This window comes from Brevundimonas sp., from assembly GCF_035935935.1.
GTDB lineage: Bacteria > Pseudomonadota > Alphaproteobacteria > Caulobacterales > Caulobacteraceae > Brevundimonas.
Map to the genome: position 1 here is coordinate 278,028 of NZ_DASYWO010000005.1, position 55,281 is coordinate 333,308.

General features: G+C 70.1%; 56 protein-coding genes (2 of these 56 running past the window's edge). 36 read left to right on the top strand and 20 right to left on the bottom strand.

Going from position 1 to position 55,281, the window contains the following annotated elements; translation table 11 throughout:
• The 4 genes from VGR32_RS06140 to VGR32_RS06155 all read right to left on the bottom strand — a co-directional run.
• A protein-coding gene (locus VGR32_RS06140; RefSeq protein ID WP_327449135.1) for an amylo-alpha-1,6-glucosidase crosses the window boundary here: on the bottom strand, positions 1–869 show its beginning. The gene continues 1,291 nt to the left of window position 1, outside the view; only the first 869 of its 2,160 coding nucleotides appear in the window; it begins with the start codon at positions 867–869; the stop codon falls past the left edge of the window.
• A gap of 96 nt (positions 870–965) precedes the next feature.
• Complete coding sequence (locus VGR32_RS06145) at positions 966–2,084, bottom strand: glycosyltransferase family 4 protein (RefSeq protein WP_327449137.1); 1,119 nt, start codon at positions 2,082–2,084, stop codon at positions 966–968.
• A gap of 135 nt (positions 2,085–2,219) precedes the next feature.
• Positions 2,220–3,299 carry a site-specific DNA-methyltransferase gene (locus VGR32_RS06150; RefSeq protein ID WP_327449139.1) on the bottom strand — a complete coding sequence of 360 codons (1,080 nt, stop codon included), beginning with the start codon at positions 3,297–3,299 and terminating at the stop codon, positions 2,220–2,222.
• A 62-nt stretch (positions 3,300–3,361) separates the two neighbouring features.
• A complete protein-coding gene (locus VGR32_RS06155) occupies positions 3,362–4,285 on the bottom strand; it encodes a hypothetical protein (RefSeq protein ID WP_327449141.1) in 924 nt (307 codons plus the stop codon).
• Between the two features lie 159 nt (positions 4,286–4,444).
• Here VGR32_RS06155 and VGR32_RS06160 point away from each other — a divergent pair, with 159 nt between their 5' ends.
• From VGR32_RS06160 to lpxC, 9 genes are all read left to right on the top strand, one after another.
• Positions 4,445–5,650: an alpha/beta hydrolase gene (locus VGR32_RS06160; protein WP_327449143.1), complete on the top strand. Its 1,206-nt coding sequence runs from the start codon at positions 4,445–4,447 to the stop codon at positions 5,648–5,650.
• A 47-nt stretch (positions 5,651–5,697) separates the two neighbouring features.
• Positions 5,698–7,143, top strand: coding sequence for a UDP-N-acetylmuramate--L-alanine ligase (murC, locus tag VGR32_RS06165; protein WP_327449145.1), 1,446 nt, complete (start codon positions 5,698–5,700; stop codon positions 7,141–7,143).
• Positions 7,140–8,042 (top strand): UDP-N-acetylmuramate dehydrogenase, encoded by a 903-nt coding sequence (gene murB / locus VGR32_RS06170; RefSeq protein WP_327449147.1) that lies wholly within the window; start codon positions 7,140–7,142, stop codon positions 8,040–8,042. Before murC ends, murB begins: the two co-directional genes overlap by 4 nt.
• Positions 8,043–8,126: 84 nt before the next feature.
• Positions 8,127–9,065 (top strand): D-alanine--D-alanine ligase, encoded by a 939-nt coding sequence (locus VGR32_RS06175; RefSeq protein WP_327449148.1) that lies wholly within the window; start codon positions 8,127–8,129, stop codon positions 9,063–9,065.
• Positions 9,053–9,979, top strand: coding sequence for a cell division protein FtsQ/DivIB (locus VGR32_RS06180; RefSeq protein ID WP_327449150.1), 927 nt, complete (start codon positions 9,053–9,055; stop codon positions 9,977–9,979). Before VGR32_RS06175 ends, VGR32_RS06180 begins: the two co-directional genes overlap by 13 nt.
• Complete coding sequence (gene ftsA / locus VGR32_RS06185; RefSeq protein WP_327449152.1) at positions 9,966–11,282, top strand: cell division protein FtsA; 1,317 nt, start codon at positions 9,966–9,968, stop codon at positions 11,280–11,282. The genes VGR32_RS06180 and ftsA overlap by 14 nt, the downstream gene beginning before the upstream one ends.
• A 225-nt stretch (positions 11,283–11,507) precedes the next feature.
• Positions 11,508–14,909, top strand: a complete 3,402-nt coding sequence (locus tag VGR32_RS06190) for a TonB-dependent receptor domain-containing protein (protein WP_327449154.1) — start codon at positions 11,508–11,510, stop codon at positions 14,907–14,909.
• Positions 14,910–15,144: 235 nt separating this feature from the next.
• Positions 15,145–16,740, top strand: coding sequence for a cell division protein FtsZ (gene ftsZ, locus VGR32_RS06195; protein WP_327449156.1), 1,596 nt, complete (start codon positions 15,145–15,147; stop codon positions 16,738–16,740).
• A gap of 185 nt (positions 16,741–16,925) precedes the next feature.
• Complete coding sequence (lpxC, locus tag VGR32_RS06200; RefSeq protein WP_327449157.1) at positions 16,926–17,825, top strand: UDP-3-O-acyl-N-acetylglucosamine deacetylase; 900 nt, start codon at positions 16,926–16,928, stop codon at positions 17,823–17,825.
• Between the two features lie 15 nt (positions 17,826–17,840).
• On the opposite strand, the gene VGR32_RS06205 is transcribed toward lpxC, so the two are convergent.
• From VGR32_RS06205 to lgt, 3 genes are read right to left on the bottom strand one after another with little or no spacing between them, the layout of a single operon-like run.
• A complete protein-coding gene (locus VGR32_RS06205; RefSeq protein ID WP_327449158.1) occupies positions 17,841–18,611 on the bottom strand; it encodes a polyphenol oxidase family protein in 771 nt (256 codons plus the stop codon).
• Positions 18,608–19,687 (bottom strand): class I SAM-dependent methyltransferase, encoded by a 1,080-nt coding sequence (locus tag VGR32_RS06210; protein WP_327449159.1) that lies wholly within the window; start codon positions 19,685–19,687, stop codon positions 18,608–18,610. Before VGR32_RS06210 ends, VGR32_RS06205 begins: the two co-directional genes overlap by 4 nt.
• Complete coding sequence (gene lgt / locus VGR32_RS06215; protein ID WP_327449160.1) at positions 19,684–20,556, bottom strand: prolipoprotein diacylglyceryl transferase; 873 nt, start codon at positions 20,554–20,556, stop codon at positions 19,684–19,686. Before lgt ends, VGR32_RS06210 begins: the two co-directional genes overlap by 4 nt.
• Positions 20,557–20,737: 181 nt before the next feature.
• On the opposite strand from lgt, the gene VGR32_RS06220 reads away from it, so the two are divergent.
• The 3 genes from VGR32_RS06220 to VGR32_RS06230 all read left to right on the top strand — a co-directional run bounded on the left by VGR32_RS06220 (position 20,738) and on the right by VGR32_RS06230 (position 22,406).
• Positions 20,738–21,022, top strand: coding sequence for an accessory factor UbiK family protein (locus VGR32_RS06220; RefSeq protein ID WP_327449162.1), 285 nt, complete (start codon positions 20,738–20,740; stop codon positions 21,020–21,022).
• Positions 21,023–21,102: 80 nt separating this feature from the next.
• A complete protein-coding gene (locus VGR32_RS06225) occupies positions 21,103–21,606 on the top strand; it encodes a YbjN domain-containing protein (RefSeq protein WP_327449164.1) in 504 nt (167 codons plus the stop codon).
• Entirely contained in the window at positions 21,606–22,406 is an 801-nt protein-coding gene (locus VGR32_RS06230; protein ID WP_327449166.1) for a pyrroline-5-carboxylate reductase family protein, read from the top strand. Before VGR32_RS06225 ends, VGR32_RS06230 begins: the two co-directional genes overlap by 1 nt.
• Here VGR32_RS06230 and VGR32_RS06235 read toward each other — a convergent pair.
• The 3 genes from VGR32_RS06235 to VGR32_RS06245 are packed head-to-tail and all read right to left on the bottom strand — an operon-like array spanning position 22,386 to position 25,008.
• On the bottom strand, positions 22,386–22,871 hold the full coding sequence (locus VGR32_RS06235) for a hypothetical protein (protein WP_327449168.1): 486 nt from the start codon (positions 22,869–22,871) through the stop codon (positions 22,386–22,388). The genes VGR32_RS06230 and VGR32_RS06235 overlap by 21 nt on opposite strands.
• A 60-nt stretch (positions 22,872–22,931) precedes the next feature.
• On the bottom strand, positions 22,932–24,275 hold the full coding sequence (locus VGR32_RS06240) for an ATP-binding protein (RefSeq protein ID WP_327449170.1): 1,344 nt from the start codon (positions 24,273–24,275) through the stop codon (positions 22,932–22,934).
• Position 24,276: 1 nt separating this feature from the next.
• Positions 24,277–25,008: a response regulator transcription factor gene (locus VGR32_RS06245; protein ID WP_327449172.1), complete on the bottom strand. Its 732-nt coding sequence runs from the start codon at positions 25,006–25,008 to the stop codon at positions 24,277–24,279.
• A gap of 76 nt (positions 25,009–25,084) precedes the next feature.
• Here VGR32_RS06245 and VGR32_RS06250 point away from each other — a divergent pair, with 76 nt between their 5' ends.
• The gene (locus VGR32_RS06250; protein WP_327449174.1) at positions 25,085–25,963 is read left to right on the top strand and encodes a branched-chain amino acid aminotransferase; all 879 of its coding nucleotides are present in this window, start codon (positions 25,085–25,087) and stop codon (positions 25,961–25,963) included.
• A 30-nt stretch (positions 25,964–25,993) separates the two neighbouring features.
• On the opposite strand, the gene VGR32_RS06255 is transcribed toward VGR32_RS06250, so the two are convergent.
• Positions 25,994–26,848, bottom strand: a complete 855-nt coding sequence (locus tag VGR32_RS06255) for a DUF4349 domain-containing protein (protein WP_327449176.1) — start codon at positions 26,846–26,848, stop codon at positions 25,994–25,996.
• 114 nt (positions 26,849–26,962) lie between these two features.
• Positions 26,963–29,227, bottom strand: coding sequence for a pre-peptidase C-terminal domain-containing protein (locus VGR32_RS06260; RefSeq protein ID WP_327449178.1), 2,265 nt, complete (start codon positions 29,225–29,227; stop codon positions 26,963–26,965).
• Between the two features lie 136 nt (positions 29,228–29,363).
• Between VGR32_RS06260 and VGR32_RS06265 the strand changes: the two genes are divergently transcribed.
• The gene (locus VGR32_RS06265) at positions 29,364–30,638 is read left to right on the top strand and encodes a NupC/NupG family nucleoside CNT transporter (RefSeq protein ID WP_327449180.1); all 1,275 of its coding nucleotides are present in this window, start codon (positions 29,364–29,366) and stop codon (positions 30,636–30,638) included.
• Between the two features lie 28 nt (positions 30,639–30,666).
• Entirely contained in the window at positions 30,667–31,284 is a 618-nt protein-coding gene (locus tag VGR32_RS06270) for a glutathione S-transferase family protein (protein WP_327449182.1), read from the top strand.
• Here the strand turns inward: VGR32_RS06270 and VGR32_RS06275 are convergent.
• The gene (locus VGR32_RS06275) at positions 31,281–31,715 is read right to left on the bottom strand and encodes a PaaI family thioesterase (protein WP_327449184.1); all 435 of its coding nucleotides are present in this window, start codon (positions 31,713–31,715) and stop codon (positions 31,281–31,283) included. The genes VGR32_RS06270 and VGR32_RS06275 overlap by 4 nt on opposite strands.
• A gap of 40 nt (positions 31,716–31,755) precedes the next feature.
• Between VGR32_RS06275 and VGR32_RS06280 the strand changes: the two genes are divergently transcribed.
• From VGR32_RS06280 to flhA, 10 genes are all read left to right on the top strand, one after another.
• Positions 31,756–32,010, top strand: coding sequence for a DUF3253 domain-containing protein (locus VGR32_RS06280; RefSeq protein ID WP_327449189.1), 255 nt, complete (start codon positions 31,756–31,758; stop codon positions 32,008–32,010).
• Entirely contained in the window at positions 32,007–33,011 is a 1,005-nt protein-coding gene (locus tag VGR32_RS06285; RefSeq protein WP_327449191.1) for an alpha/beta fold hydrolase, read from the top strand. The genes VGR32_RS06280 and VGR32_RS06285 overlap by 4 nt, the downstream gene beginning before the upstream one ends.
• Before the next feature lie 86 nt (positions 33,012–33,097).
• The gene (locus VGR32_RS06290; RefSeq protein WP_327449193.1) at positions 33,098–34,177 is read left to right on the top strand and encodes a Glu/Leu/Phe/Val dehydrogenase; all 1,080 of its coding nucleotides are present in this window, start codon (positions 33,098–33,100) and stop codon (positions 34,175–34,177) included.
• Positions 34,178–34,284: 107 nt separating this feature from the next.
• The gene (gene fliF / locus VGR32_RS06295; protein ID WP_327449195.1) at positions 34,285–35,940 is read left to right on the top strand and encodes a flagellar basal-body MS-ring/collar protein FliF; all 1,656 of its coding nucleotides are present in this window, start codon (positions 34,285–34,287) and stop codon (positions 35,938–35,940) included.
• A complete protein-coding gene (gene fliG / locus VGR32_RS06300; protein WP_327449197.1) occupies positions 35,940–36,974 on the top strand; it encodes a flagellar motor switch protein FliG in 1,035 nt (344 codons plus the stop codon). The genes fliF and fliG overlap by 1 nt, the downstream gene beginning before the upstream one ends.
• Before the next feature lies 1 nt (position 36,975).
• Positions 36,976–37,617, top strand: a complete 642-nt coding sequence (locus VGR32_RS06305; RefSeq protein WP_327449199.1) for a flagellar assembly protein FlbE — start codon at positions 36,976–36,978, stop codon at positions 37,615–37,617.
• 2 nt (positions 37,618–37,619) lie between these two features.
• Positions 37,620–37,949, top strand: coding sequence for a flagellar motor switch protein FliN (fliN, locus tag VGR32_RS06310; protein WP_327449201.1), 330 nt, complete (start codon positions 37,620–37,622; stop codon positions 37,947–37,949).
• Positions 37,950–37,987: 38 nt separating this feature from the next.
• Entirely contained in the window at positions 37,988–39,367 is a 1,380-nt protein-coding gene (locus VGR32_RS06315) for a sigma-54 dependent transcriptional regulator (RefSeq protein WP_327449203.1), read from the top strand.
• A gap of 14 nt (positions 39,368–39,381) precedes the next feature.
• Positions 39,382–40,275, top strand: coding sequence for a class A beta-lactamase (gene bla / locus VGR32_RS06320; RefSeq protein ID WP_327449205.1), 894 nt, complete (start codon positions 39,382–39,384; stop codon positions 40,273–40,275).
• 14 nt (positions 40,276–40,289) lie between these two features.
• A complete protein-coding gene (flhA, locus tag VGR32_RS06325) occupies positions 40,290–42,377 on the top strand; it encodes a flagellar biosynthesis protein FlhA (protein WP_327449428.1) in 2,088 nt (695 codons plus the stop codon).
• A 9-nt stretch (positions 42,378–42,386) separates the two neighbouring features.
• On the opposite strand, the gene VGR32_RS06330 is transcribed toward flhA, so the two are convergent.
• The 3 genes from VGR32_RS06330 to VGR32_RS06340 form a co-directional block, all read right to left on the bottom strand.
• Positions 42,387–42,785, bottom strand: coding sequence for a hypothetical protein (locus VGR32_RS06330; protein WP_327449207.1), 399 nt, complete (start codon positions 42,783–42,785; stop codon positions 42,387–42,389).
• A gap of 67 nt (positions 42,786–42,852) precedes the next feature.
• Complete coding sequence (locus tag VGR32_RS06335; RefSeq protein WP_327449209.1) at positions 42,853–43,254, bottom strand: hypothetical protein; 402 nt, start codon at positions 43,252–43,254, stop codon at positions 42,853–42,855.
• Positions 43,255–43,319: 65 nt separating this feature from the next.
• Positions 43,320–44,027, bottom strand: coding sequence for a hypothetical protein (locus VGR32_RS06340; RefSeq protein ID WP_327449211.1), 708 nt, complete (start codon positions 44,025–44,027; stop codon positions 43,320–43,322).
• Between the two features lie 120 nt (positions 44,028–44,147).
• Between VGR32_RS06340 and VGR32_RS06345 the strand changes: the two genes are divergently transcribed.
• From VGR32_RS06345 to VGR32_RS06365, 5 genes are all read left to right on the top strand, one after another.
• Entirely contained in the window at positions 44,148–45,680 is a 1,533-nt protein-coding gene (locus tag VGR32_RS06345) for a sensor histidine kinase (protein ID WP_327449213.1), read from the top strand.
• Positions 45,677–46,102: a response regulator gene (locus VGR32_RS06350; protein WP_327449215.1), complete on the top strand. Its 426-nt coding sequence runs from the start codon at positions 45,677–45,679 to the stop codon at positions 46,100–46,102. The genes VGR32_RS06345 and VGR32_RS06350 overlap by 4 nt, the downstream gene beginning before the upstream one ends.
• Complete coding sequence (locus VGR32_RS06355; RefSeq protein WP_327449217.1) at positions 46,099–47,145, top strand: sensor histidine kinase; 1,047 nt, start codon at positions 46,099–46,101, stop codon at positions 47,143–47,145. The genes VGR32_RS06350 and VGR32_RS06355 overlap by 4 nt, the downstream gene beginning before the upstream one ends.
• Complete coding sequence (locus VGR32_RS06360) at positions 47,142–47,615, top strand: NUDIX domain-containing protein (RefSeq protein WP_327449219.1); 474 nt, start codon at positions 47,142–47,144, stop codon at positions 47,613–47,615. The genes VGR32_RS06355 and VGR32_RS06360 overlap by 4 nt, the downstream gene beginning before the upstream one ends.
• 71 nt (positions 47,616–47,686) lie before the next feature.
• Positions 47,687–47,875: a CsbD family protein gene (locus VGR32_RS06365; protein WP_327449221.1), complete on the top strand. Its 189-nt coding sequence runs from the start codon at positions 47,687–47,689 to the stop codon at positions 47,873–47,875.
• A 2-nt stretch (positions 47,876–47,877) separates the two neighbouring features.
• Here VGR32_RS06365 and VGR32_RS06370 read toward each other — a convergent pair whose 3' ends face one another.
• The 4 genes from VGR32_RS06370 to VGR32_RS06385 all read right to left on the bottom strand — a co-directional run bounded on the left by VGR32_RS06370 (position 47,878) and on the right by VGR32_RS06385 (position 50,989).
• Positions 47,878–48,441 (bottom strand): hypothetical protein, encoded by a 564-nt coding sequence (locus tag VGR32_RS06370; protein WP_327449223.1) that lies wholly within the window; start codon positions 48,439–48,441, stop codon positions 47,878–47,880.
• A 66-nt stretch (positions 48,442–48,507) separates the two neighbouring features.
• Positions 48,508–49,686 carry a vWA domain-containing protein gene (locus VGR32_RS06375; protein WP_327449225.1) on the bottom strand — a complete coding sequence of 393 codons (1,179 nt, stop codon included), beginning with the start codon at positions 49,684–49,686 and terminating at the stop codon, positions 48,508–48,510.
• Positions 49,687–49,698: 12 nt separating this feature from the next.
• Positions 49,699–50,424: a DUF72 domain-containing protein gene (locus tag VGR32_RS06380; protein WP_327449227.1), complete on the bottom strand. Its 726-nt coding sequence runs from the start codon at positions 50,422–50,424 to the stop codon at positions 49,699–49,701.
• 34 nt (positions 50,425–50,458) lie between these two features.
• Positions 50,459–50,989: a GNAT family N-acetyltransferase gene (locus VGR32_RS06385; RefSeq protein WP_327449229.1), complete on the bottom strand. Its 531-nt coding sequence runs from the start codon at positions 50,987–50,989 to the stop codon at positions 50,459–50,461.
• An 80-nt stretch (positions 50,990–51,069) separates the two neighbouring features.
• Between VGR32_RS06385 and VGR32_RS06390 the strand changes: the two genes are divergently transcribed.
• The 6 genes from VGR32_RS06390 to dxs form a co-directional block, all read left to right on the top strand.
• Positions 51,070–51,990 (top strand): histone deacetylase family protein, encoded by a 921-nt coding sequence (locus VGR32_RS06390; protein ID WP_327449231.1) that lies wholly within the window; start codon positions 51,070–51,072, stop codon positions 51,988–51,990.
• Positions 51,991–52,039: 49 nt separating this feature from the next.
• The gene (locus tag VGR32_RS06395; protein ID WP_327449233.1) at positions 52,040–52,690 is read left to right on the top strand and encodes a histidine phosphatase family protein; all 651 of its coding nucleotides are present in this window, start codon (positions 52,040–52,042) and stop codon (positions 52,688–52,690) included.
• A gap of 40 nt (positions 52,691–52,730) precedes the next feature.
• Complete coding sequence (locus VGR32_RS06400) at positions 52,731–52,982, top strand: exodeoxyribonuclease VII small subunit (RefSeq protein WP_327449235.1); 252 nt, start codon at positions 52,731–52,733, stop codon at positions 52,980–52,982.
• A complete protein-coding gene (locus VGR32_RS06405) occupies positions 52,979–53,329 on the top strand; it encodes a tRNA-binding protein (RefSeq protein ID WP_327449237.1) in 351 nt (116 codons plus the stop codon). The genes VGR32_RS06400 and VGR32_RS06405 overlap by 4 nt, the downstream gene beginning before the upstream one ends.
• A gap of 32 nt (positions 53,330–53,361) precedes the next feature.
• Complete coding sequence (locus VGR32_RS06410; protein WP_327449239.1) at positions 53,362–54,237, top strand: farnesyl diphosphate synthase; 876 nt, start codon at positions 53,362–53,364, stop codon at positions 54,235–54,237.
• A 116-nt stretch (positions 54,238–54,353) separates the two neighbouring features.
• Positions 54,354–55,281: the 5' end (the start) of a 1-deoxy-D-xylulose-5-phosphate synthase gene (dxs, locus tag VGR32_RS06415; RefSeq protein ID WP_327449241.1), read on the top strand. It continues 980 nt past the right edge of the window; the window shows 928 of its 1,908 coding nt (coding positions 1–928); it begins with the start codon at positions 54,354–54,356; its stop codon lies off the right edge, out of view.

Consider the following 55,281-nt stretch of genomic DNA (forward strand, 5'->3'; position numbering starts at 1 on the left):
GCGTAGGGATAGGGTCCCGTCGGCAGGTCGGTGGTCAGGAGGGCGACGTCGGCCCGGCTCTGGTCCAGCCAGTCGTTGAACCGCGGGCTGCGGGGGCCGCGGATGGAGGCGCCGCGCCGTCGGCGGGATCTCATGGCCAGCCGGGCATGGACGGCGTGAAGGCGGAAGCGCTCGGCCGTCGGCGGCTGGCAGCGGTCCGGCCCACATTCGAGAAACAGGTCCATGACGCGGCCGCGCGGCAGCGTCAGCATGAACTCCGCCTTGCGGTCAGACATGCGGTGCGGCGGTTCGGAGAAGCTGAGGCAGCCCGTGCGGGCGACGCCGTCCAACCCGTCGTAGGCGAAGGTCACGCGCCGCCCGTCGGTCGTGGGCGCGTGGATCGCGCCCGATTTTTCGCGGGGCGTGCCTCGAACCTGGAAGATGTCGACGAAGTCGGCGCCGTACTCGATCTCGAGCGGCAGCATGACGTCCTCGCCGCCGTGATTGGCGACGCGGACGCGTTCGAACAGCCGCCGGTCCCACAGGAAGCGTCGGCGCTCCAGATGCAGGATGCCGCCCGGCGTCTGCTTGCCGCCCATCGGGGGCAGGGGCCGGTTGGTGCCGTGGAAGGTGAAGAAGACGTTGTCCCGGCTGACGCCCGACGACAGGCGCGACGGGCGCTGCCCGGCCACGCGCAGCAGTAGTCGCGACAGGATGCGGGTGTCCTCGTCGAAAAGGCCGTCGGCCCCGGCCTTCACGTCGCCCCATGCGTCGGCCACCAGAAAGGCGTTGCCGCTCTTCAGGGCCTGAAGTTGCTCGACGGGCTCCGGCTCGCCCATCTCAAGGCCGCTGTCCAGAGCCGTCGTCTGCACCGAGTAGGCGTCGTCCATGATCGTCCCGAGTGCTGACGAGGGAAGGCCTTGCTCGCCCCGAAATGAGGACAGGACATGGCCGCTCTACGGAAATGCGGCGACGCTTTCCCGGTTTCAGGCCGTGGCGGCCAGGGCCCCGTTCGCCGGCGTCGCGCCGCCCAGCATGAAGGCGTCGGGCGCCGGCACGGGCTTGCCGAACGGGCGGCGGGCCAGCAGCTCGCCGTAGACGTCCAGATAGCGGCGGGCCATGGCCGTGGCTGACCAGCGCAACTCGAACCGCGCGCGGATGGCGTCGCGGTCCAGCAGGTGGGCGCGGCCGGCGGCGGCGACGGCCTGCTCCATGTCGTCCACGATGAAGCCGGTGGCGCCGTCCTCGATCACCTCGGGGGTCGAACCGCAGCGGAAGGCGACGACCGGCGTGCCGCAGGCCATGGCCTCGATCATCACCAGGCCGAAGGGCTCGGGCCAGTCGATGGGGAACAGCAGGGCGTCGGCGCCGCCGAGGAAGGCCGATTTCTGGTGATCGCCGATCTCGCCGACGAACTCGACCAGCGGGTTGCCGTCGACCAAGGGCTTGATGACGGTCTCCCAGTAAACCTTGTCGGCGGCGTCGACCTTGGCGGCCATCTTGAGCGGGCGGCCCAGCCGCGTGGCGATCTCGATGGCGCGGTCCGGACGCTTCTCGGGCGAGATGCGGCCGAGGAAGGCGAGGTAGCCCTGCGACCGCGGCGAGTGGACGTACAGTTCGGCCGGCATGCCGTGGTGCACGGTAGCGGCGTAGTTGGCGAAGGGCAGGGGACGCCGCTGGTCGTCGGAGATCGAGATCAGCGCGAACTCGTTCCAGCGCGAATAGACGCCGGGGAGATCCTTGAGGTCGAGACGGCCGTGCAGGGTGGTCAGGGTCTTGTCGGCGCATTTCGAGAAGAAGGGGAAGTGCACCATGTCCGTATGGAAGTGGATCAGGTCGAACTGGTCCGCGCGCGCCAGCACCTCGGACAGCATGGTCATGTGGGCCGCCAGATCCGACTTCAGCGGCGCGGGGTCCAGCCGGATGGCCTGGTCTCGGACGGGCACCAGCCGGGCCTTCGTCTCGGCATCGGCCGAGGCGAACAGGGTGACGTCGTGGCCCAGATCGACGAGGGCGTCCGTCAGGTGCGCGACCACGCGTTCGGTTCCGCCGTACAGCTTGGGCGGCACGGCTTCGTACAGGGGCGTGACCTGGGCGATCTTCATGACTTCGATGATCCGGGACGCGGAATTGCGGCGCTGCAATAAGTCGCCGCGCCGACATTGTGTTCCCCACGCCCGACATCACTTTTTAGGCCGGACGATCAGCCTGTTACAGCGACGCTTCTATGTCGGAAAACGTCATTGCATGCCGGCGCGGATCTCGGCGCGCAGGGCGTCGATCGGCTTCAGGCCCTGGTCGGTCTTGAAGCGCCAGTAGGTCCAGCCGTTGCAGGCCGGGGCGTTTTCCATCAAGGCGCCCAGCTTGTGGATCGAGCCGGTCATCGAGCCGGCGATCAGGGAGCCGTCGGCGCGCACCCGCGCCTCGCGCTCGCCCTTCGGACAATAGAGACGGTCGCCGGGCCGCAGCAGGCCGGCCTCGACCAGGGCGCCGAAGGGAACCTTCGGCTCAGTCTTCTTGGAGCCCATGACGGTCAGGTCTTCCGGGGCCGCGGGCACGATGGCCGCGATGCGGTCCTCGGCCACCTTCGCGTAGGTCGGGTCGCGCTCGATGCCGATCCAGCGCCGACCCAGCCGCTTCGCCGCCGCGCCGGTCGTGCCGGTGCCGAAGAAGGGGTCCAGAACCACGTCGCCCGGTTTAGACGCCGCCAGCAGCACGCGGTGCAGCAGGGCCTCAGGCTTTTGGGTGGGGTGCGCCTTCTTGCCGTCCTCGCCCTTGATGCGCTCCTCGCCGGTGCACAGCGCGAGGGTCCAGTCGGACCGCATCTGAACGTCCTCGTTGAAGGCCTTCAGGGCGTCATAATTGAAGGTGTAGCGCTTCTGCTCGCGGCTGCGCGCGGCCCAGATCAGGGTCTCGTGCGCATTGGTGAAACGCGTGCCCTTGAAGTTGGGCATCGGATTGGACTTCCGCCAGACGACGTCGTTCAGGACCCAAAAGCCGAGGTCCTGGATCGCCGTGCCGAGGCGGAAGACGTTGTGATAGCTGCCGATGACCCACATCGTGCCCTCGGGCTTCAGCACCCGGCGGCACTCGGTCATCCAGGCGCGGGTGAAGGCGTCGTAGGCGGCGAAGTCCGAGAACTTGTCCCAGTCGTCGTCGACGGCGTCGACCTTCGAGTTGTCCGGCCGCAGCAGGTCGCCGCCCAGTTGCAGGTTATAGGGCGGGTCGGCGAAAACCATGTCGACCGAGGCGTCCGGCAGGGCGCGCAGCACCTCGAGGCAGTCGCCGCGCAGGACCTTATCGACGGGAAGTTCGGACATGACGGCCCCACGGAAACTGAGCCGTCAGTCCTGAATCATCACGGTTAAGGCCGGGTTGACCGTCAGCGCAGGGTGGCGAAGTAGCCGGCGACCGAGGTCCGCACCGCCCGCGCGCCGCGGGAATCGACCGGCATGTCCCGCTGGAAAGCCGGATCGCAGGCCGTCTTGAGGGCGAAATCGTCCATCGATCCGGCGGCCGGGGCGGAGCCGGCTTCGGAGGGCGCGTCCATCTGATGGATCAGGGTCTCGCCCTCATAGAACTGCATGCGCAGCGGCCGGCGCGTTCCGGCCGCGCAGTCGAAGCGCGTGAGGGTGGCCACGCCGTTCCACGCGCCGTCCGGACCGGGCCGCATCTGTTTGGTGAAGGTCCAGGTCCAGGCCTCGAACGGCGCGGTCGGCGCCCGGCCGTCCGGAGCGACCTCCACGAAGCCCAGCGCTTCGCCGGTCTCGGCGGTGGGCTTGAGCGGCGCCGTGCGGTCCATGGCCCAGCCGGAGGCCTCGGTCGCGGTTTCGCTCCAGAAGGCCTCGACCGAGCGGCGCAGGCCGCGGGCGCCGTTGGGATGCACGGCGGAGGTCGGATTGAAGCCGGGGTCGCAGACGGTGCGCAGGGCGGCGGCCTCGGGCGAGCCGGCCGCGGGGACGGCGGCGGCCTCCTGCGCGGCGGCGTCGTTGACCGCCACCTCGCCTAGGTAGAACTCATAGCGCAGCCGCTGGCGCGTGCCGGCGCGGCAGTCGAAGCGCGTGAGCACGGCGCTGGCGTTGAAGCGCGCGGCGCCGGACAGCTGGGGCACCCGCGTGAAGGTCCAGACCCAGGAGTCAAAAGGCCTGGTCGGCGCCCCGCCGTCAGCCGGGATCTGCGCCAGCGTGACGAACTCGTCGGTGTCGCCCACGACCTTCAGCGGCACGCGCTGGTCGACGGCGAAGACCTGGGCGGCGGCGGGCCCGGCCAGTAGCGCGGCGAAGGTTGATATCACGAGCAGGCGCATGGGGTCCCCCCTGAAGGCGCACCGAGAATGAAGCGAGTTTCGCGGCGCCGTCGAGGGTCTTCCACACCCGCGGCAGAAACCGTCAGGGTCGGTCGGATTTCGACACAGGAACGGCGCGTCGGGGCGGCGGGTTGGGCTGTCTCGCAAGAGGTCGTCGTCATGTTCCTGTTCGCCTTCGTGCAGCGCCTGTTCGCCCTGCATTCGCTCGCCGTTCTCGGCGTCGCCGTCTGGCTTCTGGTCGACTGGTGGAACATCGAGCGGATCGCCGACGCGTTCGATCAGCCGGAGCCTGGAAACGGCCGCCTGTGGTGGGGCCTGGGTCTGCTGGCCTGGAGCCTGCTGGGTCGGCTCCCGGTGCTGCTTCTGCTGGGACGCGGGGGCGGCGAGGCGAGACGCGACCGCCCCGAAGGCGCGACCATGGCCGGCGCGGACGGCGCCGAACTGTGGGTTGGCCGCGAGGGGGCAGGTTCCGGTCCGATCCTGCTGCTGACCCACGGCTGGGGCATGAACTGCCGCGTCTGGGCCGAGGCGCGTCGGGAACTGGGGGCCCGGCACGAACTGGTCCTGTGGGACCTTCCGGGGTGCGGCAAGTCGGGCCGGCCGAAGGCCGGCTGGTCCATCGAGGGCTTCGCCGAGGATCTGGCGGCCGTCCTGGACGCGCTTCCGCCGGACCGCCAGGTGATCCTGATCGGCCATTCGATCGGCGGCATGATCACCCAGACGCTTTGCGCACGCCGGCCGGCCCTGCTCGGCACGCGCGTCGCAGGGATCGTGCTGGAGAACACCACCCACACCAATCCCCTGCGCACGATGATCTTGTCGCGGCTGGCCACGGCGCTGCAGCCCGCCATCGAGGGGGCCTGTCGGCTGGAGACGCTGATCTGGCCCGTGACATGGCTGATGGCGTGGCAGAGCTGGATGTCGGGCTCCACGCACGTGGCGATGCGGCTGACCGGCTTCGGCACGCGGCCCACGCGCGAGCAGCTGGACCGCGCGGCCCTGCTGGTGACCCGGACCTCTCCGCGCGTGCAGGCGATGGGCAACCTGGCCATGCTGCGCTGGTCGGTGACCGACCGGCTGGCGGACGTCGACGTGCCGGCTCTGGTGCTGGTGGGCGGTCGTGACCTGGTGACCAGCGACCATGCGGGCGAAACGATCGCCGACGCGCTTCCGCAGGCGCGACTGGCCCGCATTCCGGAGGCGGGGCACATGGGCCCGGTCGAGGCGGCCGATGCCCATCACCTCGAAATCGAGGCGTTTCTCGCAGATCTGGCGGAGGCGGGGCGAGACGTCGGTCGGCCGGACGCCTCGTCGCCTGCATGGGCGGCGGCGGAGAGCGGCGAGGGGGCGCCTCGGACGCTTTAGGCCGCGGGCCGCGTGACGACGCGGTGACGCTGTGCTTATGAGCGGCGATGATCGCCCGCCTGCGCCCCGTTCCGTTCCAGCTCGGCCCCGTCCACTTCGTCGGCATCGGCGGCATCGGCATGAGCGGCATCGCCGAGATCATGCTGAAGATCGGCTATCAGGTGCAGGGCTCGGACGCGAAGCACAGCGCCAACACTGAGCGGCTGGAGAAACTGGGCGCGCGCATCTTCATCGGCCACGACGCAGGAAATGTGGGTGAAGGCGTCTCGGCGGTGGTCCATTCCACGGCAGTGAAGGCCGACAATCCCGAGATGCGGGCCGCGCGCGAGCGGCGCATCCCCGTGGTGCGCCGCGCCGAGATGCTGGCCGAGTTGATGCGGCTGCAGTTCTCGATCGCGGTCGGCGGGACGCACGGCAAGACCACGACCACCAGCATGGTGGCGGCCATTCTGGACGCGGGCGGGCTGGATCCGACGGTAGTCAACGGCGGCATCATCAACGCCTACGGCACGAATGCGAAGGTCGGCGACGGCGACTGGATCGTGGTCGAGGCCGACGAGAGCGACGGCAGCTTCCTGCGGCTGAAGTCGACGGTGGCCATCGTCACCAACATCGATCCGGAGCATCTGGACCACTGGGGCGACTTCGACGGGGTGCGGAAGGCCTTCTGCGATTTCGTCGAGAACATCCCGTTCTACGGCTTCGCGGCGGTGTGCCTCGACCATCCCGAGGTGCAGCGGCTGGTCGCGTCGATCGACAACCGGCGGCTGGTCACCTACGGCCTGAATCCCCAGGCCATGGTCCGCGCGGATGCCTGCGACATGGGTCCGGACGGCTGCCGCTTCGACGTGCTGATCCAGCGACCGGGCGTGGCTGCGCTGGAGGAGCCCGAGCGGATCGAGGGGCTGCACCTGCCGATGGCGGGCTGGCACAACGTCTCGAACGCGCTGGCGGCGATCGCCGTGGCCTTGGAGCTGGACGTGTCGCACGACGCGATCCGCGAGGGTCTGGCCGGGTTCGGCGGGGTGAAGCGGCGCTTCACCACGACGGGGGTGGTGAACGGCGTCCGCGTCGTCGACGATTATGGCCATCATCCGGTGGAGATCGCCGCCGTGCTGAAGGCGGCGCGGCAGGTGGCGAACCGCGCCGAGGATTCGGGCCGGGTCATCGCGGTGGTGCAACCGCACCGCTACACCCGTCTGAGGGACCTGATGGAAGACTTCTCCACGTGCTTCTCCGACGCCGACGCGGTGATCGTGGCCGACGTCTATCCGGCGGGCGAACAGCCGATCGAGGGCGTGGACAAGCACGCCCTCGTCGAGGGCATCCGCCGCTTCGGCCACCGCTCCGTGCAGGCGCTGGAGGGGCCGGACGCCCTGGCCGGCGTGATCGGCGGCGAGGCGAAGCCCGGCGATCTGGTCGTCCTGCTGGGCGCCGGCGACATCACCCAGTGGGCCTATGCCCTGCCGGGACAGCTGGAGGCGGCCCGGTGAACCTGCCCGAGGCGCGCGGCAAGCTGCTGCCCAACGAGCCGCTCGGTCCCTACACCTGGTTCCGGGTGGGCGGGGCCGCGGACGCGCTGTTCATTCCGGCGGACGCCGACGATCTGGCGGACTTCCTGAAGGCGCTGGACCCGGCCGTGCCGGTGACGGTGCTGGGCGTGGGCTCGAACGTGATCGTGCGCGACGGCGGGGTCGAGGGGGTCGTGATCCGGCTGGCGGGCCGCGCCTGGGGTCAGGTGACGGCCGAGGGCGAGACGATCACGGCGGGCGCGGGCGCGCTGGACGCCATGGTGGCCAAGGCGTCGGCGAAGGCGGGGATCGCGGGGCTGGAGTTCTATGCGGGCATCCCGGGCACGATCGGCGGGGCCCTGACCATGAACGCCGGCTGCTATGGTTCGGAGACGAAGGACGTGCTGGTCTCGGCCTCGGGCCTGAACCGGCGCGGCGAGCGGGTGGAGTTCTCGCTGGCCGACTTCGGCTACACCTATCGCCACTCGGTCGTGCCTGAGAACGAGATCATCTGGGTCGAGGCGATCTTCCGCGGCACGCCGGACGACCCTTCGGCGGTGCAGGCGCGCATCGACGAGATCACCAGCCGGCGCGAGCAGACGCAGCCGATCCGGGAGAAGACCGGCGGCTCGACCTTCAAGAACCCGCAGGGTCATTCCTCGTGGAAGCTGGTCGACGAGGCGGGCTGGCGCGGGAAGCTGCATGCGGTCACCGGTGGCGGGGCGAAGTTCAGCGAGCTGCATTCCAACTTCATGATCAACCCCGGCGAAGCCACCGCGGCGGACATCGAGGGGCTGGGCGAGGCGGTGCGCGCCGACGTCCTGACCAAGACCGGCGTGCAGCTGGACTGGGAGATCAAGCGGATCGGGCGGCCGGGCTGAAATCTTCGGCCGGTCCGGATCGGTAAACCGGGCGTAAACCAAGCCGGGTCGAAACAGGCGCTTCGCCCGCGCCCGAGTGTCCCGATGTCCCGAAAGCCCGCCGACACCCACGTCGCCGTCCTGTTGGGCGGCTTGTCGTCCGAACGCGAGGTGTCGCTGGTTTCCGGCCGCGAGTGCGCCGCGGCGCTGCGCCGCGCGGGCTTCACGGTCACCGAGGTCGACGCCGGCCGCGACCTGTCCAACGTTTTGTCGGGCCTGATCCGGCCCGACGTCGTCTTCAACGCCCTGCACGGCGAATGGGGCGAGGACGGTTGCGTCCAGGGCATTCTGGAAACGCTGCGCATTCCCTACACCCACTCCGGCGTCCTGACCTCGGCCCTGACCATGGACAAGGACAAGTCCAAGGCCGTGCTCAAGGCGGCCGGCGTTCCGGTGCCGGGCGGCGGTCTGTTCGACCGGCGCGCGGTCGGCGCGGGCCACGTCATTCCACCTCCCTATGTGATCAAGCCGAACGCCGAGGGGTCGTCGGTGGGCGTCTATCTGGTGCGCGAGGGCGACGCGCCGGTGGCCGAGGTCGGCGCCGACGGCTGGACGTACGGCGAGCAGGTGATGGTCGAGCCGTTCATCGCCGGCAAGGAGCTGTGCGTCACCGTGCTGGACGAGGCGGCGGGGCCCCGCGCGCTGACCGTGACCGACATCACGCCGGCCAAGGGCTTCTATGACTACGAGGCCAAGTACGCGCCGGGCGGCTCGACGCATCAGCTGCCGGCCGTCCTGCCCGATCAGGTGTTCGAGGCCTGCCTGCGGCTGGCGGAGAAGGCGCACGCGGCGCTGGGCTGCCGCGGGGTCTCGCGGGCGGACTTCCGTTATGACGGCGTTAAGGACGATCTGGTCCTTCTGGAGGTCAACACCCAGCCCGGCATGACGCCGACCTCGCTCGTTCCCGAGCAGGCCGCGCACGTGGGGATCGGGTTCGAAGATCTTGTGACCTGGATGGTGGAGGACGCCTCATGCCCGCGGTAGTTCGCGGCGGTCGGCGGCAGGAGGGGCGTGGGGGCGGCCGGGGCGGCGCGCCCCGCGGACCCGCGCCGCGCCGTGGTCGCGGACAGGCACCGGCGGGCGGAGTCCCGGGCAAGCTGGCGGCCATCGGACGGCTGGACCTGACGCCGCGCGCGGTGATGATCTCGATCGCGGCGGGCGTGGCGGTGCTGGCGCTGGTGATGGCGACCGGCTCGCGCGCCGAGAAGCTGGGCGAGGCCGCCACGGGCGCCTATGGCGACGCGACGGCGGCCATGGGGCTCAAGCTCAAGCGGGTGCGGATCGAGGGCGCCAGCGCGGCCGTGCGGCCGCAGGTGCAGGCCGCGCTCGACCTGACGCTGGACGCGCCGATGACGACGCTGGACCTCGACGCCGTCGCCGACCGGGTCCGGACCGTCGGCTGGGTCCGCGAGGTGCGGGTCGTCCGGCTGTATCCCGATCTGCTGATGATCCAGGTGGCGGAGCACGACCGTCTGGCCGTGTGGCAGGACGGCGAGCGCGCGTGGGTCATCGACGGCTCGGGGCGTCCGATCCCGGGCGCGGACGCGGGCGCCCATTCGGAGCTGCCGCTGGTGGTGGGCGAGGGCGCGGACGTCGCGGCGCCGGCCATTCTGCCTCTGATCGCCGAGAGGCCCCGCCTGGCCGCGCGCGTCGACGCCCTGGTGCGGGTCGACGAGCGGCGCTGGGACGTGCGGCTGAAGGACGGGGCGCTGATCCGCCTGCCGGCGCAGGACGAGGAGGCGGCCCTGATCGCCCTGGACGGCCTGGACGCCCGGCGCGGCCTGTTCGAGCGGGGCTTCGATCTTGTGGATCTGCGCACGGCGGGCGCGGTGGTGGTTCGCGACGGGGCGGCGGGGGCCGTTCCGGCGGAAGAGGGAGCGTCGGGTGCGTCCGCGTAAGGGTCTGGAACTTGAAGGAACGGCCGGTCGCGCGCCGGTGACGGCGGCGCTGGATCTGGGGCAGTCGAAGGTCGCCTGCTTCATCATGAAGCCCGAAGGCGCGCGCCATGCCGACCGCACGGTGCGGGTCGCCGGATTCGGTCACGTGCAGTCGCGCGGCGTGCAGGGCGGGGCCCTGATCAACATGGAGGAGGCGGCGCAGGCCGTGTGCCGCGCCGTCGAACGCGCGGAGCGCGCCGCAGCCTCGCCCGTGTCCGGCGTGGTGGTGACGACCTCGATCGGCCAGATGCGCAGCCGCCGGGTGCAGACCCGGGTGTCGCTGGGCGCCAATCCGGTGGGCGACGCGGATCTGGCGCGCGCCATCGCCCTGGCGCTGGACGAGATCCGCATGCCGGACCGGCGGCCGATCCACGTGATGCCCGTGGCCTGGTCGGTCGACGGGGCCCGCGGCCTGCGGGATCCGCGCAACATGAAAGGCCGGACCCTGGGTCTGGACCTGCTGGTCGTGTCGATGGCCGAGGCGACCTTCGCGGCGCTGAGCCACTGCATGGAGCTGGCGCATCTGGACCTGCAGGGCGTGGTGGCCGCGCCGCTGGCCTCGTCGCTGGCGGCGCTGGAAGAGGACGAGATGGACCTCGGCTGCGTCTGCATCGACATGGGCGCGGGCGTGACCTCGGCGGCGGTCTGGGGCGGGCGCAGCCTGCTGCACGTCGACGGGCTGAACGTCGGCGGCGACCACGTCACCGCCGACGTGGCGCGGGGCCTGTCCACGTCCCGCGCGGGGGCCGAGCGGCTGAAGACGCTGCACGGCTCGGCCATGGCTTCGGCCAACGAGGACCGGGAGATGCTGGAGGCGCCGCAGCGCGGCGAGGATCCGGACGCCGCGACGGTGCACGTGCCGCGCGCCATGCTGAAGACCGTCATCGCGCCCCGCGTCGAGGAGACGCTGGAGCTGATCCGCGACCGGCTGAAGGCCACCGGCGTCGGCCCGGAACCGGGCGCGGGCGTCGTTCTGACCGGCGGCGCCAGCCAGCTGAACGGCGTGCGCGAACTGGCGCTGCGGGTGTTCGACCGTCCGGTGCGCCTGGCGCGGCCGTTCCGTGCGCCGCACCTCGCCGACGCCGCGTCAGGCCCGGCGTTCTGCGCCGCGGCGGGCGTGCTGCTGCGCGCCGCCTACGGTCCCCGTGAGTCGGTGTCGGCCCGCAAGTTGATGGCGCGACAGATCGGCGCATCCGACGCGCCCCGAGGCCAGGCCGGCGGCTTCACCGCGCGCGTCGCGGGCTGGCTGCGCGACAACCTCTGACCCCCTGAAGCCCCTCGCCGCCCAGCTTCCCGACCGCGGAGGCGAAACATTTCGCCCGCGTGGCGAGAGTGTGTCCGGATTGTAACATCTGCGGCGCTCCTTGGTCACGATCGGGACACAAAGCCTTGTGGCGGGGGTCTTTGCTGCTAGCGTGCCGGTTGGGGACGCAGCCTGTGGGAGCGGGCCCTGCGTCGTGCACACTCTTTTTCGATTGGGGCCACACTCATGCTCTTGAAGCGCAAGCATCTCTTCGGAACGACCATTCTGGCGGGCGTCATGGCCGCCGTCGCCGCTCCGGCATTCGCCCAGCAGGCGCCGGCCAACCAGGACCCGGAAACCGAGGTCGAGGAAATCGTCGTCACCGGTTCGCGCATCCGTCGTGACCCGGCCACGGCCCCGACCCCGCTGATCCAGGTCCAGCGCGAGCAGCTCCTGGACACTGGTCTGGCCACCGTCGTCGACTACCTGGCCACCATCCCGGCCCTGTCGAACTCGCTGGTCCCCTCGGACACCACGGGCTCCAACCTGAACGACGGCGGCCTTGAGTTCGCCAACCTGCGCTCGCTGGGTTCGGGTCGTACGCTGACGCTGGTCGACGGCCGTCGTCACGTCGGCTCGGCCGCCGGCAACCTGGCCGTCGACGTGTCGGTCATCCCGCGTCTGCTGATCGAGAACATCGAAATCATCACCGGCGGCGGTTCGTCGGTCTACGGCGCCGACGCCGTGTCGGGCGTGGTCAACTACATCCTGCGCAAGGACTTCGAAGGCCTCGAGATCGACGCCAACTACGGTCAGCTCGTCCAGGGCGGCTCCGCCGACACCCGCCGCGTGTCGGCCCTCATCGGCACCAACCTGCTGGACGATCGCCTGAACGTCTACGCGCACGCCGAGTACGAGCGGACCGAGGAAGTCTACGCCGAGCACGTCAACTGGCTGCGTGACGGCCGCATCCGTCTCGGCATCGACGCCGACCCGACCAACACCGCGTTCGGCCTGCCCGCCGACGGCTTCTACGACGTCGGCCAGTTCTACGGCGCCCGTCGTCTGGACCGCCCGCAGTGGGGCTCCACCACCCTGTCGAACATGCAGCGTCCGAGCCCGAACAACGACCCGGACGTGCCTTACGCCGACTGCACCGGCTTCTCGACCAGCGCCAACTGCTTCAACGTCGATCCCGCCTACACCTGGTGGTTCGACGGCCCGACGGCGCGCCTGGCCAACTTCGGCCAGCGCATCGGCGTGACGGGCGCCAACCGCCCCTGGAACATCGGCGGCGACGGCGAGCCGGCCAACCTGACCAGCTTCGACCAGCGCTCGCGTTCGCCCTTCCAGGAGTCGCAGCGCTACCAGGTCGGGGCCAACTTCGACGTCACGGACAACGTCCGTCTGAGCCTCGAAGCCAAGTACACGACCGAAGACGCGTATGACGTCGGCCAGAAGTCCTTCTGGGACATCTACGTCGTCGACGCCTCGGTCTGCGCCGGCACGGGCACGACGACGACGCCGGGCTGCATCAGCGGCACGTCGACGTTCTCCACGCGCCTGGACAACGCCTTCCTGCCGGCCAACCTGCGCACCGCGATCCAGAACAACACCATGTTCCGGTACGCGCAGCCCAGCACGACCAACCCGACCCTCCCGGGTCGCTGCGTCGGCGACAACCCGGCCACCCCGGCCGAGGAGTGCACGCCGATCGCCGCGCCGATCGCGCTGCATCGCGGCTTCGGCATCGACCGTGACCAGACCAACAACCGCGAGATCACGCGGTACGTGGCGGCTCTGGAAGGCGACCTCGACCGCGTCGCCTTCATCGACAACTTCAACTGGAGCCTGTCGTACGTCTACGGCGAGATGAACAACGTCAACCGCGAAGCCGGTCCGGACGCCATCCGCTTCGGTCACGCGATGGACTCGGTCGTCGACACCGCCGGCATCGTCAACGGCACCCCGGGGCAGATCGTCTGCCGGGTGCAGCTGCTGCGCGCCCAGGGCCTGCCGGTCCTGGAGCAGAACCCGAACACCGCCCGCACCACCTACGGCACGGGCACCGCGATCAACGATCCGGAAGTGAACGGGTGCGTGCCGCTGAACGTCTTCGGCGCGGGCAACCAGAGCGAAGCGGCGCTCGACTACATCTCGACCGCCATCCGCGTGTTCGAGACCAACGAGCAGGAAGCCGCCATCGCCTCCTTCGGCGGCGAGCTGTGGGACGTCCTGGGCGCGGGTCCGGTCGGCTTCGCCGTCGGCGCCGAGTATCGCCGCGAGTACACGGAAGGCGTCGGCCGCAACTTCGAGACCGCCGGCCGCCTGCTGCAGCTGAACACCGGCGCGGACTTCCCGGGCGCCGAGTACGAGACGGAAGAGTTCTTCGCCGAAGTCGCCATCCCGCTGCTGCGTGACAGCTGGCTGGGCGAGTTCGCCGAACTGTCCGGTTCGTACCGCACCTTCGACTACACGACCGCCGGCTCGGGCGACGTCTACGGCGTGAACCTGGTCTATCGTCCGATCCAGGACATCACCTTCAAGACCAGCTTCAACACCTCGTTCCGTGCGCCGAACCTGACCGAGAACTTCCGTCCGTTCTCGCAGACCTTCGTCAACGGCTTCGTGGACCCCTGCGACACCCGTCAGATCGCCGCCCAGGTGAACGCGACGATCAAGGCCAACCGGATCGCGAGCTGCACGGCTCTCGCCGCCGCCAAGGGCCTCAGCTACGACTTCGGCCAGACCACCGTTTCGACGGCCGACGACTTCCTGCCGGCCGCGTACGCGGGCATCGCCTCCTCGCTCGGCGGCAACCCGAACCTTCGTCCGGAAACGTCGGAATCGTTCACCTTCTCGACCGTCCTGCAGCCCCGGATGTTCCCGGATCTGCAACTGATCCTCGACTACTACGAGATCACGATCGAGGACGTCATCGTCACCCCGGGCGGTCAGTTCCTGGCCGACGACTGCGTGTCCTCGGGCACGACGCCGAACCCGATCACCTGCGCGTTCGTGTTCCGTCGCGATCCGAACAACTCGGTCGACCCGTACAACAACTTCAAGGTCGGCGCGCCGGTGGGCGATGCGGTCGGGGGCTTCATCCTGGCCGGCATCAACAACGCCAAGCTGCAGACCCGCGGTCTGGACTTCACGGTCAACTATCGCCTCGACGCCTATGAGGCCTTCGGTCTGGACATCGGTACGTTCAACTGGAGCCTCGGCGGCCTGTGGCTGATCGAGCAGAAGAACTTCACCAACCCGGCCGCTCCGACGCAGTTCACGGACAGCACCTCGGGCGTGTTCTTCCCGCGTCTGGAGTTCGTGTCGCGTCTGACCTGGTCTCCGACCGACCGCTTCTCGATGACGTGGACGGCGGACTGGCAAGCGTCGCAGGACCTGCGCAAGATCCGCGACCAGGTCGGTTCGGGCAACTACGACGTCGATCCGGTGGACGAGTGGCGCACGGGCAACTTCGTGCGGAACGATCTGTCCTTCCGCTTCGACGTGCGTGACGACCTGACCCTGCGGGCCGGCGTGACCAACGTGTTCGACGCCGAACCGGCGCCGCAACTGGGCTTCGCCTCGAGCTTCGACCCCTACGGTCGTCGCTTCAACATCGGCCTGAACTACCGTCCCTGGTAAGACGCGGTTCAGACCACGATCAGGGAAGGGCGGCTCGCAAGAGCCGCCCTTTCTCTTTGCGCGGAAGAAAATCCGCCTTCGGACCCCGGCTCCGCTTGGCGCGGGGCCGACTCGCGTTAAGGCGGGTAACGCCCCGTTAACGGTTTGGGGTGTTTCCTTAACGCGCTCATAACCAATGCGAATCGGCGGGGATCGCTTGGCGGGTCGGGCAGGGTCCTAGAGGTCGGAAATTCACATGTCGCTGTCGCTGGTTCGTCCGCAGTCCACCGAACTGAAACCCCGCATCGTCGTCTTCGGCGTTGGCGGAGCGGGCGGCAACGCCGTCAACAACATGATCGACGCGGGGCTTGAGGGCGTCGAGTTCGTGGTGGCCAACACCGACGCCCAGCACCTGGGCTTCGCCAAGACCGACCGCCGCATCCAGCTGGGCGAAACGATCACCCAGGGTCTGGGCGCGGGCGCCCATCCGGAAGTCGGCATGAACGCCGCCGAGGAGTCGGCCGAGGCGATCGCCGGGCATCTGGAAGGCGCCCACATGGTCTTCATCACGGCCGGCATGGGCGGCGGCACCGGCACCGGCGCCGCGCCGGTGATCGCCAAGGCCGCGCGCGACCGCGGCATCCTGACCGTCGGCGTCGTGACCAAGCCCTTCACCTTCGAGGGCCGTCACCGCATGCGTCTGGCCGACGCCGGCATCGCGGAGCTGCAGCGCTACGTCGACACCCTGATCGTCATCCCGAACCAGAACCTGTTCCGCGTCGCCAACGAGCGCACGACCTTCGCCGACGCCTTCGGCATGGCCGACCAGGTGCTGCACTCCGGCGTGCGGTCGATCACCGACCTGATGATCCTGCCGGGCCTGATCAACCTGGACTTCGCCGACGTGCGTGCGGTCATGTCCGAGATGGGCAAGGCCATGATGGGCACGGGCGAGGCCGAGGGCGAGGACCGCGCCCTGCAGGCGGCCCAGAACGCCATCGCCAATCCGCTGCTGGACGAGACCAGCCTGAAGGGCGCCAAGGCCGTGCTGGTGAACATCACCGGCGGCATGGACATGACCCTGCTGGAAGTGGACGAGGCCGCCAACGCCATCTCGGCCGAGGTGGACGCCGACGCCAACATCATCTTCGGCGCCGCCTTCGATCCGGCGCTGGACGGCAAGATCCGCGTCTCGGTCGTCGCCACGGGCATGGACGAGGCGGTCAAGCAGACGATCGAACCGTCTTCGGGCCGCACCGGTCTGGGCCTCGGCGGCATGGGCCGCGCGCCGGCCCAGCCGTCGCGCATGGAGGCCCCCGCCCCGCGCGTCGAGGCGCGCCCCGAACCGATCATCCGTCCGGCCGAGCCGCGTCGCGAGCCGATCGTTCCGACCTTCGCCGCCGCGCCGGCCCCGGCTCCCCAGCCGGCGCCGGTCGTGCGCCAGGAGGCGCCGCGCGAGCTGGAGCCAATCGTCGATCCGTGGGTCGAGGAGTATGAGGCCCGTCCCGCCGCCGCCGCTCCGGCCGCTTCGCAGGGCGATCTGTACATGGACGCGCCGGCCCCGCAGGTCCGCGCCGAGCCTCAGTCCCAGCCGGCGCCGGCGCCCCAGGCGCATGACGAGGACGACTGGGACGACCGCGACCACCACCGCAAGTCGGGCTGGAGCCTGTTCGGCAAGAAGCGCACCCAGCCGGCCGCGCCTTCCTATGGAGGCCCGACGCGCACCACGTCGCACTACGGCGACGCGCCGGCCGCCCGGGGGGCCGCCGCGGCCCAGCCGGCCTATGAGCCCGAGCCGGAAGGCGAGGACGATCTTCAGATCCCCAGCTTCCTGCGCCGACTGGCCAACTGACGTCGCCGCATCGAACACCGGACGCCCCGGCCGCAAGGTCGGGGCGTTTCGCGTTTCGGCCGTCGCGCGAAACCGAAACAATCCGAAACCGGACTTTGGTTACCGGCTTGATCCCCGTCGACTAAGGAAGCGTGGGGCGAAATTCCGCACGCAGAGGCGGAAGCGCGAAGTCGAAGAGAATTCTGGTGCCGGTCACGGAAGACCACAGCGAGAAGACGCTCGTCGGCCCTGCGATCATCGCGGGCGTCGGCGTGCACACGGGCCGCCGGGTGAGGCTGGCCGTGCGTCCGGCCCCCGCGGGCACGGGCATCATCTTCGTACGCACCGACGTGTCGGACCTCGACAACCGCATCCCGGTCTCGGGCGAAGCGGTGATCGACGCGCGCCTGAACACGATGATCGCCAATGAAGCCGGCGTCACCCTGTCGACCATCGAGCATCTGATGGCGGCCTTCGCGGCGCTGGGCGTGTCGAACGCCGTGGTCGAGGTCGACGGACCCGAGCTGCCGATCCTCGACGGATCGGCCCTGCCGTTCGTGCAGCTGCTGGATCGCGCCGGCTTCCGGCGCCAGCCGCGCGCGGTGCGCTACGTCGAGATTCTGGAACCGATCCGCGTGGCGGAGGGCGACAAGTCAGCGTCGCTGCTGCCCTGCGACCGCTACGAAATGCGGTTCGAGATCGACTTCCCGTCCAAGGTGATCGGCAACCAGGTGGTGGATTTCGTGGTGACGGAAGAAACCTTCCGTCGCGAGATCATGGCCGCCCGCACCTTCGGATTCGCGCATGAGGTCGAGGCTCTGCGTCAGGCCGGACTGGCGCGCGGCGGCTCGCTGGAGAACGCGGTCGTGATCGACGGCGACCAGATCCTGAACCCCGGCGGGCTGCGGATGGACCGCGAGTTCGTGAAGCACAAGGCGCTGGACGCCATCGGCGACCTGTATGTGCTCGGCGCGCCGATCCTGGGCCGCTATGAAGGCGTGAAGGCGGGCCACGCCATCAACAACAAGCTGGTCCGCGCCCTTCTGGCCGCGCCGTATGCGTGGCGCGAGGTGGAGCGGGTGCCGGAACTGGCGATGGCGGGCTGAGGCTGCCTGCGGCCGTCAGCCCAGCCTGATCGCGCTCAGCATCCGGCCGAAGTCCGGCTCGCCGTTCAGGAAGGCGCGGCGGTTGGAGTAGAAGCGTGCGGCGTCCGGGCGGGTGTCGTGGCCGGTCCAGGCCGCCTGACCGACGCCGGCCTGCTCCAGACGCCACAGGACGAAGCCCGGCAGGTCGAACAGGCGGCGGTCCTCGCCCGCGCCCAACCGGAAGAAGCGGCCGCTGCCGGGCGCCTGATCCAGAAAGCGGCGCTCGAACGCCTCGTCCACCTCATAGCTGTCCTGCGCGATGCAGGGACCGACGACGGCGACGATGCGCGCGGGATCGGCGTCGGCGGTCTTCATAAGATCGACCGTGGACTGGATGACCCCGCCGAGCGCGCCCTTCCAGCCGGCATGCGCCGCGGCGACGACCCCGGCCTGCGGATTCGCGAGCAGGACGGGGGCGCAGTCGGCCGTCAGGACCCCGCATACCACCCCGGAAGTGGTCGTGGCGACGGCGTCGCCCTCGGGCCGGTCGTCCGGCCATCCGGTTTCGGCCAGCAAGGCGACGGCCGAGTGGATCTGATACGGCCCCGCAAGGTCTCCGAACCGGCCGCCCAGCGCGCCGGCGACGCGGGCGCGGTTCTCGCGCACGGCCGCCGGATCGTCGGACGAGCCGAGACCGCAGTTCAGACCTTCGTAGAGGCCTGTCGACACACCCCCCTCGCGGGTGAAGAAGCCGTGGCGCACGCCCGCCTTGGTCAGCAGCGGGTGGGTGATGGGAACGGGCGTCATCCCTCGAACCCCGGCACGGCCAGGCTGCGGGGCGCGAAGACGACGCAGGCCTTGAACAGCTCGCCCATCTGGTCCGGCGCGGTAAGACGCCGCAGTTGGCGCGCGACCACGGGCGCCGCTTCCGGGCGCGCGGCCGACAGGGCGGCGGCACGGGCCTCGACGCCGAGCCGGCGCAGGAATTCCCCTTGTGGAAGGCATCCGGTGACGTCGGCCCCGGCGTGCAGCGCGGCCTCCAGAACCGTTGGAAAGTCGGCCCACTGGGTCACGTCGGCGGCGCCGGGATCGGCCAGCGGGTCGACCTTCCGGTGTCGCGACAGGGCCTGCAGCGTGTCGCCCGGACCGGGCCGGTCGCGGCCGTAGTCGATCAGCAGGGCGGCCCCCGACGCGTCGGCGATCAACTCCGCGACCGCGCGGCCGAACCCTTCCTGCGCAGCTGAAATCTCGAAAGTCTGCCCGTCCGCCACCTCGAAGGCCGGACGGCGGAAGCCGCCGGTGATCGGCGACAGGACGAAGCCGAGGCCGCCCGTGTCGTCGGCGCCGACGCAGCGTTCGCGCCAGTCGCCGCCGTCGCGCAGGAACTGGCGGGCCGGCAGGCAGTCCAGCACTTCGTTGGCGATCAGGATGACCGGTGCGTCCGTCTCGACCCCGCCGAGGTCGGCCACCCAGCGAGGATGGACGTCGGCGTCCGCCAACATGCGGGCCTGTGCCTGCCGGAGCGGGCCACTGGGCTCGATCAGGATCAGATCGATGGCCTCGAGAAAGGCCGGATCGACTCGCGCGGCGCGCAGGGCGTCGGCCATCAGGGCGCCGTCTCCGGGGCCGACCTCGACGAGACGCAGCCGTTCGGGGGCGCCCAGCCGACGCCACGTCTCGACCGCCCAGAGGCCCAGCAACTCGCCGAACATCTGGCTGACCATCGGCGCGGTGATGAAGTCGCCGGTCGCGCCCAGCGCGGGCCGTGTGGCGTAGTAGCCTGCCCGGGGATCATGCAGGCAGCGGGTGACGAAGGCATCGACGGGCATGGGCCCGGTCAGAGCGATCTCGCGCGCCAGCCGGGCCTTGAGCGTCTCGGTCATGCCGCCGGGGCGATGACCGGCGGCCGGCTGCGCGCCCGCCAGATCAGCCAGACGCCGATCAGGATCATGGGGATCGACAGCAGCATTCCCATGGTGACCGTGTCGCGCAGCATGGCGGGCATGTGGGCGTCCGGCTCGCGGACGGTTTCGAGCACCGCCCGGCTGAGGCCGTACCAGGTCAGGAAGATGCCGGTGACGTAGCCGGGCTTGGACAGCAGGCGCCATTTCCAGACCGCGACCCACAACAGGCCGAACAGCAGCAGGCCTTCCAGGCCGGCCTCATACAGCTGGCTGGGGTGACGCGGCACGTCGCCCGCCGGGCAGCGGCCCCAGGTTTCGAGTATCCGGTCGTTGCAGAAGCGGATCGCCCACGGCACGTCCGTCGGTCGGCCCCAGAGCTCGCCGTTGATGAAGTTGGCCAGGCGACCGAAGAACAGGCCGATCGGCACCGCCGGCGCGACCAGATCGCCGACGCTGAGAAGCGGGGCCTTCACGGCGCGGGCATGGAAGAAGATCGCAAGACAGACGCCGATCAGGCCGCCGTGGAAGCTCATGCCGCCGTCCCACAGGCGGAAAAGCGCCAGATTGTCGGGCCCGGTGAACAGCTGGGCGTAGAGCTCCGGTTTGTAGAACAGGGCGAAGCCGAGACGGCCGCCGCCGATGACGCCCAGCGCCACCCACATGACCAGATCGTCCAGCTGGACCGACGTCAGCGGCGGCCGGTTCGGCGACCAGGCCGCCACGCTCTTCGCCAGCCGCGCGGCATACCACCAGCCGAGGCCGAGACCGGCGACGTAGGCCAGGGCGTACCAGCGGATGGGCAGGGGCCCGATGCTGATCAGGACCGGATCGAACTCGGGAAAGACCAAGGCTGAAGTCTCCGCTGCGACGTGGTCCCCGGCCTTTAGCAAGCGTCGCGGTCGGCGTCGCCTGCTGATCGCCGGCTGCGTCACGCCGACGCCATGTTCGCGGGGGAACAGACGGGGCGGCAAGGTTTCGTTTACCATATGGCAACCGACGCGCCGGACCTTGGACGCAGGAGACATTCAGATGCAGACGCGAAATCCCCTGCTGGACGAGTTCGCCAGGCTGACCACCGGCGCGATGGGGCTGGCGCAGGCGGCGGGCGAGGAGGCGAAGTCCGCCATGCGCGCCCAGACCGACCGTCTGGTCGCCGAGCTGGATCTGGTCCGGCGCGATGAGTTCGACGTGCTGAAGGCCGAGATCGCCGCGCTGCGGGCCGAACTGGCCCCGCTGAAGCCCGCCGCGCCGAAAAAGAAACCTGAGACGGGAAGGTCCACAGGCGCGGTTCCCCCCAAGGACGCAGCCGGTTGAGCCGAATCCGACGCCCCGCCTACGGTCCCCTTGTCGGGTGTGAGTCGCGCCCGTCGACGCTGATGATCGGAAACGCCTGAATGGACGCCGCAAGACCCGACGAGGTCGACGTCGCCTTCGACCCGCTGGACGTGGTCGAGCACGTGCTGAACGCGGAAAACCTGCCGTTCGACCGGACGGACGAGGGCGACCTGGCCTTTTCGCTGGCCGGCGACTGGCGGGATTACGAGTTGTGGTTCGCGTGGCGGCCGGAGGGCGACTGCCTGCAGCTGTGCTGTTCGCTGGACCTGCGCGCCGCCAAGAGCCGCCGCAACGCCGCGCATGAGCTGATCGGGCTGGTCAACCAACGCACCTGGTTCGGGCATTTCGAGCTGTGGCCGGAGGACGGCGAGATCGTCTACCGGACCGCGCTGGCGCTGCCGCACGGCGACCGTCCGACGCTGGCCCAGGCCGCCACCATGATCGACGCGGCGGTGGAGGCGGCGGACCGCTATTTCCCCGCCTTCGACTTCATGATCCGCGGCATGAAGAAGCCGGCCGACGCCATCGCGGCCTGCATGTTCGAGACCGTCGGCTCGGCCTGATGGACCGGCCCGTCGTGCTGGTCGGCTGCGGCCGTCTGGGCTCGGCCCTGGTCGAAGGCTGGATGCGCGCGGGGCCGGTGACGCCGGCCGACCTGATCATTCTGACGCCGTCGGACAAGCCGGTCGCGGAGGCGGCGCGAGCGGCGGGCGCGCGGATCAATCCGGAACCGGAGGCCCTCGCGCAGGCGCGGGTGGTCGTGCTGGCCGTGAAGCCCGCAGCGTGGCGAACGGCGGCGGACGCGCTGCGGGGCAAGTTGGCGCGCGACGCCGTCGTGGTGTCGCTGATGGCCGGAGTTGACGCCGCATCGATCGCCGACGTGCTGGACCGGCCCGTGGCGCGCGTCATGCCGACGACGGCGGTGGCTCAGGCGCGGGGCGTGGCGGCCGTCTGGGCGCAGGACGCGACGGGCAGGTTCATCGCCGCGGAACTGTTCCGGTCGGTGGCCGAGGTGGTGGATCTGGCCGACGAGGAGCTGATGGACGCGGCCACCGCGACGGCGGGCTCGGCCCCCGCGTTCATCCTGGATTACGTGCAGGCGCTGGCCGCCGCGGGGCAGGCGCAGGGACTGGACCCGGCCGCCGCCCTGGCGCTGGCCCGGGGCGCCTTGAGGTCGGCCGCCGCCGGTGCGGCCGGGGACGCGACGCTGGACGCGCTGATCGCGCGGGTGGCCTCCCCCGGGGGCACGACGCGCGCCGGACTGGACGCCTCGCATCAGGCGGTCATGGACGCCGCGCGGGCGGCGATCGACGCGGCGGTCAGGCGGGCGGGCGAGCTCGGCTCAGAGAGCCAGTCGACCTGAGGTCAGGGCCGAGGCGTAGCGGGCATAGGCCCGCTCGGCGTCCTGCCATGTGGTGAAGCCCATCACCTCGGAAATCGAATGGCTGTACCAGTCCCAGCGGGGAAGGGGACGGACCGTTCCGTCCGCCATGACGATTTCGCCGCCGATCTCGGCGCCGCCGATGGAGACGCTGCGCTGGCCGTCGAGGCCCGGCTTGTCCGCCAGCTGCTGGAAAGTCGGCCGGTTCGGACGGACGTCGAGAAGCACCAGGTTGACGGTGGCCCCCTCATAGCCGCCGTGACGGACGAGCGCGCGATGCACGACCTCGCCGAGACGGTCCGCCTGCTTGCGGACGTCGCGCTGGCCCAGGTCGAGGGCGTCGCGGCGAAGTTCGCCGCCGATGTCTACGTTGACCGTCTGGGCCTGGGCCGCCCCCGCGGCGAGCGCGGCGGCGGCGAGGGGAGCGAGGAAGGCGAACTTGCGCATGACGAGCTCCTGAAGCTTTCGAACGACTATGCGCCTGAAATGGCGGTCTGCGAAGCCCGTTCAACCCGGCAGGCGCAGGGCGGCCTTCAAACCTCCGAGATCGCTGCGGCCGAGGGTGATGTCGCCGCCGTGGCCCCGCGCCACGTCCCGGGCGATCGCCAGCCCCAGACCCACGCCCTTGCGGTTCTGGTTGCGGGACGGATCCAGCCGGGAGAAGGGGCGGAAGGCCTCCTCGTGCATGTCGTCGGGGATGCCTGGACCGTCGTCCTCGACCGCGATCTCGACGCCGCCCGACGGCAGGGCACGGGCGGACAGGCGCACGGTCTCGCCGTGAGCGGCGGCGTTGTCGGCCAGATTCGCGAGGGCGCGGCGGAAGGCGAGGGGACGAATGGCGACCGCCAGGTCGCCCGGCGTCTCGACCTCGACCCGCGCGCCGGAGCGCCCGGCGTCGGCGGCGGCGCGATCGAGCAGGTCTCGAACGGACACCGTCTGCGCCGCTTCGCCCGCCTCTCCCCGCGCGAAGGCCAGGTATTCGTCGATCATGTGCTCCATCTCGTCGAGATCGGCGCGCATGGCGGTGGAGCGCTTGAACGCCGGCGCCAGCGCGAGCTCCAGCCGCAGGCGGGTCAGGGGGGTGCGCAGGTCGTGGCTGACGGACGCCAGCAGGGCGGTGCGCTGCTCTATGTGGCGCTGGATGCGCTCGCGCATGGCCAGAAACGCCTGGGCCGCCGCGCGGACCTCGCGGGCGCCGTGCGGCTTGAAGCGGGCGTCGGACTCTCCGCGCCCGAACGCCTCGGCTGCGTCGGCGAGCCGCTCGATCGCCCGCACCTGATTGCGGATGAAGAGGATGGCGATGCCGAGCAGCAGGGCGGTGGCGCCCAGCAGCCAGAAGACGAAGATGTGCGCCTGCGTCGCCACCGCCCGCTCACGCGGGGCGATCACGCGCAGGACGCCGCCGGGTTGCTGCACCTGGATGTCGACGTAGGCGGGGTAGCGGGTGGTGTCGAACCAGAACGGCCGGTCGAGCCGGGCGGCCAGCGCCGATCCGAGCGCACGGTCGACGAGGCCGGTGGGGCCGCGACGGCTCTCCACCGGAAGCACGCGGTCTTCCTGGAAGGCCACGGACAGGGCCATGTAGCGCTCGGCGCGGTCGGCGACTTCGGCCAGGCCGTCCGGCGTGGGGTTGCGCGCGTAGGCGTCGGCGGCCCAGGCGACGTCGCCGGCCAGACCTTCCGACAGGCGCGCGTTCACCGTCTGCCAGTGGGCGTCGAAGAAGGCCCAGGTCACGGCGCCCTGCATGATCATGACCGGGACGACGATGATCAGCAGGGACCGGCCCCACAGCGTCGTCGGCAGCCGCCGCTTCAGCAGCCGCTTGAGGACGGGCGGGGAGGGGATCTTCATCTCAGTCCGGCGCCAGCATGTAGCCGACGCCGCGGACGGTCTGAAGATAGCGGGGGTTCTTGGGGTCCGCCTCCAGCTTGCGGCGCAGGCGGGTCACCTGGACGTCGACGGCGCGGCCGGTGATGTCGGCGGTGTCGGGCGACAGGCTGATGCGCTCGACCGGCGCGTGAGCGTGAATCGCCAGGGTCTTCAACAACTGGGCCTCGGCCTCGGTCAGGCGCTGGGGCTTGCCGTCGCGCAGGAGCTCCAACCGCTCCATGTCGAACACGGCGTCGCCCAGCTTGATCTCGCGCGGGGTCAGGGGCTTGCCGCCGGTGCGGCGCAGGATGGCGTCGATCCGCAGGGCCAGCTCGCGCGGCTCGAACGGCTTGGACATATAGTCGTCGGCGCCCCGCGACAGGCCCTCGATCCGGTCGCCCGGATCGCCGCGCGCGGTCAGCAGCAGCACGGGCGTGGCCGACGTCGCCGCCTGCGCCCGGATCCACGTCGTCAGGTCGAAACCGCTTTCGCCCGGCATCATCACGTCCAGCACGATCAGGTCGAACTCGATCAGCTCGACCAGCCGTCGCGCGGCCGCCGCGTGGGCCGCCCCGGTGACGCGATAGCCTTCGCGCGTCAGGAACTCCTTCAGCAGCTCCCGGATGCGGTCGTCGTCGTCCACCACCAGCAAGTGGCGACCGGAACCCGGACCGGCGACCGGACCCGAGCGCCCGAAAGACCCCCCGGCGGCCATCAGCGCGCCGCCCCGGCGTTGACGGGGGCGGTCGCGGCGGGTCTAACCCGGAGCTGGTAACAGGAGACGACGTTCAATGGCCTTCGTTCCTTTCGACGATCGTGACGGCTGGATCTGGATGGACGGCGATTTCGTGTCCTGGCGGGACGCGAAGACGCACGTTCTGACCCATGCCCTTCACTATGGTTCGTCGGTGTTCGAGGGTGAGCGTATGTACGCGGGCGAAATCTTCAAGCTGACGGAGCATTCCGAACGCCTGAAACGATCCGGCGAACTGCTGGATTTCGACCTTCCGTACAGCGTGGCCGAGATCGATCAAGCCTCAAAGGACACCTGCGCCCGGATGGGCCTGTCGGACTGCTACGTCCGCCCGGTCGCCTATCGCGGGCCGGAACAGGTCAGCGTCACCGCCGGGGCCACGAAGATCCACGTCGCCATCGCCGTGTGGGACTGGCCCAGCTATTTCGACGCCGAGACCAAGGCGAAGGGCATCCGGCTGGAGTGGGCGAAATGGCGCCGCCCCGACCCCGCCACGGCGCCGTCGGCGGCCAAGGCCGCGGGCCTGTACATGATCTGCACCCTGTCCAAGACGGCGGCGGAGAAGCGCGGCTATGCCGACGCCATGATGCTGGACTGGCGCGGCTATGTGGCCGAGGCGACCGGGGCCAACGTCTTCTTCGTGCAGGACGGCGTGATCCACACGCCGCCGATCGACGCCATCCTGGACGGCATCACGCGGCAGACGGTGATCGCGCTGGCGCAGGCGAAGGGGCTGGAGGTGGTCGTGCGCCACATCCGGCCAGAAGAGCTGTCGGGCTTCACCGAATGCTGGCTGACCGGCACGGCGGCCGAGGTGACCCCTGTCAGCGAGATCGGCGAATACACGTTCAAGCCGGGCGCGATCACGCTTGGGCTGATGGAAGACTACTCCCGGCTCGTTCGCCGGGAGGGCTGAGGACCGAAGGCCGGTCCCCAGCTCTTCGCATCAGGCGGCGGCCGGACGCCGGCGCCTGCGAATGGCCCACCACGTCACGGCGGCGATGCCGACGACCGGCAGCAGGATGGAGCCGGCGGTGATCAGGACGGCGAGCATCCCCATCGACAGGCCGAAGGCGTCCTGCAGCGCCTGCACCACCGGCCGCGTGGGGCTGTCGGCGGCCAGCGCGCCGCCCTGTCTGTAGTCGACGGTCAGGGTCGCGGTGCGCACCCGCGTGTCGAGCTGCCGGGCCTCGAGGGCCAGCGCGTCCTGACGGCGGCGCAGATCGGCGAGCTCCTTCTCCACGGCCAGCCGCTGTTCCAGCGTGCCGCCGCGGCGCGCCTGAAGATCCCGGATGCGCGCGGCCAGATCGGCTTCGGTGCGGACGCCCTGATCCGTCGCGTCGATGCGGGCGGTCAGGTCCTCGCCTTCGGTGGCGGCGGTCTCGAGCCGTCCGCCGGCGTCGCGCGCGTCGGCCGCCAGACCGGCGCGGAAGCGGTTGATCCAGTCAGGCTGGCCGCGGAGTTCCAGCCTGCCGCCCGGCCGCCGCGACGACCAGTCGGCCTGAGCCGAGATCACCTGGCAGAAGCCCGGCCCCGCGGCGGTGCAGGTCAGTTCGTGGCGGCTCATCAGTTCGGCGCCCCGATCGCGCGGCACGGACAGGGCATAGGCGAAGCCGTAGGCGATGCGCGCCACCGGCCCGGGCGCCGACGGCGACGAGATCGCGGGCGGACCCGCCGCGACTTCGGTGGTCGCGGCCTCGATCGCCGCCACGTCCATTTCCGCCGCCGCATCCTCTCCGGCCTGCTGGCATGCGGCCAACGTCAGAACGCCCGCCGCGGCGAGCCAAAGTCCCTTGCGCATCGTCGTCTCTCCCTGTCCCGTGCCGATCACGGTTTCGTGATGGCGCGCCCGGATCGGGCCGGATTCAGGGCGGGGACGGAGCGGAAGCGGGGCCGTTTGCGCGCGGTTTGAAGGCTAGGCCCGCGCCACGCGCACGACGACGTCGTCGACCTGAACGCCGCCCCGCTCGACCACGAGGTTCTGATAGCTGCGCTGGCCGTCGGCGGTCTGGGTGCGGACGTCCGCCGCGTCGATGGCGTAGCGGCGGCGCAGGTACTGGGTCAGCTCGCCGGCGGTGATCATGTCGTCGCCGTCGGCGTTGGCCTCGCCGCCCAGCCCGGTGCGAAGGAAGTGGGACAGGTAGCCGCCCGCCTGGAACTTGCCGGCGACGGCGCTGGTCAGGTCTTCCTCCGACGAGAACATGCCCATGACGCCCGGCCGGGTGACGACGTTGCGGGCGAAGCCGCCGGAGAAGCAGCTGTCCAGCACGATCATGGCCATCCGGGCGTTCACCGAGGCGAACATCCGGCCCATCTCCTCGTCCGAGATTTCGCCGTCCGCCATGACGATGGTCTCGGTCTTTCCGTCCGGTTCCATGGCGCTGACCGTGCCGCGCCCCTGCGAGCCGTGGCCGGAGTAGAAGAACAGGAAGATGTCGTCGGGACCCGCCTCCGCGGCGACGCGGGCGAAGGCCGCCTTCACCGCCCCGACGGTGGCGTCGGTGTTGGTGATGACCACGCTGGCGGGGTTCAGCAGGCCGTCGCGGCGCAGGTCCTCGGCCAGCTTCTCGGCGTCCTCGTCGGTGTAGGCCAGGTTCGAGGCGTAGCCGCCGTAGTCGGAAATGCCGACCATCACCGCGAAGATGCGCGGCCCGCCCTGCACGCGCTCCTGGCGGGGGGTGCCCAGGCTCAGGCCGGCGGTCAGCCGGTAGGCCCCGGTCTCGCCGCCGTTGAACGAGGTGACGGCGACGTCGTAGGCGCCGTCCGCCGGCAGGACGAAGTCGATGCGGCTGTTGGTGCCGTCCGGGCCGTCGTCGTTGTTCTCGGCCACGTCGCCCGGCCCGAGCAGGAACAGGTTGGTGTCGAAGGCGGCGCTTTCGGCCGTGATGGCCACGCGCTCTCCGCGGCGCCCGGTGAACTGGTACATGTCGACGAACTGGCCGTCGTCGAGGGTCGCGTCGCCGCGCGACAGCATGCCTTCGCGCACGACGCCGTCCTCGAAGGCGGCGACGGTCGAGGCGGTTTCGGTGGCCGCCACCTCCTCGCCCGCGCGATCGACCGCGAGGACGAAATCGCCCGTCTCGCCCGGCTCGAAACTGGTGGCGACGACCTGGTATTCGCCGTCGGCCGGCAGGGTGACGATCAGCCGGCTGTTGGTGCCGTCCTGACCGGTCTCGTCGTCGTCGTTGGCGGCGGAAAACTCGCCCGGACCCGTGATGAAGACGTACGGATCGAAGCCGGACGAGCGCAGGCGCAGCTCGATGCGGTCCCCGGCGCGGCCGTTCAGGGCGTAGGCCTGCATGTACTCCCCGGACCGCAGCGTGGGCGCGTCGGACGACAGGCTGCCCGATTCCGTCCGGCCGATCGTCAGGGTGGCGCGGCTGGCCACGACGGGGGCCGGCTGCTGTTCCTCGCCCGCTCGGGACAGGAGAAGGGCGTACTCGCCGGTCTCGTCGGCCTGGTAGCTGGTGGCGTAAATCCGCACCTCGCCGTCGGCGGGCATGACGAACTCGACCCGGCTGTTGACGGAGCCCCGGCCGGGCTCGTCGTCGTTGTCCTCCTGAAGGTCGGCGCCGCGGACGATCAGGTAGGGGTCGAAGGCGCCGGAGTTCAGGCGCACGACGTAGGTTTCGCCGGGGGTCCCGCGGAAGGTCCAGCGATCGGTGAATTCGCCCGCGTCCAGACGGTCGTCGCCCAGCGCCAGCCGGCCGGCGCCGGTCTGGCCGAGCGTCAGATCACCGCCGCCTTCCTGGCCCGACCCGGGACCTGCGCCCTCGATGACGCTGATCAGATACTGACCGTCCTCGCCCGGTTCGTAGGTGGTGGCGCTGATGCGGTACTGGCCGTCGGCGGGCAGGCGGACCGTCAGGCGGGCGTTGGTCTCGCCCGAGGCGCGGTCGTCGTTCCACTCCGACAGGCCGCCGGGGCCGCGGAGCATCAGGTAGGCGTCGATCTCCGTCGAGCTCATGTTGATGGTGACCTGCTGACCGGCGCGGCCCTGGAAGGTCCAGACGTCGACGTATTCGCCCGAGTCCAGCTGCTGGTCGCCGTCCTGCAGCCGACCCGCGGCCTCGCCGCCGACCGCGATGCGGGACTGGGCCCGGGCCTCGCCCGCGCCGATCGTCAGCAGCGCCAGCGACGCCGCCAGCCCCAGCAGGATGTTCCGAACCACCGTCGCCATGACCGCTCCCCCAAACAGCGGAACGACGCTACTCCAGCCGCCGCCCCGCTGGGAAGCCGACCGAACCTGACGACGCTTGCCAAGCGCGTGGATGCGGCGTTCTAAGGCAGGGACGCCTAGGGAGGGGCCGCGCCGCATGTTCTCAACCCTGAACGCCCAGGCCCTGTTGGGCGTGATCGTCGTCATCGCCGCCTGCTGGGGCCTGTCGGAGAACCGGCGGCGGTTCCCCTGGCGGCTGGCGCTGGGCGCGGTGGCGGTGCAGGCGGCGCTGGTTCTGGCGCTGTTCGCCATTCCCGGCTCGCAGGGCGTGCTGGCGGCGATCACGGGCGCCGTGGACGGGCTGGCGCGGGCGACGAACGAGGGGGCGAAGTTCGTGTTCGGCCATCTGGCCGGGGGCGACCAGCCGTACGAGGTCACCAACGCCGGGGCGATGTTCACCTTCGCCTTCCAGGTGCTGCCGCTGATCCTTGTGATCTCGGCCCTGTCGGCCCTGCTCTGGCACTGGCGGATCCTGAAGTGGATCACGTGGGGCTTCGGCCTGCTGTTCCAGAAGACCATGGGGCTGGGCGGCGCCTCCGCCCTGGCGGTGGCCGCGAACATCTTTCTCGGCATGATCGAGAGCCCGATCGTCATCCGCGCCTATCTGGACAAGCTGACGCGGTCGGAGATTTTTCTGATGATGGTGGTCGGTCTGGCCACGGTGGCGGGGTCCACCATGGTGGCCTATGCGGCCATTCTGGCGCCGGTCCTGCCCAATGCGGCGGGCCACGTGCTGGTGGCCTCCATCGTCTCGGCGCCGGCCGGCGTGCTGCTGGCGCGCATCATGATCCCGGAGGCGCCCGGAGAGGGCGGCGAGGTCGCCGACTATCGCTCTTCCCTGAAGTACGACAGCGGCATCGACGCCATCGTGAAGGGGACGTCGGACGGCCTCATGGTGGTGCTGAACATTTCGGCCATCCTGATCGTGTTCGTGGCGCTGGTCGCGCTTGTGAACGTGATGCTGGGCGGGTTCTGGCTGTTCGACGGGCCGGTCACGGTCGAACGCGTGCTGGGGTGGCTGTTCATGCCGCTGGCGTGGCTGACGGGGGTGGAGTGGTCCGAGGCCGGCATCGCCGGGCGGCTGCTGGGCGTGAAGCTGACGCTGACGGAGTTCGTGGCCTTCATGCAGCTGGGCGCCGTGCCCGAGGGGGAGATGAGCGAGCGGACGCGGATGCTGATGACCTATGCCCTGTGCGGCTTCGCCAACATCGGATCGGTCGGCATCACGGTGACGGGCCTGTCGGTCCTGATCCCCGAGCGGCGGCAGGAAGTGCTCGGTCTGGTGTGGAAGGCGCTGTTCGCGGGCTTCGCCGCGACGCTGATGGCCGCCTCGGTGGTCGGGGCCTTGCCGATGTCGATCTTCGGCGGATAGTTTCGCAAAGACACGCGCCGGGGCCGACATGAAGCTGTTCACCTCTCACCGCGCGCCCAATCCGCGCAGGGTCCGCTGGGTCATGGCCGAGAAGGGCGTGGAGGGGGTCGAGATCGTCGAGATCGACCTGCTTTCGGGCCAGCATCGCACCCCCGGGTACCGCGAGAAGGTGGGCGTGCCGCACGTGCCGGCTCTGGAGCTTGACGACGGCACGACCATTTCGGAATCGGTCGCCATCTGCCGCTATCTGGAGGCGCTGTTCCCGGAGCCGAACCTGTTCGGGCGGGACGCGCGCGAGCAGGCCGTGATCGAGATGTGGACCCGGCGCTGCGAGATCTATCTGGCCAATCCGATGATGCTGAACGTGCGCTTCAGCCACCCCGCGCTGGCGGCGCTGGAGGCGCCGCAGCCTCACGTGGCGGAATGGAGCCGGGTGGGCGCCGAGAAGTTCATGAAGACCCTGGACCGGCGCCTGGCCGATCACGAATGGATCGCCGAGGATCGGTTCACCATCGCCGACGTGGTGGGCTGCGTCGGCCTGGATTTCGCGCGGCTGATCAAATACCGGCCGCCGGCGGAGTTCGCCAATCTGGCGCGCTGGATGGAGGCGTGCCGCGCCCGCCCGGCGGCGCAGGCGGGCGTCTAGTCCCGCTTCTCGAATTTCCGGATGACGCCGGAGTAGGTCATCAGCACGCGCTCGCCCGTGGTGATCTGGCCCCGGGCGAAGATCAGGCTCTTGCCCGCCTTCACCACCTCCCCCGTCGCTTCGATCAGTTCGCCGACGTAGGCCCCGTCCACGAAAGTCGAGTCCAGCGACACGGTGACGCCGGAGGCGCCCTCCATCTCCTGATAGGCCGTCTGGAACAGGGCGATGTCGGCGAAGGTCATCAGGCAACCGCCGTGCATGCGGTCGCCGGCGTTCATGTGCTTGGGCTCGGCGCGGAAGGCGCAGCGCATGCGGCCGTCGGGGTCGGGGCGGAAGTAGAACGGACCGACGACCTGATCGAAGGTGCCGTGCAGGTCGTAGGTCCGCCAGCCGGCGAACTCGCCTTCGGTGACCGTGATCTTTGCGACCATCTGTTCTTCTCTCCGATGCTGCGATGCGGGATATAGGGCCATGAGCGATCCGATCGAAACCGAGATTTTCGACCTGCTGGCCAAACGTGAGCCCGGCAAGAGCATCTGCCCGTCCGAGGTGGCGAAGATCATCGCGCCGGATCGCTGGCAGCGCGAGATGGGCAAGGTGCGCGCGGTGGCCACGGGTCTGGCGCGACAGGGCCGGCTCGTGATCACCAAGAAGGGCAAGCCGGTGAACCCGGAAGCGTTCAAGGGCGTCATTCGCCTGAAGCTGCCGGACGCCGCTCCGGAGTGAGGACGCGGAGCGCCCTCTTCGGCGTGACGGCGACGCTGGCCCTCGCCGCGTGCGCCCAGCCGGAGGTTCAGACCCGTCTGACGCCGCCGGTCGACTTCACCGGCCCGCGGATGGAGCCGGACGCCTTCGTGGTGCGCGATGGCGCGCGGCTGACGATGCGGAGCTGGGCGCCCTCGGGGCGCGCCCCCGACGTCGTGCTGGTGGCCCTGCACGGCATCAACGACAGTTCGGCCGCGTGGCGTCTCGCCGGTCCGTGGTGGGCCGAGCGGGGCGCGACGACCTACGCCTACGACCAGCGGGGGTTCGGACGGTCGCCCGGTCGCGGCGTCTGGCCGGGTCCGCTGATGCAGGACGACCTGCGCGACGTGGTCGATCTGGTGCGGGCGCGTCATCCCGGCCTGCCGGTGGTCGTGGTCGGCGAAAGCATGGGCGGCGCGGTGGGGATCGCCGCCTTCGCCTCGACCCGGCCTCCCGCGGCGGATCGTCTGGTCCTGTTGGGCCCGGCGGTGTGGGGATGGTCAAGCCAGAGCTGGCTGAACCGCGCCTCGCTGTGGGTCACGGCGCGCGTCGCCGGGACCTATGCCGTCGAGCCGCCGGAGTGGGCGACCCGCGACGTGCTGGCGTCGGACAATCTGATCGAGCTGATCCGGAGCGGGCGCGACCCGGCCTTCATCACCGCCACGCGGTTCGACGTCGTGCACGGTCTGGTGGACCTGATGGAGACGGCGGCGCGTGATCTGGGCCAGACGGGCGTGCCGACGCTGTTGCTGTACGGGGCCGACGACGATCTGGTGCCGAAGCCGGCGCTGCGCCGGGCGCTGGAGCGCGCCGGGCCCGCGCCGGACCTGCGCACCGGCTGGTACCGGGAGGGGCGACATCTGCTCAACCGCGACCTGTCCGCCGTGACCGTCTTCGCCGACGTGCTGGCCTTCGCGCGCGATCCGGAAGCGCCGCTTCCCTCGGGCGCGCCGCCCGTCCTGCCCGAGCTGCGCTCGCGGTGACGTGAGGGAAGGGCGCCTTGCCTCGGCCGCTTTCGCCGCGTAAGGGCCGCCGCAACAAAAATACCCAGGAAAGGCTCGAACAGGGCATGACGCTGTTTGATTCCCCGTCGTTCGCGAACCACGAAGGCATCCACGCCTTTTCCGACGAAAAGACCGGCCTCAAGGCCATCGTCGCGGTGCACTCCACCGCCCGTGGTCCGGCCGTCGGCGGCACGCGCATGTGGAACTACGGCTCCTCCGCCGAAGCGCTGGAAGACGTGCTGCGCCTGTCGAAGGGCATGAGCTACAAGAACGCCGTGGCCGATCTGGAGATGGGCGGCGGCAAGTCGGTCATCATCGGCGATTCCAGGACCCAGAAGACGCCCGAGCTGTTCCGCGCCTTCGGCCGTTTCATCGACCATCTGGGCGGCAATTATTACGCGGCTGAGGACGTCGGCGTGTCGGTCGACGACATCGCCCAGGCCCGGACGCAGACCGAGTACGTGGTCGGCCTGTCCGGCGGCAAGGAAGGATCGGGCGATCCCAGCCCGGTGACCGCCGAGGGCGTGTTCCGCTCGACCCTGCTGGCCGCGCGCCGGCTGTGGAAGCAGGACGACCTGACGGGCCTGACCATCGCGGTGCAGGGCATCGGCCACGTCGGCGGCTATCTGGCCGACAAGCTGCACGCCGCGGGCGCGAAGCTGGTCGTGACCGACGTCAACGTGCCTCTGCTGGAAGAGGTCGCGGCCCGCACCGGCGCCGAGATCGTGGCTCCGGACGCCATCTATGACGTCAAGGCCGACATCTATGCGCCGTGCGCGCTGGGGGCGACGCTGAACCCGCAGACGCTGGACCGCCTGACGGTCAAGGCCGTGGTGGGCGCGGCCAACAACCAGCTGGCCACCCCGGAGATCGGCCGCATCCTGTTCGAGCGCGGCGTGCTGTACGCGCCCGACTACGTCGCCAACGGCGGCGGGATCATCAACGTGGCGTCCGAGCTCAAGGCCCGCCAGACGGGCGGCGCCTACGACCCGGCCTGGGTCGAGGGCAAGCTGAGCCGCCTGATGGAGACGCTGGAAGAGGTTCTGGACCGCTCGGCTTCCGAGCAGCGCCCGACGCACGAGATCGCTGACGCAATCGCCGAAGCGCGCATCCAGAAGGCCGCGGAGCTGAAGCTGGCGGCGTGATTTCGCCGCCGTCCCGACGTCCTTAACGCCGCATTTACCACGCTCCCGGCAGTTTCTGCCTAGCGGGCGCGTTCGGATGTCCCGCCGGTGTTTCAGGGCGGGTTCGCGTGGGCGGCTTCACGGCGGCGTTGCAGAGATTCGGGATCGGTCGCCTGGCGGCCGTGCTGGGCGTGGCGGCGGGCGTGACGGCGGTTCTCGTCGCCGTGATGCTGCGGATCGGCCAGGCGCCGGACGCCCTGCTTTATTCGAACCTGGACCTGCGCGAGGCGTCGGAGATCACGACGGCGCTGGACTCCGCCGGGATCAAGTATTCGTCAAAGGGCGACGGCTCGACGATCTTCGTCAGCCGCGACGAGGTCGGCACGGCGCGCATGCTGCTGGCCGGCAAGGGGCTCGTGACCCAGGGTTCGGTCGGCTACGAGATCTTCGACGAGCAGTCGGTGCTGGGTCAGACGGAGTTCCAGCAGAACCTGAACGCCAAGCGCGCGCTGGAAGGCGAGCTGGCGCGGGACATCATGTCCCTGCGCGGGGTGTCGATGGCGCGCGTGCGCATCGCGCTGCCGGAGCGGGCGCTGTTCCAGGCCCAGGCGGCTGAGCCGACCGCCTCGGTCGTGGTCGGTCTGGGTGGGCGCGAGATGACCGCCGAGAACGTGCGGGCCATCCGCAATCTGGTCGCTTCGGCCGTGCCGAACATGAAGCCGAACCGCGTGACCGTGGTGGACGACATGAACCGCACCCTGGCCGCCGGCGGCGAGGAGGACGGTTTCGGGGCCGCCGCCGAGCAGGCCAAGACGGGCACGGAGCGCCAGCTGCAGGCGCGCGTCATGGACATCGTCGAAGGCGTCGTCGGGCCGGGCGCCGCGCGCGTGCAGGTCACCGCCGAGATAGATCACAGCCGCCAGACGACGCAGGAGCTGCGCTACGACCCCGACGGTCAGGTCGTGCGCTCGACCGCGACGAACGGATCGACGGCGCAGGACACGACGGCCCAGTCGCTGAGCGGAGCGACGGCGACGGAAAACATTCCGGGCGGCGAAGGCCCCGCCGCGGCGGCCGCCGTCGGCTCCAGCCAGCAGGACACGTCGGAGACCATCAACTACGAAATCTCGAACACCACCACGACGACGGTCAAGGAGCCCGGCGAGGTGCGCCGCCTGGCCGTGGCCGTGGCGGTCGACGGCAAATGGACGCCGGGCGCGGACGGGGCGGAGCCGACCTATGCCCCGCGCACGCCCGAGGAGATCGCCCAGATCAAGGCGCTGGTCTCGGCCGCGGTCGGCATCGACGAGGCACGCGGCGACAAGCTGGAGGTGACGAACGTCCGCTTCGACCGCGCGGCCACGCCGGACGGCGGCGCGGAAGCCGGCGGCGGCATGTTCGACTTCGGCAAGAACGACATCATGCGCGGGATCGAGCTGCTGATCCTGCTGATCACCGGCGTCCTGCTGATCTTCTTCGTCCTGCGCCCCCTGCTGAAGGCGGCGACGGGCGGCGGCGGCGCTCCGGCGGTCGGCGGCATGCCGGCGCTGGCGGGCGCGGGTCCGGGCGGTCCGGCCGTGACCCAGCTGCAGACGATGCCGGCGGGCATGGGCGGCGGCGCCGTGGCGCACCTGACCGGCCCCAGCGAGATGGAGCAGCGGCTCGACATCGCCCGCATCGAGGGACAGGTGAAGGCCTCGTCCGTGAAGAAGGTGGCCGACTTCGTCGAGAAGCACCCCGAGGAATCGACCTCGATCCTCCGCAGCTGGGTGCATGAGGGCTGATGGCTCGGCTCGTCACCAAAAAGCAGGCGGTCGAGGACGTCCGAAAGCTGACCGGACCGGAGAAGGCCGCGGTCATCCTGCTGTCGCTGGGCGAGGACCACGTGCGCCTGTGGCAGGGGCTGGACGAGGACGAGATCAAGGAGATCTCGCAGGCCATGGCCACGCTGGGCACCGTGTCCTCGACGGTCGTCGAGGAGCTGCTGGTCGAGTTCGTCTCGGGAATGAGCGGCTCGGGCGCCGTCATGGGCAGCTTCGAACAGACCCAGAAGCTGTTGACCGCCTTCATGCCGCCGGATCGCGTCGACGCGATGATGGAGGAAATTCGGGGCCCCGCCGGCCGCACCATGTGGGACAAGCTGGGCAACGTGAACGAGGCTGTTCTGGCGAACTACCTCAAGAACGAATACCCGCAGACGGTCGCGGTGGTGCTGTCCAAGATCAAGCCGGACCACGCCAGCCGCGTGCTGACCGCCCTGCCCGAGGACTTCGCCCTGGAATGCGTGCAGCGGATGCTGCGCATGGAGCCGGTGCAGCGCGAAATCCTGGACAAGATCGAGCAGACGCTGCGAACCGAGTTCATGTCGAACCTGGCGCGCACGTCCAAGCGCGACAGTCACGAGATGATGGCGGACATCTTCAACAGCTTCGACCGTCAGACCGAGGCGCGCTTCATCGGCGCGCTGGAGGAGCGCAACCGCGAGGCGGCCGAACGCATCCGGGCGTTGATGTTCGTGTTCGAAGACTTGTCGAAGCTGGATCCGGGCGGCGTCCAGACCCTGCTGCGCGCCGTGGACAAGGACCAGCTGGGGCTGGCCATGAAGGGCGCGTCCGAAAGCCTGCGCGAGATGTTCTTCTCGAACATGTCGGAGCGCGCGGCCAAGATCATGCGCGAGGACATGGAAGGCATGGGCCCGGTGCGTCTGAAAGACGTGGATCAGGCCCAGATGACCATGGTGCAGGTCGCCAAGGACCTGGCCGCCAAGGGCGAGATCATGCTGGCCGGCCAAGGCGGCGACGACGAGTTGATCTACTGACATGAGCGCCGCCCGCCCCTTCTCGTTCGATCAGGAGTTCGCCGAGGACGGCCGCGTCGTGCGCGCCGCCGACTGGCGCCCCTCCAGACGCGCCTATCTGCCCGCCGAGGTCGAGGCGCTGGTGGCGCAGGCCGCCGCCGACGCGCGCGCCCAGGCGCTGGCCGAGGTCGAAGGACAGCGCGCGGCGGCCCTGGCCGTCGTGGCGGACGGCGTCGCGCGCGGCGTGTCCGCCCTGTCGGAGGTGGCGCGGCGTCATCGGGAAGACGCCGCGGGTCTGGCGCTGGCCTGCGGGCGCGTGCTGGCGTCGGCGGCGCTGGACCGCTTTCCCGCCGGCGCCGTGACCGCTGCGATCGAGACGCTGGGCCGGGAGATCGAGGCGCAGGCGCGGCTGACCGTGCGCGCCGCCCGTCTGGACGACGAGGCGCGGCGACTGATCGAGGACGCGTGCGTCCAGTCGGGCCACGCGGGCGCGGTCGCCTTCCGCGACGACCCGTCCATGCCGCCGGCGGCCTTCGAGCTGAGCTGGGCCGACGGTCGCGCCGAGTACGACCCCGAAGGCGCCGCACGCCGTCTGGCCGATACGCTGAATTCCGCCCTGGCCGCCGAGGCGGGGCACGCCGAACCGATCGATCCAGGAGCCTGACCATGGCCGCCGACCTGCCCCTCGAAGAGTTTCCGGAAGGCACGGCCCTGACCGCGGGCGAGGACGCGCGCGACAAGGCGGCGGCCGATCTGGCGCCCGTGTTCGACGTGCCGGTGAACATCGCCGCCGTGCTGGGCAAGTCGCACATGTCGGTGGCCCAGCTGCTGAAGCTGGGTCAGGGCTCGGTGCTGGAGCTGGACCGGAAGGTCGGCGAGGCCATCGACATCTTCGTCAACAACCGCCTGGTCGCACGCGGCGAGGTGGTCGTCGTCGAGGACCGCCTTGGCGTGACCATGACCGAAATCATCAAGACCGAGGACGCGGGCGCCTGAACGGCCGCCGGCAAGTGAGAGATTAGGGAGGACGACCCATGCGGCTTCTGGTGGTCGGCAGACTGAGCGGACAGCTCGCGACGGCGGTGAAGATGGCCATGGCCCACGGGGCCAAGGTCCAGCACGTCGAGCGTGGCGACCAGGCGACGGAGCAGCTGCGCCGCGGTCAGGGCGCCGACCTGCTGATGGTGGACTGGCGCATCGACATCGCCGCCCTGATCGCGGCCAACGAGGCCGAGCGCATCCACGTGCCGGTGGTGGCGTGCGGCGTCGACGCGGGACCGACCGAGGCGGCGGCGGCCATCCGCGCCGGGGCCAAGGAGTTCATCCCGCTTCCGCCGGAAGCCGATCTGATCGCGGCGGTGCTGTCGGCCGTGGCCGACGACGAGCGGCCGATGATCTCGGCCGACCCGGCGATGAAGGCCGTCATCCAGCTGGCCGACCAGGTCGCGCGGTCGGAGGCGAGCATCCTGATCACGGGCGAAAGCGGCGTCGGCAAGGAGGTGATGGCGCGCTATCTCCACCAGAAGTCGAAACGGTCGGATCGGCCCTTCATCAGCGTCAACTGCGCCGCCATCCCGGACAACCTGCTGGAATCCGAGCTGTTCGGGCATGAGAAGGGCGCCTTCACCGGCGCCGTCGCCCGCCGCATCGGCAAGTTCGAGGAGGCCGACGGCGGCACCCTGCTGCTGGACGAAATCTCGGAGATGGACGTGCGCCTGCAGGCCAAGCTGCTGCGCGCGATCCAGGAGCGGGTGATCGACCGCGTCGGCGGCGGCAAGCCGGTGCCGGTCAACATCCGCATCATCGCCACGTCCAACCGCGACCTGACGCGCTCGGTGGCGGAAGGCACGTTCCGCGAGGACCTGCTGTACCGGCTGAACGTGGTGAACCTGAAGCTGCCCGCCCTGCGCGAGCGCCCGGGCGACGTGGTGGCGCTGGCCGACCACTTCGTGAAGAAGTACGCCGCCGCAAACGGCGTGCCGGTGCGCCCGATCGGCGAGGCCGCGCGACGGGCCATCGCCGGCCACCGCTGGACCGGCAACGTGCGTGAACTCGAAAACGCCATGCACCGCGCCGTGCTGCTGGCGACGGGCGCCGAGATCGACGTCGAGGCCATCCGTCTGCCGGACGGCCAGCCGCTGACGGGCTCGACCTATGACGCCGGCCCTGCCGGCCGCGCGGCGCAGACGGCGGACGCGGTCAGCCGGGCTCACGTCGGCCAGACGGTGGCGCAGATGGAGAAGGCGCTGATCCTGGACACCCTGACCCACTGCCTTGGGAACCGCACGCATGCGGCCAACATCCTGGGCATCTCGATCCGGACTTTGCGCAACAAGCTGAACGAGTACGCCGACGAGGGCACGGCAATCCCGGCCCCCCAGTCGGGGGTGGCCGTGTCCGGCTACGCGGCCTGAGGGAGCGCGTCTGAATGGACCGCAGAAGCGTCCTGACCGGCCTAGCGGCCCTGGGCCTGACGGCGTGCGACCGCGCGTCGGGGGGCGGAGCGCCGGCGCCCGTCACCGCGGCGCCCGAGGCCATCGACCTGTCTGCGCTGGAAACGCGCGACGGCGGACGTCTCGGCTTCGTCGCGCACGACCTGGGCAGCGGCCGGATGCTGGCCTGGCGGGGGGAGGAGCGGTTCGTCTACTGCTCCACCTTCAAGATGTTCCTCGCCGCCGCGACCTTCCTGCGGGTGCAGACCGGCGAGGAGCGGCTGGAGCGGATGATCCCGATCACCCGCGCGGACATGGTCAATCATGCGCCCGTGAGCGAACCCGCGATCGGCGGCGCGCTCAGCGTCGAGACCCTGATGAAGGGCACGGTCGAGGTCAGCGACAATCCGGCGGCCAACCTGCTGCTGAAGGCGAACGGCGGCCTGGACGCCATGCGCGCTTTCTACCGCGGCCTCGGTGACGCCGACACCACGGTCGACCGCTACGAACCGGAGATGAACCGTCTGGACGGCGACAAGGACACCATCAGGCCGCTGAGTTCCGCGGCGAACCTGAAGCGCCTGCTGATCGACGCGGACACGCCGTTGAGCGCGCCGCACAGGGACAAGCTGTTGCGCTGGATGACCGACACCCCGACCGGGCCGGCGCGGATCAAGGCCGGCGTTCCCGCCGGCTGGACCGTCGCGCACAAGACCGGCACCGGCGGCTATGGGCCCACCAACGACATCGGCGTGCTGTATCCGCCGTCGGGCGAGCCGGTGATCATCGCGGCTTACCACCACGGCGCGCGCACGGCGCCGTCCGAGCGGAACGAGGCCGTGATCGCCGAAGCGACGCGCCTCGCTCTGGCCGAACTGGGCCGGGCATGACCGACGCGCCGATCATGATGCGCGACGGCATGGCGCGACCCACGGGTCGCGACATGCGCGGCTGGCTGATGCGCGGCGAAGTGTTCATGGCGATGGGCGTCATCGGCATCGTCATGCTGCTGATCCTGCCGATCCCCAGCTTCCTGCTGGATCTGCTGCTCGCGATCTCGCTGGTTTCGAGCGTGCTGATCCTGATGACGGCGCTGCTGATGAAGCGGCCGCTGGACTTCGCCATCTTTCCGACGGTGCTGCTGGTCTCGACCCTGTTCCGGCTGGGCCTGAATCTGGCGTCGACGCGCCTGATCCTGAGCCATGGGCACGAGGGCACGGCCAGCGCCGGTCAGGTCATCCAGGCCTTCGGCAGCCTGATGATGGGCGGCAGCTTCATCATCGGCATCATCATCTTCGTGATCCTGCTGGTGGTGAACTTCGTCGTCATCACCAAGGGCTCGACCCGCATCGCCGAGGTGTCGGCGCGCTTCACCCTGGACTCCATGCCGGGCAAGCAGATGGCCATCGACGCCGATCTGTCGTCCGGCCTGATCGACGAGGACACAGCCAAGCTGCGGCGCAAGGAGCTGGAGCAGGAGTCGACCTTCTTCGGGGCCATGGACGGCGCGTCCAAGTTCGTTCGCGGCGACGCCGTGGCCGGTCTGATCATCACCGCCATCAACGCGGTCGGCGGCATCCTGATCGGCGTGCTTCAGCATTCGATGGCGGCCGGCGACGCCGCCAACAGCTATGTCCTGCTGACGGTCGGCGACGGTCTGGTGACGCAGGTGCCGGCGCTGATCGTGTCGATCGCCGCGGGCTTCCTGGTGTCCAAGGCGGGCGTCGAGGGGTCGGCCGACAAGGCGCTGGTGCAGCAGCTGGCGACCAACCCCGTGTCGCTGGGCGTGGTGTCGGGCGCGGCGGGCCTGATCGGTCTGATCCCCGGCATGCCGCTGATCCCGTTCGCGGCCCTGTCGATCGGGGCGGGCTTCATGGCGTGGAAGCTGGGGCGCGAGAAGCTGAAGCCGAAGCCGACCGAGGCGGATGCGGTCGTGACGGCGCCCCGGACCGACGTCGAGGAGCCCATCTCCACCGCCCTCAACATCGACGAGGTGAAGATCGAGCTGGGCTATTCCCTGCTGTCGCTGATCAACGAGCTGGAAGGCCGGCGCCTGACCGACCAGGTGCGCGCGCTGCGGCGTTCCCTGGCGCAGGAGTACGGCTTCGTGATGCCGGCCGTGCGCATCCTCGACAACATGCGGCTGGGCACGCAGGGCTATTCGATCCGCATCAAGGAGATGGAGGCGGGAACCGGCGAGGTGCGTCTGGGCCAGCTGCTGGCCATGGACCCCGCCGGGCGTCAGGTGGAACTGCCGGGCGAGCACACGCGGGAACCGGCCTTCGGCCTGCCCGCCACCTGGATCGATGAGGCCCTGCGGGAAGAGGCGACCTTCCGCGGCTACACGATCGTGGACCCGTCGACGGTGCTGACCACGCACCTGACGGAGATTCTGAAGGAGAACATGGCCGACCTGCTGTCCTACGCCGAGGTCCAGAAGCTGCTGAACGGGCTGGAGGGGGAGGAGAAGAAGCTGGTCGACGAACTGATCCCGACGGTCGTCACGGTGACGACGCTTCAGAGGGTCCTGCAGTCGCTGCTGCGCGAAAAGGTGTCCATCCGCGATCTGGCGTCGATCCTCGAGGGACTGGCCGAGGCGGCGCCGCATACGTCCTCGGTGACCGGACTGGTGGAGCACGTCCGCACGCGGCTGGCGCGCCAGCTGTGCTGGCAGCATCGCGGCGACGACGGGGCCCTGCCGATCGTGACCCTGTCGCCGGAGTGGGAGCAGGCCTTCGCCGAAAGTCTGGTGGGGCAGGGCGAGGAGCGCCAGCTGGCCATGGCGCCGTCACGGCTGCAGGACTTCATCCGTTCCGTGCGGGACACGTTCGAGCGCGCCGCCATGGCGGGCGAGACGGCGGTGCTGCTGACCGGGCCGCAGATCCGGCCCTATGTGCGCTCCATCATCGAGCGCTTCCGCGGCCAGACGACCGTGATGAGCCAGAACGAGGTGCATCCCCGCGCGCGGCTGAGGACGATCGGCAGCGTCTGACGCGTCGCCTCAGTTGGCGTCGACGAACGCCGCCACACGGTCTATCGCCGCGGCGCACTGCGGCGTCATCGGGGCCCGGTCGAACCACAGGTCTTCGGCGTCGCGCCGGTTGGGAAAATCGCCCCACTGCTGGTAGCTGGAAATGTAGACGGAATAGCCCGCCTGCCAGTCCAGCCGCACGCCGGTCGCCTGCAGCGCGTCGTCGATCTCGATCAGGAGGTCGTGCATGGCCAGATGGACTTCCTGCACGTTGGCCTCGAACTGCGTACCCCCGAAGATGCGGACGCCGGCGCGATAGTGGCCGAGATAGTCGCCTTGGCAGCGCTTGAAGGCGTTGTAGTCGGCCTGGGTGAGCGTGGCCTGCGGCGTGGACGCCAGCGCGGCGGCCAGGGTCAGTGCGATCAACATGCGTCAGTCCTCCCGGCCGGCATCCTGGCGCCGCTTCCGCCCGCCGCCACTGACCGAAGCTGACGCGTCAGTCGCCGGCGGCGTCCAGAACCGTGGCCACCTTGCCGCCGGCTTCCATGCAGTCTTCGCTGAGCGCGACGTTGGCGGCGAAGAACGCCGAGGCGTCGGGCCGCTGGGCCGCGCCGTCCCATTTCGCCCGGCCCTGCTGGAAGGCGCGCTGGCCGGCGGCGGCGTCGAGAGCGGGGACCAGAACCCGGATGTCCCGGTCGAACTCGTCGAAGATCCCCCCGAGGCCTTCGCCCGTCTCGCGCAGGCGCGCCAGCGCCTCGGCGTCGTCGGCCAGGACGACCAGACCGGTCGCATAGGCGCCCTCGAACTGGCCATGACAGTTCTGGAAGGCCTCGTAGTCGGCCTGGGTCAGCACGGGATCCTGAACGAACAGGAGAGCGGCGGCGGCGAAGGCGAGCATGGGGAACCCCGAATACGAACGACGTTCACCTCATGGCACGGTGACGGCGCAGAAGCATCCGGATTTCAGTTCACCTCGGTCCAGCCGCCGGAGGAGGCGGTGCGGGCCGCTGCGTTGGTCGGCCGCGCGATCAGGCCCGACTGCGTGATCCAGACCTCGTACTCGGCCCCGTCGGCCATGGGCATGTAGGCGCCCCCGCCGTAAAGCGTGTCGACCGCGTCGACCCAGCGGCGATACTTGCGGGCATAGTCCCAGGCGCTGATCGACCAGGGCAGATCGACCTCGGGCGCGCCGCCCTCGATCGCATGCACGCTGCGCACGGCGGACCGTTCCTGCTCGATGGTCTGATAGCGGCCGGACAGGCGGTCGAGCCGGTACTGCGTGTCGAGGCCCAGCACATTGGCCCACGGCTTCCAGCGCAGGACCTGCGCCTCCAGCCGCCACTCGTCGCCGTGCATGGGATAGACGCCCACGACGGGCTGGGCGGCCTCGCCCGCGGCGGGTTGGGTGATCGTGGCCTCGAAATACTGGGGGCCCAGCCGTTTCGTGCGGATGGTCGCGACCGGACGCTCATAGGTCAGGCGGGAGTAGGTCTGGACGTTCAGACCCAGCAGGGCCGCGACGGCGGCTGCGGCCAGAAGTCCGCCGCCTCCCACGGCGCCCAGGCCGCCGGAAACGACCCTGCCCCTGAACACCGAACCCAGCCCGCTGAACAGGAAGATCACGCCCAGGACCGCCGCCGTCGCGGGGATGATCCACCACCACCAGACCATGTCGCCGCTCCCCGGAATTCGTCAGCCTTGACCGTTCTATAGGTTAATCCCGGCGTTCGGCGAAGGTTCACCTTCGAGGCGACTGGACTTCGCCCTTCGCGCCGACGATGTTCCGCCGCCATGTCCGCCACGTTCCGCGATCGTTTCGACGCCTTCCGCCGGTTCCTGAACACGCCCGGCTTCGGCCGCCGGGTCGTGGTGCTGCTGGTGGTCGCGCTGGCCCTGAAGCTGGCGGTGAACGTCACCGCCTTCGTCATCATCGACCGCACGGCCGAGCAGGACGCCCTGGCCCGATCGTTTCAGGAGATCCGCCGCGCCTCGCGCTCGGTGCTGATCGGGGTCCTGACCGCCGAGACCGCCCAGCGCGGCTATCTGCTCACGGGCGAGGCGGCGCGGGAGGCCGAGACCCTGGAGGGTCTGCGCCAGGTCGACCGCGCGCTGCTTGTGCTCGGCGAAGAGGCCAGCCGCGACCCGGATCTGGCGCCGCTGGTGTCGGACGTGCGGGAGGCGGCACGGGCCAAGGCGCAGGAACTGGGCGTCACCCTTGACCTGGCGCGGGGCGGACGCGTCCCCGACGCCGTGCGGGTCATGGCGACGGGGGAAGGGCAGGCCCTGACGGACCGCCTGCGCACCGGGGTGGGGGCCATCGACGAGCTGGTCGGGTCGCGACTGCAGGCGGCCAATGCGGCCTCGACCAACGGCCTGCGGACCGTGGGCGTGGTCAACGGCATCTCCAGCGTCCTGATCATCAGCCTTGCCGTCGCGATCTTCTGGCTGCTGCGCACCTACATTTCGGAAATGCAGGCGAAGCAGCTCGAACTGGATCGGCTGAACGCCGGGCTGGAGGACGAGGTGCGGGACCGGACGCTGGCGCTGACGCGCGCCAACGAGGAGATCCAGCGGTTCGCCTACATCGTCAGCCACGACCTGCGCGCGCCGCTGGTCAACGTCATGGGCTACACCTCCGAGCTGCAGGCGTCTGGCAAGGCGCTGGAGACGCAGCTCGCGGCGGTGGAGGCGAAGGCGCCGAAACTGGTTCAGCCGGAGGCCGTCGCCGCGATCCGCGAAGACGTCCCCGAGGCCATCGGCTTCATCCGCGCCTCGACCGAAAAGATGGACCGGCTGATCAATGCCATTCTGCGCCTGTCGCGGGACGGTCGCCGGGCGCTGCATCCGGAACGGATCGACCTCGCGGCCCTGGCCACCAACGCCGCGAAGGCGGTCCACCACCAGACCGACCAGCAGGGCGCGCAGATCGTCGTCGGGAGCCTGCCCACCATCGAGAGCGACCGTCTGACCGTCGAGCAGCTGCTGGGCAATCTCGTGGACAACGCGGTCAAGTATCTGGATCCCGCCCGACCCGGCCGCATCCGCATCGACGGTCTCGAACGCGCCGACGGCATGGTGGAGGTCCGCGTCGCCGACAACGGCCGCGGGGTCGCCCAACGCGATCTGGAGCGGATTTTCGAACTGTTCCGGCGGGCTGGAAAGCAGGATCGGCCGGGCGAGGGGCTGGGGCTGGCGTTCGTCCGCAACGGCGCCCGCCGTCTGGGCGGCGACGTGCGCGTGGAGAGCGTCGCGGGAGAGGGCTCGACCTTTTCGCTGATATTGCCCAGAAGGCTGGTCGTGACCGCGTCCGGAGAGCCCGCATGACCAACCCCGTGAAGATCGTGATGGTCGAGGACGACCACGGTCACGCCCGGCTGATCGAGAAAAACATCCGTCGCGCGAACATCTCCAACGAGATCGCGCACTTCGCCGACGGCGGCGCCGCCCTGGACTATCTGTTCTCGGACGAGGTCAAGGCCAATGGGCCGCTGCTGATCCTGCTGGACCTGAACCTTCCGGACATGTCCGGCACGGACATCCTGGCGAAGGTGAAGGGCGACGAGCGCCTGAAGCGCGCGCCGGTGGTGATCCTGACCACCACCGACGACAGGGTCGAGATCCAGCGCTGCTACGACCTGGGCTGCAACGTCTACATCACCAAGCCCGTCGACTACGAGAATTTCGCCGACGCGATCCGCCAGCTGGGCCTGTTCCTGTCGGTGATGCAGGCCCCGGACATCGAGTGATCGACCTGAAGCGTGCAGTGAGACTGCTCTACGTCGACGACGACGTCGCGCTCGCGCGGCTCGTCCAGAAAGAGCTGGGCCGACACGGCTACGACGTCGTCTGCGCGCACGACGGCGACGAGGGGCTGCGCCTTATGGCCGGCGGAGGCTGGGACGCCTGCGCCCTGGACCACTACATGCCCGGTCGGGACGGGATCGACGTCCTGCCCGAAATGATCGCGCTGCCCGAAGCCCCGCCCGTCGTCTACGTCACCGGGGCGCAGGAAGGCGCGTTGGCGGTGGCCGCGCTGCGGGCCGGGGCCGCCGACTACGTGATCAAGGACGTGTCCTCGGACTTCGTGACGCTGCTGCGCAACGCGGTCGACGACGCCATGATGCGCCGCCGGCTCCAGCGAGAACACGAGTCCGCCCAGGCGGAAATCGCGGCCGCCCGCGACCGCGCCGAGGCGATGTTGCGCGAGGTGAACCACCGGGTCGGCAACTCGCTGCAGCTGGTGTCCAGCTTCATCTCCCTGCAGTCGCGCCAGCTCAAGGACGAGGGGGCGCGGGGGGCGCTGCGCGAGGCGCAGGCGCGCATCGAGGCCGTGGCCCACGTGCACCGTCGCCTCTACACCTCCGGCGACATGGCGACGGTCGCGCTGGACGAGTATCTGCGCGGCCTGATCGACGAACTGGGTCAATCGCTGGGACCGGACGGATCGTCGCCGGATCTGAGGCTGGAAGCCGAGCCGCTGACCGTGTCGACGGATCAGGCGGTGTCGCTGGGCGTCATCGTTTCGGAACTGGTCACCAATGCGGTGAAGTACGCCTATGCTCCGGGCCAAAGCGGCGAGATCCGCGTGCGGCTGGAGAAAGCCGACGGCCATCGCGCCGTGCTGACGGTCGAGGACGACGGTCCCGGCATCGACGCTGCCGACGACAAGCCCAAGGGGACCGGACTGGGCCGCAAGATCATCGCGGCCATGGCCGGCGGCCTGAAGAGCGCGCTGGAGTTCGATCCGGCGCACACGGGCGTGCGGGCGCGGCTGGCTTTCGATCTGTGACGCCGTCGCTTCAGTTCGGCGACCGCGAGCCCGGGCTCGACTATCGCCGCCGCCCCACCGCGTTCGGCATCGTCGAACGGGACGGTCGGATCGCCTGCGTGCGCGTGGACCGCGGTCAGGAGAGCTATTTCGATCTGCCGGGCGGCGCCGTCGACGGCGAGGAGACGGAGCCCGAGGCCCTGGAGCGGGAATTCCGGGAAGAGACCGGGATGACGATCGCGGCGGGCGACCGGTTCGCCGAAGCCGGGCAGCGGTTTCGCAAGTCCGACGGCACGCCGGTCGACAACGTCGGAGGTTTCTGGACCGCGACGTGCAAGGCGCACGATCCGGCGGCCAAGGTCGAGGACGATCATGAACTGGTCTGGCTGGAGCCGGCGCGGGCCGTGGCCGAACTTCGGCACGACGCCCACGCCTGGGCGGTGGCCAAGTGGCTGAGAAACCAGCGCAAGCTGGGCCGTATGGAACGGTGAAGCCTGCGTCCGCGCTGTCCTGACCGAAGCGGCGCCGCGTCGGCGTCGCCAGCTGGAAAGGGACCGTCCCCATGCCCGATCACGATCGCATCGAAGGCGCCGCCAAGAAGATGGGCGGCGACGTCAAGGAAGCCGTCGGCAAGATGACCGGCGACGCCAAGCTGCAGGCCGAGGGCAAGGCCGACCAGGTGGAAGGCAAGGCCCAGAACGCCGTCGGCGGCGTCAAGGACGCCGTACGCGAGCACGACGCCAAACACTGAGTTCAGGGGCGGTCGAAAAGACTGTCCAGAAGGGCGGGGTCGCCCGTCCCCCAAGCGCAGCGGCCGGACGTCGACGACGTCCGGCCGTCCTCGTCTCTGGCCTCCGCGTGGGTGCAGGTGGTCCGCGGTCGCCGGGCTGCGGCGCGGCGGCTCTCCTCCTCCCTCACGGCGCGTTCGATGCGGTCGAAGCACTCGGCCACGCCCTCGGACGTCGGGCGCAGCTCGGGCCGGCATTGCTGTGCGGCGTAGCGGACGGGATCGGCAAGCGCCTCCGGCGGCAGCGGTGTGGAGGCCATAGGGGCCGCACCCGCCCCGCGCTCGTACGATGCCGCCAGCTCGCGGTCGAAATCGTCCGTCCTGCTCGTGACGGGAGCCAATTCCGCAAGCGGGCTGCGTCCGAACACGGCGTCGTAGTTCGACCCTGGCGTGACGGATCGCGCCACGGGCGATGGCGCGACGGGATCCGCCAGGGTTCCAGCGGGCGCCGCAGGCGGCGCGGTCGAGACGACCTCGCCCGGCGGCGGGTCCTGCAGGAACAAAGCCAGGGCGGCGACGATCAGAAGCATGGGCGGTCCCTCCGCCGAACACCGTGCGCCGACCGGGTCGGCGGCCCTACTGACGCGGCCTGACGATCAGCGGGACAGGGCGCGCATGGCCTTGTCGAGGCCGTCCAGCGTCAGGGGATACATGCGGTCGTCGATCAGCTCGCGGATCATGCCGACCGAGGCGGAGTACCCCCAATAGCGCTCCGCCGACGGGTTGAGCCAGGCCACGCGGTCCCACTGCTGCGTCGCGCGCTTCAGCCAGACGGCGCCGGCTTCCTCGTTCCAGTGCTCCACCGAGCCGCCGGGCATGGTCACCTCATAGGGGCTCATCGTGGCGTCGCCGATGAAGATGGCGCGCCAGTCGCCGGGGTATTTGTTCAGCACCTCCCACGTCGGCGTCTTTTCCGAGTGACGCCGACGATTGTCCTTCCACACGCCCTCGTACAGACAGTTGTGGAAGTAGAAGAATTCCAGATGCCGGAACTCGCTGCGGGCGGCGGAGAACAGCTCCTCGCAAAGCTGGACGTGAGCGTCCATCGAGCCGCCGACGTCGAGGAACAGCAGCACCTTGATCGTGTTGCGCCGTTCCGGCCGCATGTGGATGTCCAGCCATCCCTGACGCGCCGTGCCGTCGATGGTCGCGTCCATGTCCAACTCGTCCGGCATGCCCTGGCGCGCGAAGCGGCGCAGGCGGCGCAGGGCGACCTTGATGTTGCGCGTGCCCAGTTCGACCTGATCGTCCAGATTGCGGTATTCGCGTTTCTCCCAGACCTTGACCGCCCGTCCCTGACGGCCCGGCCCGCCGATGCGCACGCCCTCGGGATTCCAGCCGCCGTGACCGAAGGGGCTGGTCCCGCCGGTGCCGATCCACTTGTTCCCGCCCTGGTGCCGACCCTGCTGCTCCTCCAGCCGCCTGCGCAGCGTGTCCATCAGCGCGTCGAAGCCGCCCAGCGCCGCGATCTGCGCCTTCTCCTCGTCGGTCAGGTATTTTTCGGTGAGCAGCCGCAGCCAGTCTTCCGGGATCTCGGCGGGCGCCAGCTCGTCGGGGCCGACGGTCTCCACGCCGGCGAAGACCTTGGAGAAGACCTGGTCGAAGCGGTCGTAGTGCTTCTCGTCCTTCACCAGCACGGCGCGCGACAGATGGTAGAAATCGTCCACGCGGCCCGACGCCACGCCCCGATCCATGGCCTGCATCAGATGCAGCCACTCCTTCATCGACACCGGAACCTTGGCGTCGAGCAGGGCGGTGAAGAAGGGCAGGAGCATGGGGCGACCCTATCAGGCCTGATCCAGCAGCCCAATCAGTTGATCGGCGTCCGCCGGCGCGGCGCTTTTGATGTCGTTGTCGAAGTAGACGAAGACGTCGCGGCTGTTCTGCCAGTCGCGGATGGCCCCGGCCCAGTCGCGCAGCGCGACCTCGCCGTAGCGCCCGTGATAGCGGCCGCCGGGGCCGTGTCCGCGCAGGTAGATGAAGTCCGCGGTCGCCTGCCACGGCGCCGGCGCGTGATGGTGGTCCGAGATGCACAGGGCGACGTTGCGGGCCGTGAGCATCGCCAGCACGGCGTCGGCGTACCAGCCGGGATGGCGGAATTCGACGCTGTACCGCCGGCCGGCGGGCAGGGCGTCGAGGAAGTCCTGCAGGCGCGCATCGTCGCGGTGGAGGTTCGGCGGCAACTGGAACAGGACGGGGCCCAGCTTTGCGCCCAGGCCCTCTGCCCTTGCGAACAGGTAGGCCAGCGGATCGGCCGGGTCGCGCAGCTTCTTGTTGTGGGTGATGAACCGCGAGGCCTTCCAGGCGAACAGGAAGGCGTCCGGCGTCTGTCCCCGCCAGGCGGCGACGGCGGCTTCCGTCGGCATGCGGTAGAAGCTGGCGTTGATCTCCAGCGTCCGGAATCGGCGAGAGATGTAGGCCAGCCGCCCCGCCGCCTTGACGTCATCGGGATAGAAGGGACCGTTCCAGTCCTTGTAGGCCCAGCCGGAGGTGCCGATCCTGACGTCGCCCATGGCAGGCCAATGGACGCGCGGGCGGCGGGTTCCCTCAGCCGCGGCGCAGGATGAACTCGTCGTCCAGCCACGTGCCGACGGGATACTGGTACTCGCCGGCCTTCTCGAACCCGTGGGCCGCGTACAGCTTCTGAGCCTTCAGATTGCCGCTCCAGACGCCGATCCACTGGGGGCCGTCCCCGAAATCCGTCATCCACTCCAGCGCCCGGGTCAGCAGCGCCGTGCCCAGCCCCAGACCCTGCGCAGACCGGTCGACGTAGAGGCGGCGCAGCTCGGCGTGGCCGGGCGTGGCCTCGGGATGGGGCAGACCATTGGGGCCGGCGTTGGCGAAGGCCAGCAGGTCGCCGTCGCGCTCGGCCACCCACCAGGCGGCGCCGGGCTCGGCCAGTGCGGTCCGCGTGGCCTCGACGCCGAACGCTTTTTCAAGATGCGCGGAGAGGTCGGCTTGCGGATAGGGGATGCCGAAGCCCGTGACGAAGGTGTCGATGAAGGTGCGTCGGCCGAGGCGGGACAGGGCCTCCGCGTCTTCGGGGCGGGCGGAGCGGATCAGGACGTCGGCGGCCATGGCGGCGCTTTAGCGGGATCGCGGCGGACGCGACAGAGGGACCGCGACAGGGCGTCGAGTCGGCGCCTATGTTGGTGACGATGGCCGTGCCGATCTTCACCCACCCCGACATGATCCGCCACGCCACGGGCGTGGGCCATCCCGAACGGCCGGGAAGGTTGACGGCCGTGCTGGACGCCCTGGCCGACGCCGGGCTGGACCACGACCGTCGGGCGGCCGTCGAGGCGGAGGTCGCGGATCTGGAGCGGGTGCACCCCGCGGCCTATGTCCGGACCGTCCTCGACGCCTCGCCCGAAGAGGGCATGCGGTCGCTGGACGCCGACACCGTGCTGTCGCCGGGCAGCGTTAGGGCTGCGCGGCTGGCGGCGGGCGCGGTGATCGACGCGGTGCGGTCCGTCGCGGCCGGCGACCTTACCCGCGCCTTCTGCGCGGTCCGGCCGCCGGGGCACCACGCGGAGCCGGACAGGGCCATGGGGTTCTGCCTGTTTTCCAGCGTCGCCGTGGCCGCCCGTGCGGCGCAGGCCGCCGGGCTGACGCGGGTCGCGGTGATCGACTTCGACGTGCACCATGGCAACGGGACCCAGGCGGCCTTCGAGGCCGATCCGACGCTGTTTCTCGGCTCGATCCACCAGATGCCGCTGTACCCCGGCACCGGGGCGGCGTCGGAAACGGGCGTCGGCAACGTGGTCAACGTGCCGGTTGCGCCTCACGCCGCCCGCGAGTCGTGGCGCGCCTCGTTCCAGGGCGGACTGATGCCGGCGCTGGAGACGTTCGCGCCGGACCTGATCCTGATCTCGTCGGGATTCGACGCTCACCGGCGCGATCCGCTGGCCCACCAGAGCCTGGAGGCCGAGGACTTCGCCTGGGCCACGCGCGCCGTCGCCGAGGTGGCGCGCCGCGTCTGCGGGGGCAGGATTGTGTCGTCGCTCGAGGGCGGTTACGACCTTGAGGGACTGGGCCGGTCCGCCGTCGCCCACGTCCACGCCCTGGGGGAGGAATGAGGATGCGCGCCGACCGGCCCACGACCGGCTTCGTCGCCGTCCGCGGATCATGACCGTGCAGGAGCCGACCGCACGCCCCGTCGCCGCCCCGATTCCCGCCGTGCCGACGGCGGGCGCGACGACGACGCGCCCCGGCTCGATCATCCTGACGCGGCATGGCGAACCGGCCCTGTCGCGCAAATGTCTGATCACCGCCCGGCAATACAAGGACTGGTGGGGCAAGTATGAGGTCGGCGGGTTGCTGGCCGGCCAGACGCCGCCGCCGGAGCTGGTCAACGCCGCCGAAGGCGCCGGCGCGATCTACGCCTCCACCCGGCAGCGCGCGCAGGAGACGGCCGCCGCCGTATCCGCCGGGCGCGAGGTGATGTCCGACGCCCTGTTCATCGAGGCGCCCCTGCCGCCGCCGAGGCTGCCGGACTTCATCCGACTTTCGCCGCGCTGGTGGGGCGTGGTGTCCCGCGTGTGGTGGCGGCTGTCCGACCGGCACCATCAGGAAGAAACGCACCGCGAGGCCAAGGTCCGCGCCGACGTGGCCGCCCGCAAGCTGATCGAGCGCGCCGAGGCGGGGCAGGACGTCCTCGTTCTCGCCCACGGCTATTTCAATCACATGGTCGGCAAGCGGCTGAAGGCGAACGGCTGGGCGCTGGTCCACAATCAGGGCTTCAAATACTGGAGCCAGCGTCGCTACGAGCGGCGCTGACCGTTGCCGGGCGCGTGCGCCGGCTCTAGGTTCCGCCGCGATGACCGACCAAGCCCCCGCCGACGCCGACCTTTCGTTCGAAGCCGCCCTGACGCGGCTGGAATCGCTGGTCCAGCGCCTCGAGTCCGGCCAGGCCCCGCTTGAGGAAGCGGTCGCCCTGTACGAGGAAGGCGCGCGTCTGAAGGCGTTGTGCGAGGAGCGCCTGAAGGCGGCGCAGCTTCGGGTCGAGAAGGTCGTGCTGGGCGCCGACGGTCGGCCGACCGGCACGGCGCCCGCGGACTTCGGCCAGTGAGCGGCTCGGCCGCGCAGATCGGGTTCGACGACTTCCTGAAGGTGGACGTGCGCCTCGGCCGCGTGGTCGAGGCCGAGCCGTTTCCGGAGGCCCGCAAGCCCGCCTTCAAGCTGAAGATCGACTTCGGGCCGGAGATCGGCGTGAAGAGGTCGTCCGCCCAGATCACGCGCCATTACACGATCGAGCAGCTTCGGGGGCGGCTGGTGGCCGCCGTGGTCAACTTCCCCCCGCGCCAGATCGGACCGTTCATGTCCGAGGTGCTGACGCTGGGCTTTCCCGACGCGGACGGCGAGGTGGTGCTGGTCGGCGTGGATCGCGACGCGGTCGTCGGCGGACGGCTGTTTTGACGGCGCTGGCGGCGAATTCGCCCGAACAGGGCGTGATCGACCGGGTGGCCGAGGTGGCGGATCTAGTCACCGTGGCGCTGGACGAACTGCTGCCGCGCGCGGACGGCCCCGAGTCGCGACTGACCGAGGCGATGCGCTACGCCGCCCTGGGGCCGGGCAAGCGGCTGAGGCCGTTTTTCGCGCTGGAGGCCGCGCGGCTGTTCGATCTGGAGGAGCGGCCGGTGCTGCGGGCGGCCTGCGCGCTGGAGTGCGTGCATGCCTACTCGCTGGTGCACGACGACCTGCCGTGCATGGATGACGACGACGTGCGGCGGGGGCGACCGACCGTGCATCGCGCCTATGACGAGGCGACGGCGGTGCTGGCGGGGGATGCGCTGCAGACGGCGGCGTTCGACATCCTGCTGGACGAGGACACGCACGACGACCCGGCGGTGCGCTGCGAACTGGCGGCCCGGCTGTCGCTGGCGTCCGGCGCGCGGGGCATGGCCGGCGGTCAGATGATCGATCTGATGGGCGTCCGCGACGACCTGGGCGGGGTCGCGCGCATGCAGCGATTGAAGACCGGCGCCCTGTTCGCCTACGCCTTCGAGATACCGCTCATCCTGGCCGACGCCGGCGACGCGGCGCGACACGCCTTGCTCAGCTTCGCCCACGACGTGGGGCTGGCGTACCAGATCGTCGACGACCTTCTGGACGCGGAAGGCGATGCGGAGACCCTCGGTAAGGCCGCTGGCGGCAAGGACGCCGCGCGCGGCAAGACCAACTTCGTCACCCTCCTGGGCGTCGATCAGGCGCGCGGCCGGGTGTCGCATCTGGCCGATCAGGCCCGGGCGCATCTGGACCCGTTCGGCCCGGACGCGGAGATGCTGAAGGCCAGCGTGGATCATGTGCTGACGCGGCGGCGTTGATCCGGCGAAGCGCTCAGACCTTCCTCAGACAATCCTCACTGGCGCTCGCGCCCTCACGCGTTCAAGAGAGAGGAAACCGTCTCCGCCCGTCACGGGCGTCGCCCGAAGTGCCCTGGATGCCCGACACGCCCCTGCTCGACAAGGTCAAGACTCCCGCCGACATGCGCGGGTTCGACCTGCCCCAGCTGAAGCAGCTGGCGCAGGAGGTCCGGGCCGAGACCATCGACGCCGTGTCGGTCACGGGCGGGCATCTGGGCGCGGGCCTGGGCGTCGTTGAACTGACCGTCGCCCTGCATCACGTGTTCGAGACGCCCGACGACATCCTGATCTGGGACGTCGGGCACCAGTGCTATCCCCACAAGATCCTGACGGGGCGGCGCGACCGCATCCGCACGCTGCGACAGGGCGGCGGCCTGTCGGGCTTCACCAAACGCAGCGAGAGCGAATACGACCCCTTCGGCGCGGCCCACGCCTCGACCTCGATCAGCGCCGCGCTCGGCTTCGCGACGGCCCGGGATCAGCAGGGCAAGACCAACCGCGTGGTCGCGGTGATCGGCGACGGGTCCATGTCCGCAGGCATGGCCTATGAGGCGATGAACAACGCCGTCGAGGCGACGTCCGGCCAGCTGATGGTGGTGCTGAACGACAACGACATGTCGATCGCGCCGCCGGTCGGGGGCATGAGCGCCTATCTGGCCGGTCTCGTGTCCGGCGGCGCCTATCGCGGCATGCGCAAGTTCGGCAAGTCGATCGTCGAGCACCTGCCGCGCCCGTTCGTGAAGGCGGCGAAGAAGGCCGAGGAATACGCCCGCGGCATGGTCACGGGCGGCACCTTCTTCGAGGAGCTCGGCTTCTACTACGTGGGGCCGATCGACGGGCACGACCTCGACAATCTGGTGCCCATCCTGAAGAACGCGGCCGCCATCACCGACAAGCCGGTTCTGGTCCACGTCGTGACCCAGAAGGGCAAGGGCTATGCCCCCGCCGAAAGCAGCGCCGACAAGCTGCACGCGGTGGTCAAGTTCGACGTCGTGTCGGGCAAGC

Bases quoted from the DNA above. Each gene is read 5' to 3' on its own strand.
- fliG (WP_327449197.1), top strand. From the start codon at position 35,940: ATGGCTCGGCTCGTCACCAAAAAGCAGGCGGTCGAGGACGTCCGAAAG.
- VGR32_RS06345 (WP_327449213.1), top strand. From the start codon at position 44,148: ATGTCCGCCACGTTCCGCGATCGTTTCGACGCCTTCCGCCGGTTCCTG.
- VGR32_RS06230 (WP_327449166.1), top strand. From the start codon at position 21,606: ATGGACCGGCCCGTCGTGCTGGTCGGCTGCGGCCGTCTGGGCTCGGCC.
- VGR32_RS06255 (WP_327449176.1), bottom strand. From the start codon at position 26,848: ATGCGCAAGGGACTTTGGCTCGCCGCGGCGGGCGTTCTGACGTTGGCC.
- VGR32_RS06290 (WP_327449193.1), top strand. From the start codon at position 33,098: ATGACGCTGTTTGATTCCCCGTCGTTCGCGAACCACGAAGGCATCCAC.
- VGR32_RS06350 (WP_327449215.1), top strand. From the start codon at position 45,677: ATGACCAACCCCGTGAAGATCGTGATGGTCGAGGACGACCACGGTCAC.
- VGR32_RS06210 (WP_327449159.1), bottom strand. From the start codon at position 19,687: ATGACCGAGACGCTCAAGGCCCGGCTGGCGCGCGAGATCGCTCTGACC.
- ftsZ (WP_327449156.1), top strand. From the start codon at position 15,145: ATGTCGCTGTCGCTGGTTCGTCCGCAGTCCACCGAACTGAAACCCCGC.
- VGR32_RS06240 (WP_327449170.1), bottom strand. From the start codon at position 24,275: ATGAAGATCCCCTCCCCGCCCGTCCTCAAGCGGCTGCTGAAGCGGCGG.
- VGR32_RS06190 (WP_327449154.1), top strand. From the start codon at position 11,508: ATGCTCTTGAAGCGCAAGCATCTCTTCGGAACGACCATTCTGGCGGGC.
- VGR32_RS06330 (WP_327449207.1), bottom strand. From the start codon at position 42,785: ATGTTGATCGCACTGACCCTGGCCGCCGCGCTGGCGTCCACGCCGCAG.
- VGR32_RS06375 (WP_327449225.1), bottom strand. From the start codon at position 49,686: ATGCTCCTGCCCTTCTTCACCGCCCTGCTCGACGCCAAGGTTCCGGTG.
- VGR32_RS06205 (WP_327449158.1), bottom strand. From the start codon at position 18,611: ATGACGCCCGTTCCCATCACCCACCCGCTGCTGACCAAGGCGGGCGTG.
- VGR32_RS06260 (WP_327449178.1), bottom strand. From the start codon at position 29,227: ATGGCGACGGTGGTTCGGAACATCCTGCTGGGGCTGGCGGCGTCGCTG.
- VGR32_RS06245 (WP_327449172.1), bottom strand. From the start codon at position 25,008: ATGGCCGCCGGGGGGTCTTTCGGGCGCTCGGGTCCGGTCGCCGGTCCG.
- VGR32_RS06150 (WP_327449139.1), bottom strand. From the start codon at position 3,299: ATGTCCGAACTTCCCGTCGATAAGGTCCTGCGCGGCGACTGCCTCGAG.
- VGR32_RS06155 (WP_327449141.1), bottom strand. From the start codon at position 4,285: ATGCGCCTGCTCGTGATATCAACCTTCGCCGCGCTACTGGCCGGGCCC.
- VGR32_RS06275 (WP_327449184.1), bottom strand. From the start codon at position 31,715: ATGGTCGCAAAGATCACGGTCACCGAAGGCGAGTTCGCCGGCTGGCGG.
- VGR32_RS06220 (WP_327449162.1), top strand. From the start codon at position 20,738: ATGCAGACGCGAAATCCCCTGCTGGACGAGTTCGCCAGGCTGACCACC.
- VGR32_RS06335 (WP_327449209.1), bottom strand. From the start codon at position 43,254: ATGCTCGCCTTCGCCGCCGCCGCTCTCCTGTTCGTTCAGGATCCCGTG.
- VGR32_RS06365 (WP_327449221.1), top strand. From the start codon at position 47,687: ATGCCCGATCACGATCGCATCGAAGGCGCCGCCAAGAAGATGGGCGGC.
- VGR32_RS06390 (WP_327449231.1), top strand. From the start codon at position 51,070: ATGGCCGTGCCGATCTTCACCCACCCCGACATGATCCGCCACGCCACG.
- VGR32_RS06265 (WP_327449180.1), top strand. From the start codon at position 29,364: ATGTTCTCAACCCTGAACGCCCAGGCCCTGTTGGGCGTGATCGTCGTC.
- bla (WP_327449205.1), top strand. From the start codon at position 39,382: ATGGACCGCAGAAGCGTCCTGACCGGCCTAGCGGCCCTGGGCCTGACG.
- VGR32_RS06250 (WP_327449174.1), top strand. From the start codon at position 25,085: ATGGCCTTCGTTCCTTTCGACGATCGTGACGGCTGGATCTGGATGGAC.
- VGR32_RS06370 (WP_327449223.1), bottom strand. From the start codon at position 48,441: ATGCTTCTGATCGTCGCCGCCCTGGCTTTGTTCCTGCAGGACCCGCCG.
- VGR32_RS06395 (WP_327449233.1), top strand. From the start codon at position 52,040: ATGACCGTGCAGGAGCCGACCGCACGCCCCGTCGCCGCCCCGATTCCC.
- VGR32_RS06280 (WP_327449189.1), top strand. From the start codon at position 31,756: ATGAGCGATCCGATCGAAACCGAGATTTTCGACCTGCTGGCCAAACGT.
- murC (WP_327449145.1), top strand. From the start codon at position 5,698: ATGATCGCCCGCCTGCGCCCCGTTCCGTTCCAGCTCGGCCCCGTCCAC.
- VGR32_RS06160 (WP_327449143.1), top strand. From the start codon at position 4,445: ATGTTCCTGTTCGCCTTCGTGCAGCGCCTGTTCGCCCTGCATTCGCTC.
- VGR32_RS06315 (WP_327449203.1), top strand. From the start codon at position 37,988: ATGCGGCTTCTGGTGGTCGGCAGACTGAGCGGACAGCTCGCGACGGCG.
- VGR32_RS06225 (WP_327449164.1), top strand. From the start codon at position 21,103: ATGGACGCCGCAAGACCCGACGAGGTCGACGTCGCCTTCGACCCGCTG.
- VGR32_RS06145 (WP_327449137.1), bottom strand. From the start codon at position 2,084: ATGAAGATCGCCCAGGTCACGCCCCTGTACGAAGCCGTGCCGCCCAAG.
- VGR32_RS06235 (WP_327449168.1), bottom strand. From the start codon at position 22,871: ATGCGCAAGTTCGCCTTCCTCGCTCCCCTCGCCGCCGCCGCGCTCGCC.
- VGR32_RS06175 (WP_327449148.1), top strand. From the start codon at position 8,127: ATGTCCCGAAAGCCCGCCGACACCCACGTCGCCGTCCTGTTGGGCGGC.
- VGR32_RS06385 (WP_327449229.1), bottom strand. From the start codon at position 50,989: ATGGCCGCCGACGTCCTGATCCGCTCCGCCCGCCCCGAAGACGCGGAG.
- VGR32_RS06340 (WP_327449211.1), bottom strand. From the start codon at position 44,027: ATGGTCTGGTGGTGGTGGATCATCCCCGCGACGGCGGCGGTCCTGGGC.
- flhA (WP_327449428.1), top strand. From the start codon at position 40,290: ATGATGCGCGACGGCATGGCGCGACCCACGGGTCGCGACATGCGCGGC.
- VGR32_RS06305 (WP_327449199.1), top strand. From the start codon at position 36,976: ATGAGCGCCGCCCGCCCCTTCTCGTTCGATCAGGAGTTCGCCGAGGAC.
- VGR32_RS06400 (WP_327449235.1), top strand. From the start codon at position 52,731: ATGACCGACCAAGCCCCCGCCGACGCCGACCTTTCGTTCGAAGCCGCC.
- VGR32_RS06380 (WP_327449227.1), bottom strand. From the start codon at position 50,424: ATGGGCGACGTCAGGATCGGCACCTCCGGCTGGGCCTACAAGGACTGG.
- VGR32_RS06180 (WP_327449150.1), top strand. From the start codon at position 9,053: ATGCCCGCGGTAGTTCGCGGCGGTCGGCGGCAGGAGGGGCGTGGGGGC.
- VGR32_RS06270 (WP_327449182.1), top strand. From the start codon at position 30,667: ATGAAGCTGTTCACCTCTCACCGCGCGCCCAATCCGCGCAGGGTCCGC.
- fliN (WP_327449201.1), top strand. From the start codon at position 37,620: ATGGCCGCCGACCTGCCCCTCGAAGAGTTTCCGGAAGGCACGGCCCTG.